The organism is Nocardia sienata NBRC 100364 (genome assembly GCF_001613205.1).
Taxonomy (GTDB): Bacteria; Actinomycetota; Actinomycetes; order Mycobacteriales; family Mycobacteriaceae; genus Nocardia; species Nocardia sienata.
Genome location: NZ_BDBX01000004.1, coordinates 170,801 through 227,551 on the forward strand (window position 1 = coordinate 170,801; position 56,751 = coordinate 227,551).

General features: G+C 68.6%; 57 protein-coding genes (2 of these 57 only partly in view). 28 read left to right on the forward strand and 29 right to left on the reverse strand.

Annotated elements, in window-relative coordinates:
• Positions 1–1,064: the 5' portion of a methylmalonyl-CoA mutase family protein gene (locus tag NS4_RS03785; protein ID WP_084486654.1), read on the reverse strand. 811 nt of this gene lie to the left of the window's left edge; only the first 1,064 of its 1,875 coding nucleotides appear in the window; the start codon lies at positions 1,062–1,064; its stop codon lies beyond the left edge, outside the window.
• Between the two features lie 420 nt (positions 1,065–1,484).
• Between NS4_RS03785 and NS4_RS03790 the strand changes: the two genes are divergently transcribed.
• Positions 1,485–2,144 (forward strand): TVP38/TMEM64 family protein, encoded by a 660-nt coding sequence (locus NS4_RS03790; protein WP_369690199.1) that lies wholly within the window; start codon positions 1,485–1,487, stop codon positions 2,142–2,144.
• Between the two features lie 57 nt (positions 2,145–2,201).
• Here NS4_RS03790 and NS4_RS03795 read toward each other — a convergent pair whose 3' ends face one another.
• From NS4_RS03795 to NS4_RS03815, 5 genes are all read right to left on the reverse strand, one after another.
• Entirely contained in the window at positions 2,202–3,929 is a 1,728-nt protein-coding gene (locus NS4_RS03795) for a tetratricopeptide repeat protein (protein WP_063058062.1), read from the reverse strand.
• The gene (locus NS4_RS03800) at positions 3,926–5,728 is read right to left on the reverse strand and encodes an ABC transporter permease family protein (protein ID WP_063058063.1); all 1,803 of its coding nucleotides are present in this window, start codon (positions 5,726–5,728) and stop codon (positions 3,926–3,928) included. The genes NS4_RS03795 and NS4_RS03800 overlap by 4 nt, the downstream gene beginning before the upstream one ends.
• Positions 5,725–7,008 carry an extracellular solute-binding protein gene (locus NS4_RS03805; RefSeq protein WP_245665048.1) on the reverse strand — a complete coding sequence of 428 codons (1,284 nt, stop codon included), beginning with the start codon at positions 7,006–7,008 and terminating at the stop codon, positions 5,725–5,727. The genes NS4_RS03800 and NS4_RS03805 overlap by 4 nt, the downstream gene beginning before the upstream one ends.
• 120 nt (positions 7,009–7,128) lie before the next feature.
• On the reverse strand, positions 7,129–8,358 hold the full coding sequence (locus NS4_RS03810) for an SPFH domain-containing protein (protein ID WP_063058065.1): 1,230 nt from the start codon (positions 8,356–8,358) through the stop codon (positions 7,129–7,131).
• Positions 8,358–8,789 (reverse strand): NfeD family protein, encoded by a 432-nt coding sequence (locus tag NS4_RS03815; RefSeq protein WP_063058385.1) that lies wholly within the window; start codon positions 8,787–8,789, stop codon positions 8,358–8,360. The genes NS4_RS03810 and NS4_RS03815 overlap by 1 nt, the downstream gene beginning before the upstream one ends.
• Before the next feature lie 102 nt (positions 8,790–8,891).
• Between NS4_RS03815 and NS4_RS03820 the strand changes: the two genes are divergently transcribed.
• Complete coding sequence (locus tag NS4_RS03820) at positions 8,892–9,719, forward strand: DUF3097 domain-containing protein (RefSeq protein ID WP_063058066.1); 828 nt, start codon at positions 8,892–8,894, stop codon at positions 9,717–9,719.
• Between the two features lie 64 nt (positions 9,720–9,783).
• Positions 9,784–10,599, forward strand: a complete 816-nt coding sequence (locus NS4_RS03825) for an Rv1486c family protein (RefSeq protein WP_063058067.1) — start codon at positions 9,784–9,786, stop codon at positions 10,597–10,599.
• 370 nt (positions 10,600–10,969) lie between these two features.
• On the opposite strand, the gene NS4_RS03830 is transcribed toward NS4_RS03825, so the two are convergent.
• Together NS4_RS03830 and NS4_RS03835 are read right to left on the reverse strand one after the other, a co-directional pair.
• Positions 10,970–12,172, reverse strand: coding sequence for a lipid-transfer protein (locus NS4_RS03830; protein ID WP_063058068.1), 1,203 nt, complete (start codon positions 12,170–12,172; stop codon positions 10,970–10,972).
• Positions 12,156–12,611: a Zn-ribbon domain-containing OB-fold protein gene (locus NS4_RS03835; protein WP_063058069.1), complete on the reverse strand. Its 456-nt coding sequence runs from the start codon at positions 12,609–12,611 to the stop codon at positions 12,156–12,158. Before NS4_RS03835 ends, NS4_RS03830 begins: the two co-directional genes overlap by 17 nt.
• Positions 12,612–12,716: 105 nt before the next feature.
• On the opposite strand from NS4_RS03835, the gene NS4_RS03840 reads away from it, so the two are divergent.
• Entirely contained in the window at positions 12,717–13,502 is a 786-nt protein-coding gene (locus NS4_RS03840; protein WP_063058070.1) for a GTP-binding protein, read from the forward strand.
• A 230-nt stretch (positions 13,503–13,732) separates the two neighbouring features.
• Here the strand turns inward: NS4_RS03840 and NS4_RS03845 are convergent, their stop codons facing one another.
• The 7 genes from NS4_RS03845 to NS4_RS03875 all read right to left on the reverse strand — a co-directional run bounded on the left by NS4_RS03845 (position 13,733) and on the right by NS4_RS03875 (position 20,780).
• Positions 13,733–14,791 carry a ferrochelatase gene (locus tag NS4_RS03845; protein ID WP_063058071.1) on the reverse strand — a complete coding sequence of 353 codons (1,059 nt, stop codon included), beginning with the start codon at positions 14,789–14,791 and terminating at the stop codon, positions 13,733–13,735.
• A 19-nt stretch (positions 14,792–14,810) separates the two neighbouring features.
• Entirely contained in the window at positions 14,811–15,644 is an 834-nt protein-coding gene (inhA, locus tag NS4_RS03850) for an NADH-dependent enoyl-ACP reductase InhA (protein ID WP_030520501.1), read from the reverse strand.
• Between the two features lie 113 nt (positions 15,645–15,757).
• Positions 15,758–16,474, reverse strand: coding sequence for a 3-oxoacyl-ACP reductase FabG1 (gene fabG1 / locus NS4_RS03855; RefSeq protein ID WP_063058072.1), 717 nt, complete (start codon positions 16,472–16,474; stop codon positions 15,758–15,760).
• Positions 16,475–16,689: 215 nt separating this feature from the next.
• The gene (locus NS4_RS03860) at positions 16,690–17,691 is read right to left on the reverse strand and encodes a VWA domain-containing protein (protein ID WP_063058073.1); all 1,002 of its coding nucleotides are present in this window, start codon (positions 17,689–17,691) and stop codon (positions 16,690–16,692) included.
• Entirely contained in the window at positions 17,688–18,641 is a 954-nt protein-coding gene (locus NS4_RS03865; RefSeq protein WP_063058386.1) for a DUF58 domain-containing protein, read from the reverse strand. The genes NS4_RS03860 and NS4_RS03865 overlap by 4 nt, the downstream gene beginning before the upstream one ends.
• Before the next feature lie 32 nt (positions 18,642–18,673).
• The gene (gene moxR1, locus NS4_RS03870; protein ID WP_063058074.1) at positions 18,674–19,834 is read right to left on the reverse strand and encodes a chaperone MoxR1; all 1,161 of its coding nucleotides are present in this window, start codon (positions 19,832–19,834) and stop codon (positions 18,674–18,676) included.
• 349 nt (positions 19,835–20,183) lie between these two features.
• Positions 20,184–20,780: an Rv1476 family membrane protein gene (locus NS4_RS03875; RefSeq protein WP_174552063.1), complete on the reverse strand. Its 597-nt coding sequence runs from the start codon at positions 20,778–20,780 to the stop codon at positions 20,184–20,186.
• A gap of 347 nt (positions 20,781–21,127) precedes the next feature.
• On the opposite strand from NS4_RS03875, the gene acnA reads away from it, so the two are divergent.
• On the forward strand, positions 21,128–23,932 hold the full coding sequence (gene acnA / locus NS4_RS03880; protein ID WP_063058075.1) for an aconitate hydratase AcnA: 2,805 nt from the start codon (positions 21,128–21,130) through the stop codon (positions 23,930–23,932).
• 264 nt (positions 23,933–24,196) lie between these two features.
• The gene (locus NS4_RS03885) at positions 24,197–24,763 is read left to right on the forward strand and encodes a TetR/AcrR family transcriptional regulator (RefSeq protein ID WP_030520508.1); all 567 of its coding nucleotides are present in this window, start codon (positions 24,197–24,199) and stop codon (positions 24,761–24,763) included.
• Between the two features lie 28 nt (positions 24,764–24,791).
• Here NS4_RS03885 and NS4_RS03890 read toward each other — a convergent pair whose 3' ends face one another.
• On the reverse strand, positions 24,792–25,298 hold the full coding sequence (locus NS4_RS03890; RefSeq protein WP_063058076.1) for a MarR family winged helix-turn-helix transcriptional regulator: 507 nt from the start codon (positions 25,296–25,298) through the stop codon (positions 24,792–24,794).
• 147 nt (positions 25,299–25,445) lie between these two features.
• On the opposite strand from NS4_RS03890, the gene NS4_RS03895 reads away from it, so the two are divergent.
• From NS4_RS03895 to NS4_RS03910, 4 genes are all read left to right on the forward strand, one after another.
• Positions 25,446–25,868, forward strand: a complete 423-nt coding sequence (locus NS4_RS03895) for a cupin domain-containing protein (RefSeq protein WP_063058387.1) — start codon at positions 25,446–25,448, stop codon at positions 25,866–25,868.
• A 39-nt stretch (positions 25,869–25,907) separates the two neighbouring features.
• Complete coding sequence (locus tag NS4_RS03900) at positions 25,908–26,324, forward strand: acyl-CoA thioesterase (RefSeq protein WP_063058077.1); 417 nt, start codon at positions 25,908–25,910, stop codon at positions 26,322–26,324.
• A gap of 209 nt (positions 26,325–26,533) precedes the next feature.
• Entirely contained in the window at positions 26,534–26,965 is a 432-nt protein-coding gene (locus NS4_RS03905; RefSeq protein ID WP_063058078.1) for a hypothetical protein, read from the forward strand.
• 12 nt (positions 26,966–26,977) lie between these two features.
• Positions 26,978–27,940, forward strand: coding sequence for an MvdC/MvdD family ATP grasp protein (locus NS4_RS03910; protein ID WP_063058079.1), 963 nt, complete (start codon positions 26,978–26,980; stop codon positions 27,938–27,940).
• A gap of 84 nt (positions 27,941–28,024) precedes the next feature.
• Here NS4_RS03910 and NS4_RS03915 read toward each other — a convergent pair whose 3' ends face one another.
• Complete coding sequence (locus NS4_RS03915; protein WP_030520514.1) at positions 28,025–28,258, reverse strand: helix-turn-helix domain-containing protein; 234 nt, start codon at positions 28,256–28,258, stop codon at positions 28,025–28,027.
• Between the two features lie 82 nt (positions 28,259–28,340).
• Entirely contained in the window at positions 28,341–29,972 is a 1,632-nt protein-coding gene (locus NS4_RS03920) for an ABC-F family ATP-binding cassette domain-containing protein (RefSeq protein ID WP_063058080.1), read from the reverse strand.
• Between the two features lie 193 nt (positions 29,973–30,165).
• On the opposite strand from NS4_RS03920, the gene NS4_RS03925 reads away from it, so the two are divergent.
• Positions 30,166–30,930 carry an SDR family oxidoreductase gene (locus tag NS4_RS03925; protein WP_063058081.1) on the forward strand — a complete coding sequence of 255 codons (765 nt, stop codon included), beginning with the start codon at positions 30,166–30,168 and terminating at the stop codon, positions 30,928–30,930.
• Positions 30,931–31,008: 78 nt separating this feature from the next.
• Here the strand turns inward: NS4_RS03925 and NS4_RS03930 are convergent, their stop codons facing one another.
• Both NS4_RS03930 and NS4_RS03935 read right to left on the reverse strand, forming a co-directional pair.
• Entirely contained in the window at positions 31,009–31,422 is a 414-nt protein-coding gene (locus tag NS4_RS03930) for a PaaI family thioesterase (RefSeq protein ID WP_063058388.1), read from the reverse strand.
• A gap of 219 nt (positions 31,423–31,641) precedes the next feature.
• A complete protein-coding gene (locus tag NS4_RS03935; RefSeq protein ID WP_063058082.1) occupies positions 31,642–32,349 on the reverse strand; it encodes a hypothetical protein in 708 nt (235 codons plus the stop codon).
• A 257-nt stretch (positions 32,350–32,606) separates the two neighbouring features.
• Between NS4_RS03935 and NS4_RS03940 the strand changes: the two genes are divergently transcribed.
• The 7 genes from NS4_RS03940 to NS4_RS03970 all read left to right on the forward strand — a co-directional run bounded on the left by NS4_RS03940 (position 32,607) and on the right by NS4_RS03970 (position 40,420).
• A complete protein-coding gene (locus NS4_RS03940; RefSeq protein ID WP_030520519.1) occupies positions 32,607–32,984 on the forward strand; it encodes a BlaI/MecI/CopY family transcriptional regulator in 378 nt (125 codons plus the stop codon).
• Between the two features lie 52 nt (positions 32,985–33,036).
• The gene (locus NS4_RS03945; RefSeq protein WP_063058083.1) at positions 33,037–33,975 is read left to right on the forward strand and encodes a M56 family metallopeptidase; all 939 of its coding nucleotides are present in this window, start codon (positions 33,037–33,039) and stop codon (positions 33,973–33,975) included.
• On the forward strand, positions 33,968–35,326 hold the full coding sequence (locus tag NS4_RS03950; protein WP_245665050.1) for a DEAD/DEAH box helicase: 1,359 nt from the start codon (positions 33,968–33,970) through the stop codon (positions 35,324–35,326). The genes NS4_RS03945 and NS4_RS03950 overlap by 8 nt, the downstream gene beginning before the upstream one ends.
• A gap of 49 nt (positions 35,327–35,375) precedes the next feature.
• On the forward strand, positions 35,376–36,812 hold the full coding sequence (locus tag NS4_RS03955) for a GuaB1 family IMP dehydrogenase-related protein (protein WP_030520522.1): 1,437 nt from the start codon (positions 35,376–35,378) through the stop codon (positions 36,810–36,812).
• Positions 36,813–37,072: 260 nt separating this feature from the next.
• Positions 37,073–38,467: a hemolysin family protein gene (locus NS4_RS03960; protein WP_063058084.1), complete on the forward strand. Its 1,395-nt coding sequence runs from the start codon at positions 37,073–37,075 to the stop codon at positions 38,465–38,467.
• Positions 38,460–39,524 carry a hemolysin family protein gene (locus NS4_RS03965; RefSeq protein WP_063058085.1) on the forward strand — a complete coding sequence of 355 codons (1,065 nt, stop codon included), beginning with the start codon at positions 38,460–38,462 and terminating at the stop codon, positions 39,522–39,524. Before NS4_RS03960 ends, NS4_RS03965 begins: the two co-directional genes overlap by 8 nt.
• Positions 39,521–40,420: a hypothetical protein gene (locus tag NS4_RS03970; RefSeq protein WP_063058086.1), complete on the forward strand. Its 900-nt coding sequence runs from the start codon at positions 39,521–39,523 to the stop codon at positions 40,418–40,420. Before NS4_RS03965 ends, NS4_RS03970 begins: the two co-directional genes overlap by 4 nt.
• Positions 40,421–40,565: 145 nt before the next feature.
• On the opposite strand, the gene NS4_RS03975 is transcribed toward NS4_RS03970, so the two are convergent.
• On the reverse strand, positions 40,566–41,210 hold the full coding sequence (locus NS4_RS03975) for a class I SAM-dependent methyltransferase (RefSeq protein WP_063058087.1): 645 nt from the start codon (positions 41,208–41,210) through the stop codon (positions 40,566–40,568).
• A gap of 329 nt (positions 41,211–41,539) precedes the next feature.
• On the opposite strand from NS4_RS03975, the gene NS4_RS03980 reads away from it, so the two are divergent.
• Entirely contained in the window at positions 41,540–42,010 is a 471-nt protein-coding gene (locus NS4_RS03980; RefSeq protein ID WP_157105877.1) for a DUF3592 domain-containing protein, read from the forward strand.
• A gap of 50 nt (positions 42,011–42,060) precedes the next feature.
• On the opposite strand, the gene NS4_RS03985 is transcribed toward NS4_RS03980, so the two are convergent.
• Positions 42,061–42,549 (reverse strand): DoxX family protein, encoded by a 489-nt coding sequence (locus tag NS4_RS03985; protein ID WP_063058089.1) that lies wholly within the window; start codon positions 42,547–42,549, stop codon positions 42,061–42,063.
• Between the two features lie 500 nt (positions 42,550–43,049).
• On the opposite strand from NS4_RS03985, the gene NS4_RS03990 reads away from it, so the two are divergent.
• The 6 genes from NS4_RS03990 (at position 43,050) to NS4_RS04015 (ending at position 46,146) form a co-directional block, all read left to right on the forward strand.
• The gene (locus NS4_RS03990) at positions 43,050–43,394 is read left to right on the forward strand and encodes a hypothetical protein (RefSeq protein ID WP_063058090.1); all 345 of its coding nucleotides are present in this window, start codon (positions 43,050–43,052) and stop codon (positions 43,392–43,394) included.
• On the forward strand, positions 43,391–43,831 hold the full coding sequence (locus NS4_RS03995) for a MerR family transcriptional regulator (RefSeq protein ID WP_063058091.1): 441 nt from the start codon (positions 43,391–43,393) through the stop codon (positions 43,829–43,831). The genes NS4_RS03990 and NS4_RS03995 overlap by 4 nt, the downstream gene beginning before the upstream one ends.
• Positions 43,832–43,890: 59 nt before the next feature.
• A complete protein-coding gene (locus NS4_RS04000) occupies positions 43,891–44,154 on the forward strand; it encodes a hypothetical protein (protein ID WP_063058092.1) in 264 nt (87 codons plus the stop codon).
• A gap of 4 nt (positions 44,155–44,158) precedes the next feature.
• Positions 44,159–44,719, forward strand: coding sequence for a dihydrofolate reductase family protein (locus tag NS4_RS04005; RefSeq protein ID WP_063058093.1), 561 nt, complete (start codon positions 44,159–44,161; stop codon positions 44,717–44,719).
• 256 nt (positions 44,720–44,975) lie between these two features.
• The gene (locus NS4_RS04010) at positions 44,976–45,521 is read left to right on the forward strand and encodes an SMI1/KNR4 family protein (protein ID WP_063058094.1); all 546 of its coding nucleotides are present in this window, start codon (positions 44,976–44,978) and stop codon (positions 45,519–45,521) included.
• Positions 45,463–46,146, forward strand: a complete 684-nt coding sequence (locus tag NS4_RS04015; protein WP_157105878.1) for a hypothetical protein — start codon at positions 45,463–45,465, stop codon at positions 46,144–46,146. Before NS4_RS04010 ends, NS4_RS04015 begins: the two co-directional genes overlap by 59 nt.
• Positions 46,147–46,715: 569 nt before the next feature.
• Here NS4_RS04015 and NS4_RS04020 read toward each other — a convergent pair.
• A complete protein-coding gene (locus tag NS4_RS04020) occupies positions 46,716–47,201 on the reverse strand; it encodes a hypothetical protein (protein WP_063058096.1) in 486 nt (161 codons plus the stop codon).
• A gap of 328 nt (positions 47,202–47,529) precedes the next feature.
• Between NS4_RS04020 and NS4_RS04025 the strand changes: the two genes are divergently transcribed.
• On the forward strand, positions 47,530–47,895 hold the full coding sequence (locus NS4_RS04025; protein ID WP_157105879.1) for a hypothetical protein: 366 nt from the start codon (positions 47,530–47,532) through the stop codon (positions 47,893–47,895).
• A 252-nt stretch (positions 47,896–48,147) separates the two neighbouring features.
• Here NS4_RS04025 and NS4_RS04030 read toward each other — a convergent pair whose 3' ends face one another.
• The 3 genes from NS4_RS04030 to NS4_RS04040 all read right to left on the reverse strand — a co-directional run bounded on the left by NS4_RS04030 (position 48,148) and on the right by NS4_RS04040 (position 50,367).
• Positions 48,148–49,110: a glycoside hydrolase family 113 protein gene (locus NS4_RS04030; RefSeq protein ID WP_063058098.1), complete on the reverse strand. Its 963-nt coding sequence runs from the start codon at positions 49,108–49,110 to the stop codon at positions 48,148–48,150.
• A gap of 1 nt (position 49,111) precedes the next feature.
• Positions 49,112–49,720: a TetR family transcriptional regulator gene (locus NS4_RS04035; protein WP_063058099.1), complete on the reverse strand. Its 609-nt coding sequence runs from the start codon at positions 49,718–49,720 to the stop codon at positions 49,112–49,114.
• A 173-nt stretch (positions 49,721–49,893) separates the two neighbouring features.
• Entirely contained in the window at positions 49,894–50,367 is a 474-nt protein-coding gene (locus NS4_RS04040) for a DinB family protein (protein ID WP_063058100.1), read from the reverse strand.
• 684 nt (positions 50,368–51,051) lie between these two features.
• On the opposite strand from NS4_RS04040, the gene NS4_RS04050 reads away from it, so the two are divergent.
• Positions 51,052–51,384, forward strand: a complete 333-nt coding sequence (locus tag NS4_RS04050; protein WP_063058390.1) for an ArsR/SmtB family transcription factor — start codon at positions 51,052–51,054, stop codon at positions 51,382–51,384.
• A gap of 108 nt (positions 51,385–51,492) precedes the next feature.
• On the opposite strand, the gene NS4_RS04055 is transcribed toward NS4_RS04050, so the two are convergent.
• Positions 51,493–52,116 (reverse strand): GNAT family N-acetyltransferase, encoded by a 624-nt coding sequence (locus tag NS4_RS04055; protein ID WP_063058102.1) that lies wholly within the window; start codon positions 52,114–52,116, stop codon positions 51,493–51,495.
• 767 nt (positions 52,117–52,883) lie between these two features.
• Between NS4_RS04055 and NS4_RS04060 the strand changes: the two genes are divergently transcribed.
• Entirely contained in the window at positions 52,884–54,461 is a 1,578-nt protein-coding gene (locus NS4_RS04060; protein WP_063058103.1) for an LVIVD repeat-containing protein, read from the forward strand.
• A gap of 417 nt (positions 54,462–54,878) precedes the next feature.
• Here the strand turns inward: NS4_RS04060 and NS4_RS04065 are convergent, their stop codons facing one another.
• A complete protein-coding gene (locus tag NS4_RS04065; RefSeq protein WP_063058104.1) occupies positions 54,879–55,712 on the reverse strand; it encodes an MHYT domain-containing protein in 834 nt (277 codons plus the stop codon).
• 153 nt (positions 55,713–55,865) lie between these two features.
• Positions 55,866–56,751: the 3' portion of a hydrogenase maturation protein gene (locus NS4_RS04070; RefSeq protein WP_063058105.1), read on the reverse strand. It continues 809 nt past the right edge of the window; 886 of the gene's 1,695 nt are visible here — the last part of the coding sequence; the start codon falls outside the window, past its right edge; it ends in the stop codon at positions 55,866–55,868.

A 56,751-nucleotide genomic window follows, 5' to 3' on the forward strand; every position in this document is an offset into this window, starting at 1 on the left:
AGTGCGGAATCGAACGGCAGGACGGTGACGGTATCGGCGCCGCCCACCCCGGCGCCGAAGGCAGCGAGGGTGGTACGCAGCAGGTTCACCCAGGGATCACGCCGGCTCATCATGGCCGCCGAGGTCACCGCGTGCTGCGGGGCCGCGCCCTCCGACGGCGCGCCCAGCGCATGGGCGACCCGCGCCCACAGGCGCCGCGCGGCCCGGAACTTGGCGATGGTGGCGAACTGGTCGTCGGTGGCGGCGAACCGGAACTCCAGCTGCCGTAGCGCTTCGGCGACAGGCATCTCCCCGGCCAGCACGCGCAGGTATTCGAGTCCGGCGGCGACTGCCGCACCCAGTTCCTGGGCGTCGGAGGCGCCGGCGTCGTGGAAGACGGTGCCGTCCACGGTGATCGCCCGGACGGTTTCGGGCCGCTGCCCGGCGGCGACGGCCAGGGCCGTGGTCTCGGCGAGGCCGATATCCTCGGTTCCGGCGAACGCGCTGGTGAGGGGTGCCGCACCGAGAGAGACCCGGATGGCGGCGCGATCGGGCGCCGAATACCGGCCGAGCACCTCGTAGACGGCCGCGGCCGCGGCCGCGGTCTCGGTCCCGGCGCGCAGGGCCAGCGGCGCCAGCTCGAACAGCAGACCGTCGAGCGCGGCGGCGATACCGGTCACGGGGACACCGTGCGCACCGACTCCGAGTTCCACGGCGCTCAGGCCGTTCTCCAGTCCGCCGGTGATCTCCCGGTTGGCGGACGCGGCATCGGCGGCACCGATCCGGGCACTGACGAACCAGCCGCGGTGGACATCGCGGGTGGCATCGCCGCCGCGGACGAACGGGTAGGCGCCGGGCAGCGGCTGCTCGGGCAGTTCGTCCCGGCGCGTGTACAACGGCGCGATACTCAGCCCGTCGTAGGTGGACTGGTTCAGTAGCTTTTCGGGTTCCGCACCGAGTTCGGCCGCGTCGACCTTGCGGGTCTTGGCCAGCACTCCCGCCACACCCTTGCGCCAGGCGGGATATTCGGGCACCGCGGACGAGGACGGATCAGCTCCGGCCGCGGGCTCTGCAGCAATCGGCATACCCTGTTCCCTCATTGTCGTTCCAGTACAAGCGCACCACTGGTGTGCGCGGGTACCTTGGCATCCGCCCAGCTCAGCGAATACTTTGGTTAACGAGCATTCAGCCCGCTCCTCCGATGCTAGCGGGATGGCCGTACGGCATCGTCCGTGGCCACCACTACCAGCGAGTAACCTCGCCGCCGCGCACCTGGTAGCCCCTGTGCATCGGAGTCCCGGCCGCCGGGGTGTGCCGTCCGGCGCGCCAGCGACCGTCCGAACCCGAACGATGCGCGGGCAGCGCGGCGGACCTTGCAGATGACCTGGTGCGGTCCGGTTCGCCTTCCATGATCCGCCGTGGACGATCCGTCGCACGGATCAGGCGATCTCGGACCGATCGGCGAGTACCCGGCGACCGACCGGTAACCTCGGCCGGTGTCCCGAATGCTCCGCGACCGGCGGCTGGTTCTGCTGTTGTGCTGCGCTGCCCTCATCTGCGCGGCGGCACTGCTGACCCCCCTACCGAGCCCCGGGCGGATCCAGCAGTGGGCCGGGGAAGCCGGCCCCTACTTCCCGGTGCTGTTCTTCGTGGCGCACACACTGATCACCATCGCTCCCGTCCCACGAACCGTGTTCACGGTGGCCTCGGGCCTACTGTTCGGACCCGCGATCGGGCTCGCGGTGGCCGTGGGCGCCACCGTGCTCAGTGCCGCCGCCGCCTTCCTCCTGGCCCGCGCCTACGGACGCGACCGGGTGGGTGTGTACCTGGACCATCCCACCGTGCGGATCGTGGACGACCGCCTGCACCGGCGGGGCTGGCTCGCCGTGGGCGCGCTCCGGTTGATCGCCTTCGCGCCGTTCTCGGTGGTCAACTATTCCTGCGCCCTGTCCTCGATCCGGTTCTGGCCGTATCTGGGCGCGACGGTCATCGGCATCCTGCCCGGCACCGCTGCCACCGTCATCCTGGCCGACGCCCTCACCGGAGGAACCCATCCGGTGATGGTGGTGGTCTCGATCGCCTGCATCGCTGCCGGACTGCTGGGTCTGGTGATCGATCAGCGGTGGAAACCGGCGGTGGCGGGTCCGGTCAGCGTCCTCGACTGACCGCTCACACCCGGCAGCACCACGCCCCATCGGATCATCGTGGCGCTGTCCTTCGCGCTACGAGATCGGCGGGGAAATCGTTTCCTCGTGCGCCTGCAGCGGCCAGCGCTCGAAGTCCGGCGGTTCGGCCGTGCCGCGGATCGTCGCGGCACGGCCGGTGTAATAGGCCACATGGGCCGCGCGGGGATTGCGCCGGCCGGCCTCGGCCAACCAGCTGTGCGCGTAGCGCCGCACCTCGGCGACATCGTGCGCCGGGTCGCCGTCCAGGACCAGATCGCCGTGCTCCGGCGCGACCAGCATCGCGGCGCCGAGATGCTGCAGACAGCGTCCGATACCGTTGTTGTCGGCCAGTTCCCGATAGCCGGTCAGAGCGCGCTGCCAGCAACGCAGGGCGCCGCGCGGTTCACCGCGCGCCCAGGCGACCGTACCCGCGATCTCGTGCACCCGGGCCAGGCCGTCGGCGTTCTCGTCGTCGCGGGCGCGCAACGCCGCCAGCTCCAGCCGGTCCTGCGCGGCATCGAGGCGGCCCTGATGGATATGCGCCACGGCGAGGTCGGTCAGCACCCGTACCTGGTTCGCGAGATCTTCGCGCGGCAGCCGCCACCAGGCTTCCCGCAACCGGTCCACGGCGGCGGCCCGGGCCGCGGGGGTTTCCGCCGATTCGAGCAATACCAGACCGGCGGTATGTTCGGCGCGGGCTCCGATTCCGGTGGCCCGGCGCCACCACGGGCGCCACCGCCACGGCGGTGGTCCGGCGGGCTCCGCGCGCAGCGCGATCGCCCGGTGGTGGCCACCCAGTAGCGCCGGCCCCAGTCGCACGAGAGCCGCCGACAACGATCGTGTTCTGCTGTCGGGGGCCGGACGGACGGCATACCAGGTATCGAGAGCATCACAGATACGAACCAACTGGGCGGCCGTGGCCGGGGGTATCGCCGCGGCGCGATCACCGCGGCAGCATCGGCGCACCAGCTTGCGCAGGCGCGGCGCTTCCGCGGCGAACCAGCGGCGCGACCGCGGTCCGAACGGCACCGTGGTGACCCCGATGGCCCAGCTGGTGGCCCGGTCGGCGCTGTGGCACAGCAGCGCGAAAAGGGCCGCCTGCCAGATCGCCCCGGCGAGCACCGTCGCCCGGTCCGGTAGCTCCGGATAACGGGCGAGCCGGTAGCGCTGGGTTTCGTGGCAGACCAGCACCCCCTCCGAGATCAGCTGCGTCAGCAGACCGGTCGCGGTCCATCGCTCGCCCAGTGCGCTGGGCTGCTCCCCGGCCGAGGAGCTCCCGGTCTCGGGGCGCAGCGCCAATTCCATTCCGACCGCTGTCAGAATCGCGTGCACGGTGGCGGCGTCGTACTCGGCGACCGGCAGTGCGCGCAGCGCGGCCGCGACCGGGTGGTCGCCGAGGGTCGGGTCGGGCCCGTCGCCGTATTCGCCCTCGGACTCGTCGTCGAGTTCGTCGTCGTCCTCGTCGGACGACAACAGGTCATCCGCGGCCGACAGGCCGGTGAGCGGCGGCCCGTCGAGGTCCGCGAGCAGATCGCGGCGGCGCCGCAACCGGCGCCGGCCCCGCCGTTGCGCGGTCAGCCGGAATCCGGTGTAGAGCAGGGCCAGAACGACGAGGAGCACCGCCAGCCAGCGCAGCCCGGAAGCCACCAGTTGCACTTCGGCGCTCTCGCCGAACGAATTCATGACCAGATTGCGGCCCAGTTCCAGCAGTAGCGCAGAGGCCAGCACCGACAGGCCGCTCAGTACCCCCGAGACGACCGGGGTCCGCGGGAACGGTTCGCTCATCGCAACACCCCGCCGGTCAGACCGGGTACGATCCAGCGCCGCCAGGTCGCCAGCACCAGCGCCACCGGCAGCAGGGCCGCGATCAGCGAACCGGCCGCCAGCTGGGCGGCGTTCTCACCGAACTGCCGCGCCTCCCCCCACAGCAGTAGCGACCAGGGTGAGGCCCCGGCACCGCTGATCAGCAGCCCGACGATGAAATCGTTCCAGACCTGGACGAATTCGAGTACGGCCACTGCGCCCAGCGCCGGGCCCGCCGAATCGAACAGCCGGCGGCTTATCGTGCCCGGGGCCGCCAGCCCGCGTAACGCGTCCGCGGCCGGGCTACCGGGCGGTGCCGCGACCGCGCCGCGCAGGATCAGCACCGCGATCGGCAGCCCGGCCGCGGCGTGCACGAACACGAGCGGCACCCGGGTCCCGGACAGGCCGTGGTCGTCGATGAAGATGTCCAGCGGACCCAGATACGCCTGGACCGGCAGCACCGCCAGTACCACGAGCCCGCTGACGATCGTGCGGGTCACCCACCCGGCGGGGGCCACCGCGAGCCGGTAGGCCAGCGGCGCGGCGGCCGCCACCACGATGATCGTCGCGAGCAGCGCCACCCAGAAGGTCGCCTCGACCGAATGCAGCAGCCACCGGTCGCGCCAGACATCGGTGAACGCGGCCGCCGACCAGCCGTCCGGCGCGCGGAACGCCACCACCGCGAGCACCACCAGCGGGATCATCGCGGCCACCGATACCGCGCCGATCATCACGCCCCGGACCGAGCCGGCGACAGTGGTGTCGGTGGGCGCGGCGGGTATCTCGTCGGAGGGATGAACGGCGGGCGGAAATCCGGCACGCCGGTCACGGAGGTCGGTCTGCAGCGCCCAGGCCGCCGCGCCGAGCAGTGCGGCCAGCGGGAGAGCGTAGGCGGCCGCCTCGCCCGCGGTGGCGGGGTCGGTGGCCAGCCGCCACCACGACACGGTGGCACTGTCCACCTGGTATTGGACCGAGCCCGGTACGCCGATGAGGACTACGTCGAACACCCGCGCCGCGGCGACCCCCACCACGAGTCCGGCCACCAGAACGATCGGCCGCTGCAGGGCGAACAACCGCCACGCCAGTGTGAGCCCTGCCTTCTCCTGCAGTCTGGTCCAGCGCACCGGATCGCGCTCCAGGGCCCGGATCCCCGCCCGGAACACCCCGACCAGGAACCCGAGCCAGGTCCACAGAAAGGCCGAGCCCAACATCACCACGAACCAGGCGCGATATCCCGGGAAACCGTCGAAACCCAGCCGCGCGCCGGTGTACTGGAAGATCAGGCGGAACGCGACCCCCGACACGATCGCCGAGATACCGAACGGCACGATGAGCGGCAGCCACAGCCCCCGGCTGCGCCGGGTCCACCAGGCCAGCAGCATCGCCGTGACCAGCAGCGCGGCCGCGAACGCCATCCAGTACAGACTGCGCGCGTACGATTCGTCCGACCAGTACAGCACGGCGATGGACACCGCTCCCACCAGCGCCGGAACCGCCCACAGCCGCCGATTCGCGCCGCGGCGGGCCGCCTTGACCGCGGCCACGAACGCGACGGCCGCCACCGCGCAACCCACCACCGGCCATACCCGGGTGCGCATGGCCGATACGGCGGTTCCGGCGGCCGGCACCAGCAGCAGCGCCAGGAGCAGCACGGCGGGCAGGCACGCGACCAGGGTGATACCGCGTTGCGGCGGCCGCCCTGGTTCCAGCGGCCCGTGCATGGGCCCCAGTGGCAGTTCCACCCGCAGGCCGTGGGCCTCGAATCGCGGTGCCGTGGTCATCGCCAACCTCTCTCGAAACGCCCCAGGGTCGCGACCGCGGTCTCGGCGGCGGCACCGACATCACCGCCGGTATCGCCGACGGTGATCAGGAACTCGGTGAGCACCCGCCACAGCCCGTCACGACCGCCGACTGCGCCGATACGGTCGGACAGATCGAAATCCGGCCACTCGCCCAGCGTCGCGGCGGCGGGCGCCGACCAGCGCGAATATCGAGCCCGGGTGTCCAGGTTGGGCCCGAGGAACCCACCGACCCCTTCGATCCACGGCACCGGCGCCCGGCCGGCCGCCAGCGCGGCCACCACCGCATCCGCGCGGGGATCGGCCGACCGTGTCAGCACCATCACATCGCCGCCCATGATCCGCGGGTTCTCGTCACCCGGCCGCACGCTCGGGAAGGGCACCACCGTGGCCGCTTCCGCGGTCCGGCCGGACCGCCGCAGCGCGTCGCGCACCACCGGCTCGGCGAAATCCGGCGCCGCCACCGCCAGTGCCCGGCGATATTCGAAGACATCGCGTACCGCGTCGGCGAACTGTTGGGTCAGCGCGGTACCCACCCCGCCCGGTAACCCGTCCCGGATACCCCACAACCCACCCAGCCGGGTGAAGGTCTTGTGTACCGCCGCCGCGTCCCAGTTCCGTACCGCGGTGCCCAGTTCGCGGTACACCGCCGGCGATTCGGACAGCAGGAGGTTCTCGAACAGATCGGTGAGCACCCAGCCGTCGGCGGCGCCCAGGGCGAGTAGCCGCCGTGATGTACCGGCGGTTTCGCGCACCCCGGCGAGCCAGTCGTCGACCGTCCAGCCGGCCGGATCGCCCAGCCCGGACGCCGCGAAGCCGTCCCGGTCGTACCAGATCAGTGATTTACCACTCGCCTTGAACGGCACCCCGTAGAACCGGTCCTGATGGTGGCACAGCTGTCGCCACTGGTCGGCATAGCGTGGCCCGTCCGGGCCGGACCACAGATCGGCCGGCACCTCCCGCAACCGCCCGGCGGTGACCAGATCCCGGACCTGCCCGGCCTGCGGCAGCATGACGATATCCGGGGCCGACCGGCCGCGCGCGGTGAGCGCGGTGCCGATCTCGTCGCCCAGCGGCACCACCTCGACCGGTTCCGGCAGGGCCGCAGCGTCGAGCACCGACCGGAAGGCCGTCAACTCCAGACCGCTCCAGGAGACCGCGATCCGTACCACCGCACGGTCGCCGAGCAGCACATCCGGTGAACAGGCCACCAGCAGCGGCGCCAGCGCAGCCGTGCGGAGCACGGCACGACGTGTTGTCACGATCCCCCGATGCGCTTGTCCAGCAGTGGGTTCCGATTATTACCCAGGTGCCGGTCCGGCGCGTGCTGTTCGGCGAACCTCCGGGAGGAGTCACCGCAGTGATCGGTCCCGACCGCGCGACTACCGGTCCGGCTGCTGCTGCGGCGGTACGCCGGGTTGCTGCAGTGCGCTCCCGGGATGCTGCGCGGGCTGCTGCGGCAGAGCGGCCGGTGCGGCGGGCTGACCCGGTTTGGTAGTCGTCACCGGCGCGGCGGTATCGACCGGAGTACGCGCGACCGACTCCGCGGCCCGGACCGCCCGCTCCACCGCCGGATCGGTGCTGGTATCGAACCAGTCGGCCACCTCGTCGGAATCGTCTTCCGGTTTCCCGGGGACCTCCGCGTCGGCGGGCGGCTCGTACCGGAATACTCCGTCCTCGCCTCGGGTCGCGAAGTTCTTCGCGAAACCTTCCAGCGCCTTGCCGAAGTCACTGGGAACGAGCCAGACCTTGTTCGCGTCGCCGCGCGCCACCATGGGCAGGGTCTGCATGTACTGGTACGCCAGCAGTTCGGGTGTCGGTTTACCGGACTTGATCGCCGCGAAGACCTTCTCGATGGCCTTGGCCTGCCCCTGCGCCTGCAGGTAGGAGGCGGCCCGTTCACCCTGCGCGCGCAGGATGCGGCTCTGCCGCTCACCCTCGGCCGACAGGATCGCCGACTGCTTCGCGCCCTCGGCCGACAGGATCTGCGCCTGTTTGGCGCCCTCGGCGGTTTTGATCTGCGATTCCCGGGTGCCCTCGGCAGTGAGGATCATGGCCCGCTTCTCCCGGTCCGCCTTCATCTGCTTCTCCATCGACTCCTGGATCGACGGTGGCGGATCGATGGATTTGAGCTCGACCCGCGCCACTCGCAGGCCCCAGCGTCCGGTGGCTTCGTCGAGCACTCCGCGCAGCTGGTTGTTGATCTGGTCGCGGGAGGTCAGCGTCTCCTCCAGCGTCATCCCGCCGACCACATTGCGCAGGGTGGTGACGGTCAGCTGTTCCACGGCGGCGATGTAGTTGGAGATCTCGTAGACCGCGGCCTGCGGCTGCATGACCTGGAAATACACGACCGAGTCGATCTGCAGGGTCAGATTGTCCTGTGTGATCACCGGCTGTGGCGGGAAGGACACCACCCGCTCGCGCAGATCCACCTTGGCACGGATCCGGTCGACGAAGGGGACCAGGAAGGCCAGCTGTCCCGAGACCGTCCGGGAATACCGGCCGAGCCGTTCGATCACCGCCGCCTCTGCCTGGGGCACCAGCGCGATCGATTTGAACACGACCACCGCCGCCAGCAATACCAGCGCCAGGACGATTATCAGTGCAGCCATCACGGCCCTTTCCAGACGACGGCGGTCGCGCCGTCGATCTTCATCACGTACACGGTGGCGCCCTCCGGATACTGTTCCCCGGGGTCCAGAGAACGTGCGGTCCACACCTCGCCGCCCAATTTGACCAGACCGGCGTGCTCACCCACCGGTTCCAGCACCAGGGCCGTCTTGCCGGGGAGCGCGTCCGCGTTGGTCAGCGTGGGCGGCGGAGTACCGAAGCGCCGCAAAAGAACCGGCCGCACCCCCAGCAGCAGCACTACTGCCGATACGGCGAACACCACCGCGTCGACCACCGGCGCGGTGTCGGCGAGGAAACTCACCCCCGCGGTGAGCAGTGCGGCGGAACCGAGCATCAGCAGAGTCAGTTCACCGACGAACATCTCGGCGGCCGCCAGCAATATGCCGGCGACCAACCAGACAAGTGCGGCCACACCGCCCACCTTAGTGCGATACCCGCGCCCCCGGGGCCGGACCGGCGACACCCCCGGACCGGAGACCGCCGCGGCGGCGGCGAGTGCGCTACGTTCGGGCCGGTGAGCGATCGATACGGTGACATCTTCTCCGGCCATCCGCGCACCGCCCGGCGCACCGTCGCACGGGTGGACGCCGACCCCGATCTGGTGGTCGAGGACGCGGCCAGCGGGTTCTGCGGCGCGGTGGTCGGATTCGACCGCAGCTACGACGGTGATTTCGTGAAGCTCGAGGACGCCCGCGGCACGGTACGCCTGTTCGCGCTCCGGGAAGCCGCGTTCCTGATCGACGGGCAGCCGGTCACGCTGATCCGGCCGAAGGCTCCCGCGCCCACCCGGCCGACCCGCTCCGCGTCGGGTTCCACCCGGGTCGAGGGGCTGCGGGCGAAAGTCGCCGCGGCCAGCCGGATCTGGGTCGAGGGCGTCCACGACGCGGCGCTGGTGGAACGGGTCTGGGGGCACGATCTGCGGGTCGAGGGCGTGGTGGTCCAACATCTGGACGGGCTGGACAATCTCGGCGACCGGCTCACCGATTTCGGACCCGGTCCCGGTAGACGAGTCGGCGTACTCGTCGACCACCTGGTCACCGGGTCCAAGGAGACCCAGCTCACCGCGGGGCTCGGCGAACACGTGCTGGTGACCGGACATCCCTACGTGGATGTCTGGCAAGCGGTGAAGCCAGCAGTACTGGGCATCTCGCAGTGGCCGGCAGTGCCGCGCGGCGAGGACTGGAAAACCGGCGTGTGCCGGCGGCTGGGCTGGGGCACGCCGCAGGAGGGTTGGCGGCGGGTGTATTCGGCGGTGAACTCGTTCCGCGATCTGGAGGCTCCGCTTCTGGGCGCGGTGGAACGGCTGATCGACTTCGTGACCGAGCCGGGCGAACCATTCTAACTTCCGGAAACGGCCTGCGCAGAGGCTGCCCGCCGGTAGCCGACACCCTTTATGCTCGATGATTATGTGCTCTCCCAGTGCCACCCTCACACTGTGGGCCGGATCGTGGCTCGCGGGCCGCTGCGCGCCCGACGACGTGCTCGAGGCGCTGCACGCCTGGGCGCCGCGGCACACGCTCGCGGCCGGGGACCCGGTCACCGGCGGGCGCACCGACCTGCCGTGGTCCGCGCACGGGAACCCGAACGGCACCGGAGTCATGCCGCTGCTCAAACTGATTCGCGAGGAGCTGGCCGTCCCCCGTGCGGAACTGCGACTGGTCCTGCCGGTGCCCGGCGATGTCCGCGGCCTGCCGACCGGGACCGCCTTCGCCGCCGACGCGGTGGAAGCCGGGGAGGGCCTCCTGCTGGGCGTCCCGGGCGCCGAGGGCACCGGGCTCATCCCCTCCCCGGTGGACGAGAACACCCTGCAGTGGACCGTCTACAGCGTGCCGATGCCGCGGGCCGCCGGAGCCGATATGTCGCTCGGCGAAGCCGAATACGCGATGCGCGAAGCCGTCCGGGATGCGGCGGACGCGCTGATGCGCCTGCACACCACCGGCCTCGGCGCCGGTGACGCCGATCCGCGCGAACTCATCGAGGCCGAACTCGCCGACTATTCGCGACACACCTATCCCGAATGCGTCCCGTTGCGAGCCAAACGAATCCTCGATTCGGCCGACCATGTGGCGGCGATCCTGACGGTGGCCCAACGCGAACCGGCCTCCGCACCGACCTCGGCCAGCGCCGCCATCGCGCACGAGACCCTGTTGCGGCCGCTGTGGGATGCCATCCGCGCGGCCCGCCTCGTCGCGGTGCACACCGCCGCGCCGCAATCGCGCTGATCCCGGGCCGGGAGCGCCGCCGCACACGGCGAGTCCCTGCACGCGATGACGGCCGAAACCGGGGTTTGGAGCTGCCGCCTCGCACGGCCCATCGGCCGGAATACCGAACGCCCGCAGCAGCGGGCTCCTGCCGGTGGCCGGAAACGGCCGGGGGTGGCTCTTCGGCCATCACTGCGCGGGCCCACGCGCGGCGGCCGGAGGCAGATCACGACGTAGGTTCCGGCCCGGCCGCGACCTGCTCTCCGAACCCATCCGATCACGCGGCACTCACCGTGCTCGGCGCCGCCGGGCTGCTCGAGCAGCCCGGCCACTTCGGCACGTACCGCGGGTTCGGCCAGGACGCGCACGCCCCGGCCGCCGGAGCCGAGGTTCAGCGAGAAGCGATGATCGCCGACCCGTGGCCGAACAGTCCCTGATTCACCGCGATACCCGCCCGGGCGTTCTCGACCTGACGGTCGTCGGCCTGCCCGCGCAGCTGCCAGGTGAGCTCGCAGACCTGAGCGATCGCCTGCGCGGGGATCGCCTCACCGAAGCAGGCCAGCCCGCCGCTCGGGTTCACCGGCACGCGTCCACCCAGTGTCGTGGCGCCGCTGCGCAGCAGTTCCTCGGCACCGCCCGGCTCGCAGAGTCCGATCTCCTCGTACCAGTCCAGCTCCAGCGCGGTCGAGAGGTCGTAGACTTCCGCGAAGGACAGGTCGGCGGGTCCGAGGCCGGCTTCCTCGTACGCGGCCTGCGCGAGGGCGGAGCGGAACGTATGCGGCGGGGGTTCGACGGCCACGGCCGAGTCCGTCGCGAAATCCGGCAGGTCGAGGACGGTTTTCGGGAACGTGGGCGTGACCGTCGACAAGGCCCGGATACGCACCGGCTCGCTGATTCCGTGACGAAGGGCGTAGTCCATCGAAGTCAGGACCAGTGCCGCGCCGCCGTCGCTGGTCGCACAGATGTCGAGCAGGCGCAGCGGGTCGGAGACGATGGCCGAGGCCGCGACCTCCTCGGCCGAGACCTCTTTGCGATAGCGGGCGTACGGATTGTTCAATCCGTGCTTGGCGTTCTTCACCTTGACCGCGGCGAAGTCGTCGAGCGTGGCGCCGTGCAGCGCCATCCGGCGGCGAGCGTAGAGCGCGAAATAGATCGGGTTGGTGGCGCCGAGCAGGTGGAAACGCAACCAGTCCGGATCGTCGCGGCGTTCGCCACCGACCGGCTGGAAAAAGCCCTTGGGGGCGGCGTCCGCACCGACCACCAGCGCTACATCGGTCAGCCCGGCCAGGATCTGGGCGCGGGCGTTGGCGATGGCCTGCGCACCGGAGGCACAGGCGGCGTAGCTGCTCGAGATCCGCGCGCCCGACCAGCCCAGCGCCTGGGCGAACGTCGCCCCGGACACGAAACCGGGGTATCCGTTGCGAATGGTGTCCGCGCCGGCGATGTAGCCGACGTCGCGGTGGTCGACACCCGCGTCCGCCAGTGCCGCGCGGGCCGCGACCAGCCCGTATTCGACGAAATTGCGGCCCCATTTGCCCCACTGGTGCATACCGGCGCCGAGGACGGCGATATCGCGATCATTCCTGTGGGTCATCGACCGGCCTCCACATCCATACCGTGTGATCGGCTTCCTCGTCCGTGTACAGCACACCGATGGTGAGTTCTACCGGCATTCCGACGGCCAGGTCGTCCACCGTGAGGCCACGCACGACCTGCCCGAGAACCACCATCTGCTCGACCTCGAGCTCCACCGCCGCGACGACGTAGGGCTCGAACGGATCGGATGAGACGTACGGCGGGGGCGGTTTGTACCGGGCATCCGCGTAGGACCAGATCCGGCCCCGGGTGGAGAACAGGTATTCGGACAGTTCCGAGCCGTCCTTGGGACTCGCGCACTGCGGGTTGCGGCAGGCCAGTGTGTTCCGCGGGAAATACGGCGTGCCGCATATATCGCAGCGACTTCCCACCAGGCGTGGCGTGCCGTCGTCCGCGGTGAACCAGTCCGGTACCGCCGGGCGTTGTTCCTTCTGCACAATCCGACACTATAGGAACACGTTCTACTTCGGGACAGGAACACGTTCCATTTCTGCGCGGAAATCGCCTCCGCCGCGGTATCGGCAGCGGTACCGTGAACCACGATGGGTAGCAGAGCCGTCGACCCGCAGTCGATCCGCAACGTCACGATCGTCGGGGAACCCGCCGAGACGACGCGGGTGGTCCGGCGCCTGCTCCGCCATCACGCGCAGGCCCCCGCGGCCACCGTGGTCCATCGGATGCCCGGCCGCGGCGAACACACGATTCGCGTCGCCGAGCTGTCGAGCCACGCGCCCATCGCGGAGCTGGAAAGGTCCGTGCGGGTGGCCGACGGAGCGGTTGTGGTCCTGAACGCCGCGGCGGCGAGCGCCTCGCGACTCGAGACGATCCTGCGGGTGGCCGACGACCATCAGGTCGCGCGGCTGTGTCTGGTCACCGGACTCGATCACCCCGCCGCCGACTTCGACCGCTGCCTGCGCGCGGTCGCCGATACGCGCGGGGCGCGGCCGCTGCCGCTGCATCTCCCGCTCGGCGCCGGCCCCGAGTTCGACGGTGTCATCGACCTGGTCCCGATGTGGGCGCACGAACCGATGGCCGCCGAATTCTACGGCAGCCGTTGGCAAGTCGCCGAGCACTGGTACCGCGACCTGGTCGCCGCGGTAACCGAACAGGACGGCGAAGATCCGGACGCCGGCCTCGGACCGCGAAAGATCCCGCCCGAGCGATTGCACGACCGCATCCGCTCGGCCACGCGCATCGGTGAGGTCGTCCCGGTGCTGTGCGACGCGGCACGGCACGGCGCCGATATCGCCGCGGTTGCGGACGCCATCGTTCGCTACCTGCCGTCGCCTATGCTCGTCTGCCAACCGGAGCATGCCTTCGACTGCTGAAGGGGCCGCCGAACGGCACGCCCCCCGCGCCGTCGATGGGCGCGTCGGGATGGATCGTCCCGTCCCGCCTGCGTGACGGTTGCCCGAGCCCGTGACCGGTGGCGCTGCCGTGTCCGTGCGCGCCGACGACAGCGGGCTCCCGTCGGTCCACGGGCCCGGTGCTGTGGCGACCCGCTCCGGTCCGGTAGGACCACACCCATCGAACCCACCCCGGACGGGCGCCGACCCGCTCAGCGACCGGAAGGGCGGCGCTGTGGCGCGCAGCAGTCGACCGCGCAGGGCGCGCCGTCCGTGGTGCACCCGTACCCCGGCACCGTGCCCAGCATGCGGGGCGGGACGCCGCGGACGTGTTCACCGATCAGCTCCACCACCATCTCGGCGAACCGTGGATCGGTCCCGGGTGTCGCGGCCCGCGCGAAGGACAGACCGAGTTCGCCGGCTTTCTCGGCGGCCTCGTTGTCCAGGTCCCAGATCACCTCGAGGTGGTCGGAGACGAAACCGACCGGACAGACGATCACGGACTCGAATCCCTTGTCCGCCAGCGCTTCCAGATGATCGACGATATCCGGCTCCAGCCACGGGATATGCGGCGGACCCGAACGTGATTGCCATACCACGTCGTACTCGTCGAAACCCGTTGCGGCGGCGCACAGCCGGGCCGCCTCGGCGACCTGCCGGCTGTAGAGCCGCCCGCCATCGGACGGCGGCCCGGCAGCGGCATCGGCACTCACCGGTACCGAATGTGCGGTGAAAACCAGTCGGGCGACCTCTCGATGCTCGGCGGGCAGAGTGTCCCGCGCCGTACGTATCGCATCGGCGAAGGCGGCCACGAGCAGCGGATGATCGAAGTACTGGCGCAATTTCACCAGTTCCGGGGCCTCGGAGCCCACCGCGGCGCGGGCCCGGACGATGTCCTCGTCGTACTGCCGGCAACCGGAGTAGCCGCCCCAGGCGGAGGTGGGGAACACCAGCGCCGAGCGGATGCCGTCCGCGCTCATTCGCGCCAGCGTGTCCTCCACCATCGGATGCCAGTTGCGGTTACCGAAGTACACCGGTAGCCGCGGTCCGGTGGCGGCCAGTTCGCGTTCCACCGCGGCGATGAGGTCGCGGTTGAGGGCGTTGATCGGCGACACCCCACCGAAGTGCAGATAGTGTTGCGCGACCTCGGCGAGCCGTTCCGGGGGAACACCGCGACCGCGGGTCACGTTTTCCAGAAACGGCAGCACATCGTCGGGTCCTTCGGGGCCTCCGAAGGACAGCAGCAGCAGTGCGTCGGCCGCCCGGGCCACGGTGTCTCCTCTCGGTTCGTCAGTCCTGCGGCATGTTCTCGGGGAACCAGGTGTTGTGGCTGGCACCGCCGTCGACGTAGATGATCGATCCGGTCGTCGCGGGCAGCCAGTCCGACAGCAGCGCGACGATCGATTTGCCGACCACTTCGGCGCCGCCGTCCCAGCCGATCGGCGAGGCGCCGTCCCAGTAGGTGTCGAGTTGCTTCAGCTGCTTCGCGTCATCGGTTGCGGTACCGGCGATCGCCTTGGCGGCCAGCGTCTTGACCGGGCCGGCCGCGATGAGGTTGGACCTGATCTTCTTCGCGTAACCGACCTCGCGCGCCACGTACCGGTTCACCGACTCCAGCGCGGCCTTGGCCACACCCATCCAGTTGTAGAACGGCATGGCGGTGCGGGGGTCGAAATCCATCCCGACGATCGAGCCGCGCTCGTTCATCACCGGCAGAACCGCGCGGGCCAGCGCCGCATAGCTCCAGGCCGAGATCTCGAACGATTTCGCCGCGTCCGCGCTCGGGCCGTCCAGGAACGGCAGGGCGTCGGGGCCCATGAGGGTCTTGGGGGCGAAAGCGATCGAGTGCAGGACCCCGTCGATCCCCTCGGGCGCGAGGCGACGGATCTCGTCGGGCAGTTTGCGCAGGTCTTCGTCGTTGGTGACGTCGAGACCGATGGCCGGCGGCACCTCCTCGGGCAGCCGCTTGGCGATCCGGTCGATCAGCCGCAGCCGCTCGGTGAGGCCGGTGATGATCACCTTGGCCCCTTCCTTCTGCGCGATGGCCGCCGCGTGGAACGCGATGGAGGCATCGGTGATGATGCCGGTGACGAGGATCGTCTTGCCTTCGAGCAATCCGCCCATGAGTTGTCGATTCTCCTGAATGTGGTGTCGTATCCCGCCGCGCCCGGTCGAGGCGCCGGCCCGGTGTCCGGTATCGGCGCGGCTTTCGATCTGTTCTGAAGGAGTGCGGGGCGTCAGTGCCCCATACCCATACCGCCGTCCACCGGGATCACCGCACCCGAAACGTAGGCGGAGTCCTCGGAGGCGAGGAAGCTGACCACCGCCGCGACGTCCTCGGGCGCGCCGAGCCGCTGCAGTGGAATGAACTTCTTCGCCATATCCCGCATATCGTCGGGGAGGTCCTTGGTCATATCGGTTTCGATGAACCCGGGCGCGACGACATTGGCAGTGATGGACCGGGAGCCGAGCTCGCGGGTGATGGACCGGGCCAGGCCCACGACACCGGCCTTCGAGGCCGCGTAGTTGATCTGCCCGGCCTGACCGGAGAACCCGACAACCGAGCCGAGGAAGATCATCCGGCCCCACCGCGCACGCAGCATCGCGCGGTTGGCCCGCTTGGCGCACCGGAAGGCACCGGCCAGGTTGGCGTCCACCACCTTGGTGAACTGTTCTTCGCTCATCCGCATGAGCAGCGTGTCATCGGTGATCCCGGCATTGGCGACCAGCACCTCGACCGGCCCCTGCGCGGCCTCCACCTCGGCGAACGCCCGGTCCACCGAATCACTGTCGGTCACATCGCATTTCACCCCGAGCAAGCCCTCAGGGGCGCCCGAACCGCGATGGGTGACGGCCACCTTGTGACCGTCGGCGTGCAGACGCTGCGCCACCGCGAGCCCGATTCCGCGGTTACCGCCGGTCACCAGGACCGAGCGTGCTGTGAAGTTCGACATGGGGACAAACCTACCTGGCTGCCTCGGTGATGCTCTCATGGGACGTCCACCGAGATTTCTGCCTCGAACTTGTGCAGGTCGTACAACGCGGACACAGCACTGCGGGCCGGGTTCTCACCCGACCCGCAGTGTGATATCGACTTATCCCCGTCCGCATCGCCGGCCGGGCATATCTCGGCGGGAACCGCACGGGGCCCGCACTTCTCACGGATCTGTCAGGGCAACCGCTGGCGCAGGACCAGCGCCGCCACCACCCCGGCCACCGTGGTCAGCAGACCGAGCAGCCACCACGGACGGCTGGCGTCGCCCCGGGTGACCTCATAGCCGATCTGCTCCTCGAGGGTGTCGTAGACACTGGACAGTTCCTGCAGGCTGGAGGCGGTATAGAACTCACCGCCGGACAATCGCGCGATCTCCTGCATCGCCTCGTCGTCCACCGGCACATCGACCTGATCCGTGCCGCCCTCCTCACGCGGGATCTCGACCACGCCCCATTTGGTGCCGAACGAGATCGTCGAGACCGGGATCTTCTTGGTCTTCGCGAGCCGCGCGGCGACGAATTCGTGCCGCGGATTGTCCACGTCCTCGAAATCGGGCACGGTCTGTTTACCGTCGGACATCAGCACGATGCGGGCCGGCGGCGGGGTCTCGGAGCCTCCCAGGACCGAGGCGAGGGTCTCGATGGACTGCAGTGCGGTGAAGATCCCCTCACCGGTGGCGGTCCGCTCGGCGAGTTTGATGTTGTCGATGGCGGCCTTCACCGACCCGCGGTCCGTGGTCGGTGAGACGAGCACCGACGCGGTGCCGGCGTAGGTCACCAGCCCCAGGTTGATCCCCGGGGTGAGACCGTCGGCGAAGTTCTTGGCCGCCTCCTGCGCGACCTGCAGCCGGTTCGGCGAGACGTCGGTGGCCTCCATGGACAGCGAAACGTCCATGACCAGCACCACGGTCGCCCGGTTGCGGGGAACCTTCTTTTCGGCGGTCGGTCCGGCCGCGCCGATTGTGGCGAACACCATGCCGACGATCAGGAGCACGATGGGCAGGTGGCGCCAGAAACTGGGCCGGTTGGGAGCGACCTTCTCGAGCTGCTCCATATTGCTGAACCGCAGCATCCGGCGATGCTTGCTGCGCTGCACCAGCAGATAGCCGAGCGCGAGCAGGAGAACGACAGCAAGGAATCCGAGCCAGATCGGTGCGGCGAAATTCGAAATACTCACTGGCGTGGCACCCGCGGGGTCGAGGCGCCGAGGCTGTGGCGCCGGGTGGAGACGAACCGGACCACATCGGCGATCCAGTCCCGGTCGGTCTGCAGGGTGAGCACCGGGGCGCCGCAGCTGCGCAGGGTCTGCTCGACCTCGTCCCGGTGCCGCTGGGCGGCGGCCGCGTAATCGGCGCGCAGCTGCGGGGTGACGGTGAACTCGCGGGTCCGCCCGGTCTCCGGGTCGTGCAACACCACGTCACCCATATCCGGTAGCTCGGTATCGCGCGGATCGAGGACCTCCACGGCCAGCAGATCGTGGCGCGCGGAAATGGCCCGCAGCGACCGCTGCCAGTCGATATCCCCGAGGAAATCACTGATCACGACCGCCAGGCCGCGTTTGCGCTGTGGCCGGCGCAACGATTCGATGGCGCCGCGCAGGTCACCGCGCACGCCGTCACGTGGATGCGGGGTGGTGGCGATACTGCGCAGCAGCGATTGCGCGTGGACCCGGCCGCTGCGGGCGGGGATCCGCTGCATCTGCTCACCGGTCGCGACCACGGCGCCGATCCGGTTTCCGCCGCCCATCGTCAGATGGGTCACCGCGGCCGCGGCGGCCACCGCCAGATCGCGTTTCTGACAGGCGCCGGTGCCGAAATCCAGGCTGGCGGACAGATCCACCACCATCCAGGTCTCCAGCTCCCGGTCCGCGATCATCTGCCGGACGTGCGGGTGGGTGGTCCGCGCGGTCACCGACCAGTCCATCTGCCGGACATCGTCACCGGGCTGATAGGCCCGCGCCTCCCCCGGTTCGGAACCGGGGCCGGGGATGAGGCCGAGGTGATCACCGTGCAGCACGCCGTCCAAGCGACGGCGCACCGTGAGCTCCAGAGTTTTCAGGGCGGCCGTCAAATGCGGATCGGTCAGCTCGCCCGAGCGGAACGACGGCGGGGCGTGAGGGTCGGGCACGGTTTCTCGGGCGCTGGGGTCCGGCGGCCGGGTCACTGGTGCTGGTTCGTGCCGGCGGTCTGCGGCACCTGCGGCGCCGGTGACTGCTGCGGCGGCGCGGGCGGCCGGTTGCCGTTCTCCGCGACGGGCGGGGCGCCGCCCGGCGCCACGGCCTGCGGCGCGACCTGCGGAAGTCCGACGGTCTGCAGGACCCGCGCGATCACGTCCTCCGGGCTGATCTCGTCGGCGAGCGCGTCGTAGGACAGCACCAGCCGGTGCCGCAGCACATCGGGGACGACCTCGATGACGTCCTGCGGGACCACGTAGTCGCGCCCGCGGATGAGCGCCACGGCGCGGGCGGCGGCGATGATGCCGAGGCTTGCACGCGGCGAGGCGCCGTAGGCCACCCAGTTCGCCACATCGTGCATCCCGAATTCGGCCGGAGCGCGGGTCGCGGAGATGACCCGGACCACGTAGTCGACCAGCGCGTGGTGCACGAAGGTGTTCGCGGCCAGTTTCTGGAGGCGGATGAGTTCGGCCGGCTCCAGGATGCGGTTCGGTTCCGGCGGGGTCACACCCATCCGGTAGATGATCTCGCGCTCCTCCTCGACCGAGGGGTAGTCGACGACGACCTTGAACAGGAAGCGGTCGCGCTGCGCTTCCGGCAGCGGGTACACGCCCTCGCTCTCGATCGGGTTCTGGGTGGCCATCACCAGGAACGGATCGGGCATCGGGTAGGTCTTGCCGCCGATCGACACGTGCCGCTCGGCCATCACCTCGAGCAGCGCCGACTGCACCTTGGCCGGGGCGCGGTTGATCTCGTCGGCGAGGACGAAGTTCGCGACCACGGGGCCGAGTTCGGTATCGAACTCCTCGCGGCCCTGCCGGTAGATGCGGGTGCCCACGAGGTCGGTCGGGACCAGGTCGGGGGTGAACTGGACGCGGGAGAACGAACCGCCGACCACTTTGGCGAAGGTCTCGACCGCGAGCGTCTTGGCGATACCGGGGACACCCTCGAGCAGCACGTGCCCCTTGGCGAGCACCCCGACGAGCAACCGCTCGACCAGCCGGTCCTGCCCGACGATGACCCGCTTGACCTCGTAGATCGCCTTCTCGAGAGTCTGGACGTCACGCTCGAGGGTGCTCGAAGCAGGCGTCGGCGGTTGTTTCGCCAAATCTGCCCCGCTGACACCGTCCGTCGAAGTCACCAACATCCCCGCTTTCGCCTTGGTCCTGTGCGTGCTGTCACAACTATTCCAGGTGATGGCCGCGGATGCCGCAACCGGCTCCACTGTCGGGAAATTCGCCGTCGTTCGCGGCCGGTTTCCCGGTGGGGCAGGCAGGGCTTCCGGTGCTACAGCGGGCGCCGTCACCCACTCCCGTCCGACCATACGTACCGATACGGCATGGCGCCCGCCGTAGCGGTTGCCGAAACCTGTCCGGCGCGAGCCGGGGTACGCACCGCGCGTCGTCGGGCGGCACACGGGCACCCCAGCGACCGAGGCCGCCGGGGCACGACAGGGAGAGTGACGGCCCGGGCGATCACCTGCCGAGCGGCCGCGGTTATCGTGCGGCCGGTTCCAGCTCCGGATCTTCGGTGCGCTGGGTACGCGGGCCCGGCACGGCATCCACGGGCGGTGACCCGCCCGCGCGGCGGGCCTTGACCCAGTACAGACCGCCCACTGTCAGCACCAGACCGGCCAGGAGCGCGATCGTGATCTCGGTCCAGCTCACCGTCGGTGTCTGCTCGAGGCGGTGCACCAGGGTCTGGGCGGCTTGTTCGGTCTTTCCGCCGGTGAACTTGGATTTGTCCTCGGCCCACTCCAACCGGACACGGCTGATCGAATCGCTGGTGGTGCCGATCCAGTCGTCGCTGAAGACGGCGACGGTGCCGTGCTGGAATCCGGCCACCTCGGTGGCGAGGTCACGCAGTTCGGAGTCGTGCCCCGGATTGCCGTCGAGCACCACGATGCTCAGATCGATGCCGTGCGCCCGCGCATCGGCCACGATGGCGGCCAGTTCGCTCTGGTCGTCGTCCTCGGGCGTGGCCACGCCGTTGTCGGCGAGATCGATCCGAACCTCATCGAGGGTTTTCGAATCGAACCCATCCGGCAGCTTGGTGGCCTTGAGGGAGAAGGCCGAGGTGTGGGTGACGGTCATCTTCCATCCGGTCTGGTCGAGCCGCATCGTCTGGCGAAGCGACGGGGGTTGCGCTACTGGCACGAACTGCCGGGGTACCCGTGGTACCGCCCGGCTAACTCGGACCAGCTCGAGAGCAGATTACGCGACGCCTGAGCGGTTACTCGACACCCGGCACGCCCGAGCGCGGGCGCGCCGCCCGACCGCCTCGACAGACCGCCCCGCGATTTTCATAGGACAAGCGTACTGTTAGGGTTGGGAACCGCGGGGAACCGGCGCCTTCCCGGGCCGGCACCTCATGCCAGAGACGTACCGCCGCCGGCACAGCCCCGCCGACGGCGTCCGCACACCCGACAAGTGGAGCTGACGTGACGAAAAGTATCGATACTTTCGGCGCCAAGGGCAACCTCGAGGTCGGAAGCAACTCCTACGAGATCTTCCGGCTCTCGGCCGTACCCGGCACCGAGAAACTCCCGTACGCACTGAAAGTTCTCGCCGAGAACCTGCTGCGCACCGAGGACGGCGCGAACATCACCGCCGACCATATCCGCGCACTGGCGGACTGGGACCCCAACGCCCAGCCCAGTATCGAGATCCAGTTCACCCCGGCCCGCGTGGTGATGCAGGACTTCACCGGCGTGCCCTGCGTGGTCGACCTCGCCACCATGCGCGAGGCGGTCGCGGCCCTCGGCGGCGACCCGGAGAAGGTCAATCCACTCTCCCCCGCCGAGATGGTCATCGACCATTCGGTCATCCTCGACGTCTTCGGCCGCGCCGACGCCTTCGAGCGCAATGTCGAGCTCGAATACGAGCGCAACGGCGAGCGCTACCAGTTCCTGCGCTGGGGCCAGGGCGCGTTCGACGACTTCAAGGTCGTCCCCCCGGGCACCGGTATCGTGCACCAGGTCAATATCGAGTACCTGGCCCGCACCGTCATGGTCCGCAACGGCCAGGCCTACCCGGACACCTGCGTCGGTACCGACTCGCACACCACCATGGTCAACGGACTGGGCGTGCTGGGCTGGGGTGTCGGCGGTATCGAGGCCGAGGCCGCCATGCTGGGCCAGCCGGTCTCCATGCTGATCCCGCGCGTGGTCGGCTTCAAGCTCACCGGTGAGATCCAGCCCGGCGTCACCGCCACCGATGTGGTGCTCACCGTCACCGATATGCTGCGCAAGCACGGCGTGGTCGGCAAGTTCGTCGAGTTCTACGGCCAGGGCGTGGCCGAGGTCCCGCTGGCCAATCGCGCCACCCTGGGCAATATGAGCCCCGAGTTCGGTTCCACCGCCGCGATCTTCCCGATCGACGAAGAAACCATCAACTACCTGCGCCTGACCGGCCGCACCGAGGAGCAGCTGGCGCTCGTCGAGGCCTACGCCAAGGAACAGGGCATGTGGCACGACCCGGCCTCGGAACCCGCCTACTCCGAGTACCTGGAGCTCGATCTGGGCACCGTGGTGCCCTCCATCGCCGGCCCGAAGCGCCCGCAGGACCGCATCCTGCTCAGCGAGTCCAAGATCGCTTTCCGCAAGGACATCCACAACTACGTGGAGGACCAGCACCCGACACCGCATTCGAAGCTGGACGAGGCGGTGGAGGAGACCTTCCCGGCCTCCGATCCGGCCACCCTGTCCTTCGCCGACGACGGCGCGGTGAATGTGCAGTCCGCGGCGAACAACGCCGACGGCCGGCCGTCCAAGCCGATCAAGGTCGTCTCCGAGGAGCGCGGCGAGTTCATCCTCGATCACGGCGCCGTCGCGGTCGCGGGTATCACCTCCTGCACCAACACCTCCAATCCCTCGGTCATGATCGGCGCGGCCCTGCTGGCCCGCAACGCGGTCGAGAAGGGCCTGTCCAGCAAGCCGTGGGTCAAGACCAACATGGCCCCCGGTTCGCAGGTCGTCACCGATTACTACGAGAAGGCGGGCCTGTGGCCGTACCTGGAGAAGCTCGGCTTCTACCTGGGCGGTTACGGCTGCACCACCTGCATCGGCAACACCGGTCCGCTGCCGGAGGAGATCTCCAAGGCGGTCAACGACAACGACCTCACCGTCACCGCGGTGCTGTCGGGTAACCGCAACTTCGAGGGCCGCATCTCCCCCGACGTGAAGATGAACTACCTGGCCTCGCCGCCGCTGGTCATCGCCTACGCGCTCGCGGGCACCATGGACTTCGATTTCGAGACCGACCCACTGGGCACGGACACCGAGGGCAACCCGGTGTTCCTGAAGGACATCTGGCCCTCGGCCCAGGAGATCGACGACACCATCAAGTCGGCGATCAACCAGGAGATGTTCACCAAGTCCTACGCCGATGTCTTCAAGGGCGACGAGCGGTGGCGCAGCCTGCCCACCCCGGAGGGCAACACCTTCGAGTGGAAGGACGACTCCACCTACGTCCGCAAGGCTCCATATTTCGACGGGATGGGCCTGGAGCCCGAACCGGTGTCCGATATCAAGGGCGCGCGGGTCCTGGCCCTGCTGGGCGATTCGGTGACCACCGACCACATCTCCCCCGCCGGCGCCATCAAACCGGGCACCCCGGCCGCGGATTACCTCGACTCGCACGGCGTGGCGCGCAAGGACTACAACTCCCTGGGCTCCCGGCGCGGTAACCACGAGGTGATGATCCGCGGCACCTTCGCCAATATCCGGCTGCGCAACCAGCTCCTCGACGACGTCTCGGGCGGTTACACCCGCGACTTCACCCAGGAGGGCGCGCCGCAGGCGTTCATCTACGATGCCTCGCAGAACTACCAGAAGGCCGGTATCCCGCTGGTCGTGCTGGGCGGTAAGGAGTACGGTTCCGGCTCCTCCCGCGACTGGGCCGCCAAGGGCACCCGCCTGCTGGGCGTGCGCGCCGTGATCGTGGAATCGTTCGAGCGCATCCACCGCTCGAACCTGATCGGTATGGGCGTGATCCCGCTGCAGTTCCCGGAGGGCGAATCGGCGAAGTCGCTGGGTCTCACGGGCACCGAGGTCTTCGATATCGCGGGCATCGAGGAGCTCAACGCGGGCACCACCCCGTCCACCGTGCACGTCACCGCGACCAAGGACGACGGCTCGAAGATCGAGTTCGACGCGGTGGTCCGGATCGACACCCCCGGTGAAGCCGATTACTACCGCAATGGCGGCATCCTGCAGTATGTCCTGCGGAACATGATCCGGTCCTGATCGCGCGGTGCTCGATGGCGCCGCCTCCGGCGGCGCGTGTTCGCGCCCCCCGAGCTCTCCTCGCCCGCGACCCCGAGACTCGCGTTTACAGCGCACAGGCTACGGGGTCCGCAGGCGAGGAGACGGGCGCGAACGTCGCTCGTAAGGCTCGCTCCCGGCCGGGGGCGAGGGCGTCGGCACGTCACTTGTTCGTTCGCTCGTAATCTGATGGCCCCGCGCGGTGAATCCGCCGCGCGGGGTTCGTATATCCGTTGAAGGAGCACGATGCCCAAGGTCAGCGACGATCATCTGGCTGCCCGGCGTTCACAGATACTCGACGGCGCCCGGCGCTGCTTCGCCGAGTTCGGGTACGACGGCGCCACCGTCCGGCGTCTGGAAGACGCCATCGGCCTGTCCCGCGGCGCGATCTTCCATCACTTCCGGGACAAGGACGCGCTCTTCTTCGCCCTCGCTCAGGAGGATGCCGAGCGCATGGCCGAGGTGGCGGCCAATCAGGGTCTGGTGCAGGTGATGCGGGATATGCTCGCCGACCCGCAGGAGTACAACTGGCTGGGCACCCGGCTCGAGATCGCCCGGCGGCTGCGCACCGATCCGGAGTTCCGGGCCGGCTGGACCCAGCGGTCGGCCGAACTCACCGCGGCCACCCTGGCCCGCCTCGAGCGCCGTAAAGCGGCCGGGGCACTGCGCGATGATGTGCCCACCGATGTTCTGCTGGGCTATCTCGATCTGGTACTCGACGGTCTCATCGCCCGGATCGCCTCCGGGCACACCAACGAAAACCTCACCGCCGTATTGGATCTGGTGGAGGCTTCGGTGCGCCGCCGCCCCTGAGCGCTTCGCAGAGCGACCAGATGCGCGGTCAGTTCCCGGATTCCAGTGCGGTGAGCAGTTTCTTGGCGATCCGGTCCAGTTCCCGCCGTTCGGCCGCGGTCAGCGCCGCGAGCATACGCGTCTCGTTGGCCGTGTGCTCGGTGACCACGATGTCGACCAGTTCCCGACCCGCATCGGTCAGAGCCACCCGCACGGCCCGCCGGTCCTCCGCGTCCGCGACGCGCCGGACGTAGCCGGCCGCCTCCAAGCGGTCCAGCCTCCCCGTCATTCCCGCGCGCGACAGCATCAGAGTGTCCGCGAGCGCGGAGGGATTGAGCTCGAACGGGTCACCGGCCCGCCGCAATGCGGCCAGCACATCGAACTCTCCCCCGCGTAGGCCGTGACGCAGGAAAACCGCCTCGATCTCACGTTCGGCCACGACCGCCAGCCGGCCGAGCCGGCCGAAAACCACCATCGCCGCCAAGTCCAGATCGGGACGTTCCCGTCGCCACTGCTGTTCGATGGCAGCGATCGCGTCTGATTCGAGTTCGGACATGGACACAAGTCTATTCGTCGGCATATAGTTCGGTGGCGAATTATACGAGAGCGAATTACTGAAGGAGCGACCATGGACACCGCGCCCCATCCCCTCGCCGTCCGGCAGCCCGGTGACGCCGAGACGCTGCACACCGAATCGGTCACCATGCGGCTGCTCATCGACGCCGAAGAAGCCCACGGCGCGGTGAGCACCCTGGAGGTCACCATGGGCCGCGGCGCCGACGGCGCGGCACCGCATTTCCACACCCGCTCCGACGAGTTCTTCTACGTCGCCGACGGCGAACTGCAGCTGATGGCCGGGGACCGTTTCCTCACCATCGGCGCGGGCGGCTCGGCCCTCGTACCGAAGACGACCACGCACGCCTTCGGTGCCACCCCCGACAGCGGGGCTCGCATCCTGATCGCCCTCATGCCCGGCGTCCAGCGTTTCGGTTACTTCCGGCTGCTCGAACGCATCGCGCGCGGAGAGGCCACCCTGGACGAACTCGCCGCATCCCAGGACGAATACGACAACCACTTCGTCGATGCGCCCCGATGGTGGCAGGAGCGCAATGCCCAGCGGAGCTGAACCGGGAACAACGGTGCTGCCCGAGGGGTTCGCACCGCTATGACCTTCTCCGTCCCCGTAACCGTCCGCGGCTACGAACTCGATGTCCAAGGCCATGTCAATCAGGCGGTCTACCTGCAATACGCCGAACACGCCCGCTGGGAGTGCCTGCTCGCGGCGGGCCTGCAGGCAGACAAACTGGTGGCGGCACGAGTGGGGCCGGTGGTTCTGGAGAGCACCATCAAGTACCGGCGCGAGCTGCGCGGCGGCGACGACTTCCGGGTCACCTGCGCCTTCGAGTGGGGTAGCGGGAAGACCTATCGCATCCGGCAGGAGATGATCCGCACCGACGGCACTCTCTCGGCGGAGGTATCGGTGGTCGGCGGCCTGCTGGATCTGGACGCTCGCCGATTGGTCGCCGATCCGCCCGGCCGGTTCCGCGAACTGGCCACGCATCCGGACATGCTCGGCCTCTGACCGACCGGAGAGCGCGACGGGGAACGAATCGAGGCGGCAGCGAACACCCGGCGTCCGGAAAACTTTCGCGGCAGGAGGTTCCGCGAAAGCAAGGTCGGGTTTCCGAACAGGGGTAATCCGGCCATATCGGCTTCCGGAGCCGCCACGCGGCGTTATGATCCGGACGCGCTCGGGTCGTGGCACACCGCCGGCAAGATCGGAGAATCCAGATGACCGATGCCCTCCACACCTCCGAACGCGGTGCGGTCGCCACTCTCACCGGTGTCCTGGTCGGCGAGTCCGACCGCGAGATCCGAGTCCGGGTGGCAGACGGCACGTGGACCTTCTGTCGCGGCGATGTGCTGGCGATCCGGTTCGCCGAGGAGCACGCCACCGGCCGGCGCGTGCACGTCGACATCCGAGCCGGCGTCACGGCCGATTTCACCCGCCGCCTGCGTATCGAGGTCGCGGAGCGGCCGATGACCCTGGCGGCGCCGCCGTCGGAGGCCTTCGGCGACCGGCAGCTGCGCCGTCTCACCGAAGCCTGGGCGCGGCGACTCGACCTCGCCGGTGAACCCGAGTTCCCCGCGACGTTCACCTGCGCCCAGACCAGGTCGCGCAACACCAGCGACGACGGCGTCCACAGCGACAGTTTCGACTGAACGGCGGGCGCGATGAGCACCCTGGAGGCCCGCGGGGTCCTCATCGTCTCCGAAGCCGACGATCTGCACGCCGCGGCCATGGTGGCGACATTGCGCGAACAGCACGCAATGATGCCGCTCCGGTTGGATCTGCGTGATTTCCCGCGCGAGCCGGGTACTTTCCGGCTCGGGGCGGCCGGGGTCGAACGGTCACTGGCGGGTCTGGCCGGTCTGGACGAGGTCGGATCGGTCTGGTGGCGCCGCCCGCACCCGAGTTCGGTACCGGCCGGGGTCCGCGCCGACGACAACGCCTACCGCCAGGCCGAATGCGACGCTTTCGTCCAGGGCCTGCTGTGGTCGCTGGGCGCCCAATGGGTCAATGATCCCGGCAACGACCGGATCGCCCATCGCAAGATCGTGCAACTCGATACCGCGCGACGAGCCGGCTGCGCGGTCCCGGACACACTGGTCACCAACGATCCGGACGAGGCCCGCGAGTTCATCGAAACCTGTGGCAGCCGCGTCGTTTTCAAGCGCACCGGCACCTCCCGTGCCGAATTCTCCGAAACCCGCCTGCTCGGGACCGCCGATCTGGACCGGCTCGGCAGTATCCGCTGGGCGCCCACCACCTTCCAGCGCTATATCGATCCGGAATGCGATCTGCGGGTGGTGTGGGTGGACGGGCAGGAGTGGGCAGTGCGCATCGATTCCCGTACCGGAGCCGGACGTATCGACTCCCGGCTCGATACCTCGGTCGATTTCGTCCCCACCCTGCTACCGGCCGCCGTCAGCAAATCACTGGCGACGCTGATGGGCACGCTGGGCCTGAGTTTCGGTGTCCTGGATCTGCGGGTCGGCCTCGACGGTGAGTTCTACTTCCTCGAGGTCAACCCGCAGGGGCAATTCGCCTATCTCGAGATCAAGACCGGGCTACCCCTCTTCACCAGCCTCGCCAATCTCCTGGTGTACGGGGACGGCGCCGTACCCGGCTGGTGAATACGGCCCCGCCGAACGATCCGCATGCGGCCACTCGCCGCCGGGTACGCCGTCCCGGCGGCGGAGCCTGCGGATACGGTGCGGCTAGCGGGATTTACGGCGGTTGGCGCCGCCGCGGCTGCGGAGTTGCACATGCGACTCCGTCAGCACATTGTGAATGAACCCGTAGGAGCGGCCGGTCGCACGTGCCAGCGACCGGATACTCGCCCCCGCCTCGTATTGCTTCTTCAACTGGGTCTGTAGGCGATCCCGTGACTTACCCGTGACCCGGGTGCCCTTGCCCAATGTGCTCTTGCTCTGTACCGGCCTGTCGCCCATGGCTTCCTCCGAGTCGCCGAGCAGCGTCACTCTCAGGCTAAGCACTCGGCGACCATCCGGCAATGAGTTCTTGTGATGAAACTCACGCGAGCTGAATCAATTCCAGGTACTCGGCCGACCAGTGGTCCTCGGTGCCGTCCGGCAGCAAGATCACCCGCTCCGGGTTCAGGGCCTCGGCGGCGCCCGGATCGTGGGTCACCAGGACGACCGCGCCCGCATAGGTACGCAGCGCGTCGAGAACCTGCTCGCGCGAGACAGGGTCGAGGTTGTTGGTGGGCTCGTCGAGCAACAGCACATTGGCCGCCGAGGAGACCAGGCCGGCCAGCGCGAGCCGGGTCTTCTCACCGCCGGACAGTGTCCCGGCGGGCTGTTCCAGTTGGGGCCCGGTGAACATGAAGGCGCCGAGCAGGCCGCGTAGGTCCTGTTCGCCGGCGTCCGGCGCGGCATGACGTATGTTCTCCCAGACCGTGGCCGAATCGTCGAGGGTGTCGTGTTCCTGCGCGAAGTACCCCACCTTGAGGCCGTGACCGGGCACGAGGCCCCCGGCGGTGGGTTCCTCGGCGCCGGCCAGCAGTCGCAGCAGTGTGGTCTTGCCCGCGCCGTTGAGCCCGAGCACCACCACGCGGCTGCCGCGGTCGATTGCCAGATCCACGCCGGTGAAGATCTCCAGCGAGCCGTAGACCTTGGTGAGGTTCTCCGCCATGAGCGGCGTCTTCCCGCAGGCGGCCGGTTCGGGGAACTTGATCCGGGCGACCTTGTCGGCCACGCGTACCTCGTCCAGTTCGGCCATCAGCCGATCGGCGCGTTTGGCCATGTTCTGCGCGGCAACGGCTTTGGTGGCCTTGGCGCCCAGCTTGGCGGCCTGGGCACGCAGCGCAGACGCCTTCTTCTCGGCATTGGCCCGCTCGCGGCGGCGGCGCTGCTCGTCGGTCGCACGGGCGTCGAGATATTTCTGCCAGCCCATGTTGTAGACATCGGCCTCGCCACGCACCGCGTCCAGGAACCACACCTTGTTGACCACGTCGGCGAGCAGATCGACATCGTGGCTGATCACGATCAGGCCACCGTCGTGGTTCTGCAGGAAACCGCGCAGCCAGGTGATGGAATCGGCGTCGAGGTGGTTGGTGGGCTCGTCGAGCAGCAGGGTGGTGTCGGAACGGCCGCCGCTGCCGTCGGAGGCCGCGAACAGGATGCGCGCCAGTTCGATTCGCCGCCGCTGACCGCCGGAGAGCGTACGCAGCGCCTGATCCAGCACCCGGTCCGGTAAGCCGAGACTGTTGCAGATCCGCGCCGCCTCGCTCTCGGCCACATAACCGCCGAGCGCGGAGAAGCGGTCCTCCAACCGGCCGTATTTGCGGACGGCGCGTTCGCGTTCGTTTTCGTCGGCCAGTTCGGCCATCAGCGCCTGCTGCTTCTCCATATCGCGGATCAGCGCATCCAATCCGCGCGCCGAGAGCACCCGGTCACGGGCCAGGACGTCGAGATTTCCCTCGCGCGGATCCTGCGGGAGGTAACCGATATCGCTGGACCGCACGATCGTCCCGGCATACGGTTCGCCTTCTCCGGCCAGGATGCGCAGCGTGGTGGTCTTACCGGCGCCGTTACGCCCGACCAGGCCGATCCGGTCGCCGGCCTGTACCCGCAGCGCCGGTCCGGGCGCGGACAGCAGGGTGCGGACGCCGGCCCGGACCTCGAGGTCGGTCGCGGTGATCACAGATATCTCCTAGGAAACACGGGTTGGGGGCAGCGGCCCGGGGCGCCCGATAGCGGGCCCATCCACCGATCATCGGATGTCTCCGGACACGGAACCACCGATTTTACCCGGACCACGACACTGCCCCGTCCCCGGCGGCCGGGGTGATCCGCGCTCGCCGGGGTCACCGGTGCGCACGGTAACGTGCCCGGATATGAGCACCGATCTGTTGGGCAAGAGCGCGCTGGTCTCCGGAGCCAGCCGCGGTATCGGCCACGCGGTGGCCGCCGAGCTGCTGAGCCGGGGCGCGAATGTGCTGATCACCGCGCGCAAGGCCGAACCACTGGAGAAGGCGGCCGCCGAACTGCGGGCGCTGGGACACCAGGGCGAGGTCGTCGCCCTGGCCGGTAACTCCGGCGACGACGAGGCACGGGCCGCCGCGGTGCAGCGCGCGGTCGCGGAGTTCGGTTCGCTGGACATCCTGATCAACAACACCGGGATCAACCCGGTCTACGGCGCGCTGATGGAAGCCGATCTGGACGCGGTGCGCAAGATCTTCGACGTGAACGTCGTGGCCGCGCTCGGCTACATCCAGCAGGCGTACAAGGCGTGGATGGGCGAGCACGGCGGCGCCGTGGTGAACGTGGCCAGTGTGGCCGGTATCCGCTCCACCGGCGTCATCGCGGCCTACGGCGCCTCCAAGGCCGCGCTGATCCGGCTCACCGACGAGCTGGCCTGGCAGCTCGGCCCGAAGATCCGGGTCAACGCGGTGGCGCCCGGTGTGGTCAAGACCAGTTTCGCCGACGCGCTGTACTCGGCGGACGAAGAGGCCGCCGCGCAGGTGTACCCGATGAAGCGGCTCGGTTCGCCCGAGGACGTGGCGCGGCTGATCGCGTTCCTGGCCTCCGATCAGGCGGCCTGGATCACGGGCGAGACGGTGCGGGTCGACGGCGGGCTGCTGTCGACCGGCGGTATCTGAATCGATCGACGAGGGCCGGGGCAGTGCGGACACTGCCCCGGCCCTCGGTGTTCCACCGACCCCTCGGCCGGTCCTTGTTCAGGAGCGATGAGGCAGATTCTGCAGCCGGACCTGGCCGCGCGCGACCAGCCGCCCGTCCTCGTCGGTGATCACCACCTGCCACAGCTGCTGCAGACCGCCGCGGTGCAGCGGGGTGGCCTCGGCGGCCAGTTTCCCGTCGCGCACCGCACGCAGGAAATCGGTGTTGTTGTTGACCCCGACCACCACGCCGCGCTCGCCGTACCAGGCGGCGCCGCCGGTGCTGGCCAGGGTTTCCACCACGGTGCACAGGACCCCGCCGTTCTGGATCCCGGCCGGCTGGTGCAACTGCGGTGTGACGGTCCATTCACCGCGGACGCGGTCGGGTCCCAGCTCGGTCACGCGCAGGCCCATCAGATCCGCGAAGGTCCCCCTGCTGATCTCGTTGAGTTGTTCGGCGCTGAGATCGGCCATCGACATCGGGGGGCGGGTCTGCTGTTCGGTCATGGCTCCACAATCGCATGCGGGTCCCGGCCGGGGCGCACGGGCCGGTGGTCACCGGCGAAAAGAAAGCGGCGGACCCCACCTCGGGAGATGGAGCCCGCCGCAGGCATTGGATCGGGGGTCACCGCAGCCCTCGGGACTCTCGCGCGATCCGTACGCCGGATTCAACTATAGGGCAGGCTTACCTAACTAAGCAACACGCTGGGCGCGCCGGACCGCCATACCTCGACCCTCGAGTGCCCGCAGGAGGCCCTGCCCCCGGCGCGCTCCCGCCACCGGGTCGGTGCGGGCCAGGTCCGGAACATAAGTGGTGGCCCCCGAAACGGATTCGGCCACCAGCGCCCAGAACCGGCGCGGGCTCAGCCCCGCAGACCGGGCCAGCGCTCCCTGGATGAGCAGCAGCGAGGGTTCGCAACGGTAGGCCAGCCACACCCACATCGCCCGCTCACACGGCAGGGAGACCACCCCGGGCGAGCCCTCCAACGGATCGCCGGCCACCACCCGGATGGTGGTGTCGGCAAGGCCCGCCCAGTCGATACCGCCGTCGTTGTCGGTGTGGATCCACACATTCTCCAGCCCGGGATCCCAGGCCCGGCCGTCGGCGACCCATAACGCGGCGACCCGGCCGAGCACGGCATGGATGAGTGCGGTGGCCACCACCTCCGAGGCGGCGGTCGCACTGATCATCTCCGCGGCGTGCCGTCGGTACATCAGGTCGATCCGGCCCTCACGCAGACCCGTGGACAGGGCCCACCAGCGCCGCTTGCCCTGTTCGGACATGGCCGCGGCGGCATAGACCCGGGGATGCTCCGGCTGCAGGGACCGTAACCGGGAACACGCCGACTCGAATGCCGCCTCGTACGGGCGGGGGATGCGCACAGTGGCGAGTTCGGACATTCGAACCTCCTCGAGATCGGCGTCGCGGCAACGACTTGATCGAAAGATAGGTTAGCCTTACCAGACCTAGCAAGTATTTCCCTCGGGCAGGAAGTAACGGATCCGTGACACCCCGGCGCGCGCCGGGCACGCACGAGGACCCCGTCCCATCCACCACACCGCCGGCGTTTCCGGTGTTCGGCGGCTTATGACAATTCCCACGCGGTTACGACACCCTGTAGTACGCCACAGTGTCGTTGGCGTCGTAAAATCAAGAGATGGCTGGACTTGGTGAACTCGAGAAAGCGGTTATGGACCAACTGTGGTCGGCCGATGAACCACAAACGGTCCGGCAGGTGCACGAGGCCCTGTCGGCGCGCCGCGAACTCGCGTACACCACGGTGATGACCGTGCTACAGCGGCTCGCGAAGAAGAATCTGGTGGTACAGCGGCGCGACGACCGCGCCCACCGGTACGCTCCGGTACACACCCGCGACGAGCTGGTGGCCGGTCTCATGATGGATGCGCTGCAGCAGGCCGACGAGGCCGGTAGCCGGGCAGCGGCCCTGGTGCACTTCGTGGAGCAGGTCGGCAAGGACGAGGCCGCGGCTCTGCGGGACGCACTCGCTAAGCTCGAAGCAACCGAGGACAGATAGCCGCGCCGCCACGACCTCGGACCCTGGCCCCACAACGCAGTGAGCAGAGTCGATGAACGCAGCAGCACCGGCCTTCGCCGTACTTGCCTTGCTTCTCGCCGGTCCCGTCCCGGAATCACTCAGCCGGGCGACCTGGACATATCGCGTCCCGCGCGCCGCCCTCGTGCTCTGGCAGGCGATCGCGCTGGCCGCTGTGCTCAGCGCGTTCAGTTCCGGGCTCGCCATCGCCGCGGAACTGCTGGTCCCGGGTCCGGACGGCCGGCCCACCACCAAACCCACCGATGAGATCGATGCGCTGGGTCTGCCCCTGTGGCTGGCCTATGTGTCGGTGTTCATGCTCACGCTGCTGATCGGCGCCCGGCTCGTCTACGCCTCCATCCGGGTGGGGGTGCACACCCGGCGCCGCCGCGCCCACCACCGCATGCTGGTCGATCTGCTCGACCAGAGCGGCCCGTTCCGGCGCGCCGCCGATATCCGGGTCCTGTCGTCCACCGAACCGATCGCCTACTGCCTGCCGGGGCTGCGCCGGCGCGTGGTGGTCAGCGCCGGCACACTCGACAAACTCGCCGAGCAGGAGCTCACCGCAATCCTCAGCCATGAGCGGTCGCATCTGCGGGCCCGCCACGATCTGGTGCTGGAGGCGTTCACCGCCGCCCACGAGGCCTTCCCCCGGTTCGTCCGGAGCAAATCCGCGCTGGATTCGGTGAAACTGCTCATCGAACTGCTCGCCGACGATTCCGCGGTCAAGGTCACCGGTCCCAAACCGCTGGCCCGCGCCCTGGTGGCCTGCTCGAAATCGACCGCGCCGCAGGGTGCGCTCGCGGTGGGCGGGCCGAGCACGCTGATCCGCATCCAGCGCCTGGCCGGCCCGCTGGGCGATTTCCGGATCGCCGGTGCCGCCTATCTCGCCTCGATCGCCATCCTGGTGGTACCGACCCTGGCCGTCGCGATTCCCTGGCTGGTCGAGCTGAGCCGGTTGTTCCGTGCCTGATCGCTGTCCGCCGGAGACCGGAAACTCGGCCGATCCGCGCCCGGGCGCCGCCCGCACTCCCCCGCCCTTCGCCGATCTGGGCCTGCCCGTACTCACTGTGCAGGCATTGCGCCGGGAGGGCCTGATCGATCCCCTGCCCATCCAGGCGGCGGCCGTGCCCGACGCGCTGGCCGGTCGCGATGTGCTCGGCCGGGCGCCCACCGGGTCCGGCAAGACGCTGGCCTTCGGGCTGCCCATGCTCGCCCGCCTCGCCGGAGCGCCGGCCATCGCACGTGCCCCACGCGGTCTGATCCTGGCTCCTACCCGCGAACTGGCCCTGCAGATCGAACAGGCGCTGGAACCGTTCGCACTGGGTCTGCGGCTCGGCACCGCGGTGGGCGGGATACCCGTGTCCCGGCAGGCGGAAAGACTGCAGCGTGGGGTGGATCTGCTGATCGCGACCCCGGGCCGTCTGGCCGATCTGGTCGATCAGGGCGCGGCAGTACTCGACGCGGTCCGGGTCACCGCGGTCGACGAAGCCGACCATATGGCCGATTTCGGGTTCCTGCCGCAGGTGCGGCGATTGCTCGACCTGGTGCCCGGCGACGGACAGCGGTTGCTGTTCTCCGCCACCCTGGACGACGAATCCGTACGAGATCTGATCCGCCGGTATCTGCGCGACCCCGTCACCCACACAGTGGCGCCCGAACCGGAGACCATCCCCGCGACCCATCACATCCTTTACGTCGAACCCGCGGACAAACCGGCCGTCCTCGCCGAGATCGCCGCCCGCGACGGCCGCACGCTGCTGTTCGCCCGTACCCAGTACGGGGCGGAGAAGCTCACCCGCCGGCTACGTGACCAGGGCATCCGCGTCGCGGCCCTGCACGGAGGCAAGGCCCAGAACCGCCGCATCCGGACGCTGGCGGCCTTCGCCGACGGCGGTATCTCCGCCCTGGTCGCCACCGATATCGCCGCTCGCGGGATCCATGTGGACGCGGTCTCACTGGTGGTCCACGCCGACCCGCCCGCCGATGCAAAGGACTACATACACCGGGCCGGCCGGACGGCCCGGGCGGGTGCGAGCGGCACGGTGATCACCGTGGTCACCCCGGACCAGCGCGCCGAGGTGGCCGCGCTGACTCGGGCGGTGGAGGTTCCCGTGGTGGAACACACCGTAGGACCGGGCGACCGGGAAGTCCGCCGGCTCACCGGCGCGCGCACCCCGCCGGGCCCCGAGCCGGCGAGGGCTCCCGAGGTAGCGCCGGCGGCCGCGCGCGGGCACTTCCGTGGGCAGGGCGCCAGGGGCCGGGGCGGCACCGGGAAACCGGCACCGGGCCGCCGACCGCATCGCCCCCGCCGGTCCAAGTGAATCCGGCGGGTCCGCACGCCGCAGAGCCGTCCCGATTACCATGGGCGCAGTGCAGTTTCTCCCCGGACAACACCCGCCGTACGACCTGACCTACAACGACGTCTTCCTGGTTCCGAACCGCACCGATATCGCGTCACGGTTCGACGTCGACCTCGCGACGGCCGACGGCTCGGGCACCACCATCCCGCTGGTCGTCGCCAATATGACCGCGGTCGCGGGCCGCCGCATGGCCGAGACCGTGGCCCGGCGCGGCGGAATCGTGGTGCTACCGCAGGATCTGCCCAACAGCGCCGTCGCCGAGACCATCGCCTTCGTCAAAAGCCGTTCGCTGATCGCCGACACCCCCGTCACCCTCACCGCCGACCACTCCGTCTCCGATGCGCTGGCGCTGATCCACAAGCGTGCCCACGGTGCGGTCGTGGTCGTCGACAACGGACGGCCGGTCGGGCTGGTCACCGAGGAAGCCTGTGCCGATGTCGATCGGTTCGCCCGCCTGCACGAGGTCGCCACCACCGATTTCGTCACCGTCCCGGCGACCGCCGAGGCGTCCTATATCTTCGACCGCCTCGAGGCCGCGCACTCCGGGCCCGCCGTACTCCTCGCTCCGGACGGCACACTGGCCGGCGTGCTCACCCGCACCGGCGCGGTCCGGCACGGCATCTACACTCCCGCCGTCGACGACGAGGGCCGGTTGCGGATCGCGGCCGCCGTCGGGATCAACGGGGATGTGCCCGCGAAGGCCAAGGCACTGGTCGACGCCGGCGCCGATGTCCTGGTGGTGGACACCGCGCACGGGCACCAGGTGAAGATGCTGGAGACCCTGAGCGCGATCCGGGACCTCGGCCTCGGTGTCCCGCTGGTCGCCGGGAACACGGTCTCGGCCGAGGGCACCCGGGATCTCGTCGCCGCCGGCGCGGATATCGTCAAGGTCGGTGTCGGACCCGGCGCCATGTGCACCACCCGGATGATGACCGGAGTGGGCCGGCCGCAGTTCTCCGCAGTCGCCGAATGCGCGGCGGCAGCCGCCGACCTGGGCGCCCATGTATGGGCCGACGGTGGTGTCCGCCATCCCCGCGATGTCGCCCTGGCCCTCGCCGCGGGCGCGTCGAACGTCATGATCGGCTCCTGGTTCGCCGGCACCTACGAATCGCCCGGCGACCTGCGCGTCGATCGGGACGGCAGGGCATACAAGGAAAGCTTCGGGATGGCCTCCAAACGCGCGGTCGCCGCGCGGACCGCCGCAGATCGCGGCTACGACCGGGCCCGTAAGGCACTGTTCGAGGAGGGCATTTCCAGCTCCCGGATGCTGCTGGATCCCGAGCGTCCCGGCGTCGAGGATCTCATCGATCACATCTGCTCCGGGGTGCGCAGCGCCTGCACCTACGCCGGCGCGCGTGATCTCGCGGAATTCCGTGAGCGCGCGGTGGTCGGAGTGCAGTCGTCCGCGGGATTCGCCGAAGGCCGGCCGCTGCCGGGCGGGTGGTGACCCCGGCCACACCGCCGCGCGTCGCCGCCCACGCGACCGTGCGCCCGCGCGCACGGTCGCGGTAGCATGAGAACCGCCGGCGACCGTCGGCCGCAATCATCAGGACGAAAGGATCCAGTTGTCACCCGCGTCCGAGGGCGCCACTCAGGAGGGCTCATCTATCGAGCCGGGTGACAGACCCGGCGTCCTCCGCTGCACGACCCTCCTCTCTCCGGCCCATTGCCCATCGCTGATACCGATGCCCGCCGGGGGGTGGTGAAATGGCCGTCGCACTCACCGTCCTCAGTCTTATCGGGTTCGTGGCGCTCACCGCCGGCACCGCCTTGTTCGTGGCCGCCGAATTCTCCCTGACCGCCCTCGAGCGCAGCACCGTCGAAGCGCATGCGCGCGACGGCGATGTGCGGGCGCGGGCAGTCCGGCAGGCGCACCGCACCCTCTCCTTCCAGCTGTCCGGTGCCCAGCTCGGTATCACCATCACCACTCTGATCACCGGTTATATCGCCGAACCCGTGCTGGCGCGGTTGCTCGAACCGCTGTTCACCGTGTTCGGCGTGCCGGATTCCGCCGCCACCGGTATCGCTCTGGTCCTGGCACTGATCCTGGCGACCTCGCTGTCGATGATCTACGGCGAACTGGTCCCCAAGAACATCGCCATCGCCGCACCCATGGCCACCGCACGGGCCACCGCCGGACCGATGGTGGCGTTCTCGGCGGTGTTCAAACCGATGATCCAATTCCTCAACGGCACCGCCAACTGGGCGGTCCGCCGCTTCGGGGTGGAACCGGCGGAGGAACTGCGCTCGGCGCGGTCACCGCAGGAACTCGGTTCGCTGGTGCGCACCTCGGCCCAGCACGGCGCTCTCGATCAGCGCACCGCGCAACTGCTGGATCGCTCCCTGCAGTTCGGCGAACGCAGCGCCGAGGAGCTGATGACCCCGCGCGTGAAGATCGAAGCCCTGGACCGCACCGACACCATCGGCGATCTACTCGCCGCGGCCGCCCGCACCGGCTACTCGCGATTCCCGGTGATCGACGGCGACCTGGACAACACCCTGGGTGTCGTACACGTCAAACAGGCGTTCACTCATCCCGCGCGCACTCGTGCCGGGGTAGGTCTCGCACAGATCGCGCAACCGGTTCAGGTACTCCCCGCCAGCCTCGACGGCGACGAGGTGCTGGAACGGGTGCGCGCCGACGGTATGCAGGTCGCGCTGGTCGTCGACGAGTACGGCGGCACCGCGGGCCTGGTGACCATGGAGGACATCATCGAGGAGATCCTGGGTGATGTGCGCGACGAGCACGACGAGGAGGAACGCGAGGTGCGCCGGGTCTCCGACGGCTGGGACTGTTCGGGCCTGCTGCGCATCGACGAGGTGACCCGGGCGACCGGATACATCGCGCCCGAGGGCGAGTACGAAACCCTGGGTGGTCTGGTACTGACCCGACTGGGCCGGATTCCGGTGGCCGGCGACACCGTCGTATTGCCGCAGCGTGGTCACGAGCACCGCCACGGTGACGGTCAGGGCGGCTGGCTGGCCCGGGTGGAGCGGATGGACGGGCGCCGCATCGATCGGATCCGCCTGGTTCCCGCCGACGCCGAGGCGATCGCCCAGCGCGAACAGCAGCCCACCGGCCGGGAGGTCCGTCATGGGTGACCTCTTCGGAGTGGCGCTGACCGTGGTCCTGCTGGCGGGTAACGCCTTCTTCGTCGGCGCGGAGTTCGCGCTCATCTCGGCCCGCCGCGACCGACTCGAGGCGCTGGCCGCGCAGGGTAAACGCAACGCCGACACCGTGATCCGGGCCGGACAGAATCTGTCGATGATGCTGGCCGCCGCGCAGCTGGGCATCACGATCTGCTCGATCCTGCTGGGCCGGGTCGGCGAGCCGGCGGTGGCCCATCTGCTGGAACGTCCGTTCGAGCTGGCCGGGCTGCCCGAGGCCCTACTGCATCCGGTGTCGTTCGTGCTGGCACTCGCCATCGTGGTGATCCTGCACATTCTGCTGGGCGAGATGATCCCGAAGAACATCGCGCTCGCCGGGCCCGAACGCAGTGCGCTGCTGCTGGTGCCGCTGCATCTGGCGTGGTTACGGATCGCCCGGCCGCTCATCGCGGTCTACAACTTCGCCGCCAACCTGTCGCTGCGGATGCTGCGCATCGAACCCAAGGACGAACTCGAGGCCACGGTCTCGAGCGACGAACTGGCCGAGATGATCGGCGAATCCCGCTCCGAGGGCCTGCTGGACGAGGAGGAGCACCGCCGCCTCACCCAGGCGCTGGGCACCGGGGAGCGGTTCGTCGCCGAGGTCATGGTGCCGCTGACGCAGGTGCGCACGATCCCGCTGCGCGCCCAGGGCACCACCCTCGGCGATATCGAGAACGCGGTCGCCGAAACCGGCTTCTCCCGGTACCCGGTGCGCGCCACCGACGGTTCGTTGGTCGGGTACCTGCACGTCAAGGACGTGCTGGACAAGGTATCCGATGAGACCGCGGGTCCCGGCACCGAGATCCCGCGCACCGATATCAGGCCGCTGCCCACCGTGCTGATGGGCACCACCCTCTACGAGGCACTGGCCCGCCTGCGCCGCACCAGCAGCCATCTGGGCCGAGTGGTGGATGCGCGGGGCAATACGGTCGGCATCGTCGCGCTCGAGGACCTCGTCGAGGAGTTCGTCGGTACTGTCCGCGACACCACGCACCGGATCGCCGAATGACGGCTGCGGCCTTCAAATCGGTGCTCGACGCGGCCGAGTGGCGTGCGCGTGCCGCGGCGCACCGCGATCGTCTCGACGCCCTGGCCGGTCCGTACCTGCGGGCACGGGCCGCCGGGGCGAAGCATCCGGTGCTCGATTTCCTGTTCACCTACTACGGCCACAAACCGGCCCAGCTGCGCCGCTGGCATCCCGGATTCGGGGTGGCGCTGGCCGGTGCGGCCGAGTACCTCGGCCTGCGCGGCTATCGGCGAATCGGCGAGCCCGAGACCGGAACCGGGCCGGTGGTGACCGCCGCCCCGGACTTCCTGCGGTCCCGCGCCGATACTCTCACCTATATCGCGGACCTGCTGCGCGCGACCGCGGCCCGGCCTGCTCAGCTGTCCTGTTTCGGCCTGCACGAATGGGCGATGGTGTACCGCACCGGGGAGGTCCGCCACGATTCGGTACCACTGCGGCTCGGCGCGGCCGGTACCGACGCGGTGGTCGATTCGATGCCGGTGCGCTGCACCCATTTCGACGCGTTCCGGTTCTTCACTCCGGCCGCTGTCCCCCGCAACAACCGGCAGCTGAGCCGCGACGACCAGATCCACGCCGAGCAGCCGGGTTGCCTGCACGCCAACATGGATCTGTACAAGTGGGGATTCAAAGCGACTCCGCTGCTCGCCTCGGATCTGCTCCTCGACTGTTTCGCGCTGGCGCTGGACGCTCGGACTCTCGATATGCAGGCGAGCCCGTACGACCTGCGCGAACACGGATACGAGCCGGTGCGGATCGAAACCCCGGCCGGTCGGGCCGAATATGTGCGCCGCCAAGCCGAGATCGCGAACCGGTCGGGTCTGCTGCGGAAGCGGTTGCTCGCGGACTTGGATTCCCTACTCGAGCGGGTGTGCGAGTAGGAGGCCTGTCCGACACCGGGTCGGTCGACAGCGGTCCGCTCCGTGCGCGGCCGGATACTGCTCGTTCCGATCTACGTCCTGCTCCTCGGCCGAGCCCATCCCGCGCAGGGCGCCTCCTCGAAAACCTGCCGGATCCGTGACGCGTTCAGCGATCCTGCTCCGGTTTCCGGGCCAGCACCCGGAACACCACCCCACCGCGACCGGTGCGGGCGAAGTGCTCGAGGGTGAACCCGGCCTCGGTGAGGTAACCGACCGGCTCCCGGGTGAGATGGTCCGCCGCGAACCGCACGGCCAGCGGTTCGACCAGGCGCATCAGTGCCGCCACCGGTCGCGCGCGGGCCGGGCCGTGCTCGACCGCGACGAACACCCCGCCCGGGCGCAGCACTCGCCACGCCGCCGCCGCGGCCGCCCCCGGGTCGGGAATCGTGCAGAAGGTATAGGTGGAAACCACCGTATCCGCCGATCCGGCGGGCAGATCCAGCTGCTGGACGTCTCCGTGCCGCAACTCCACCGGCACCGGCGCCGAACGGGCGCGCGCGAGGTCGAGCATCCGCTCGGACAGGTCCACCCCGACGACCCGCTCGACCCCGGCACCATAGAGCGGCAGATTCAACCCGCTGCCCACCCCGATCTCCACCACCGTCCCGCGGGCCCGTTCGATCGCCCATCGGCGCGCATCACCGAGCAGTACCCGCTCGGACCATCCGAACTGGCGGTCGTACCCGTCGGCGATACGGTCGAAGATCTGTTCCACGCGATCCAGTTCACCGCGGGTCGTTTTGCCGGACATACAACTCAGGAAACCAGCCCGGCCACGCCGGCGCATCAGGGAAACCCCCGAATCGGCGCTTGCACCGGATACCGGAACGACTGCGATTGCGCCCGGCCGGCTCCACACCGGCACCACGGGTACGGGGGTACCGGCAGCCGTGCCACCGATCGTCGGTCGCGGCGATAGTTCTTTCGCCGCGGCCGGGGCCGGGTAGGCAAGGCCTTCTCACCGTGCCGCTGTGGCGGGGCCGGGGCACCTCTCGGCACAGCAACGAGCTCAGGGATCGGACGGTCTCGATCGTTCTCCCCCGTAGCATTGGCGGCGCAGGGCTCCCAGGAAGGACTGTCGTGCAACGTTGTCTCGCCGCAGGCGTCGACTCCAACCGGCTCGCCATCGCACTGATGGGGGTGGTGGTGATCCTGTTCGCCGCGGTTCCGATCGGTTACCACGCGTTGTTCCTGGCGAATTCCCACCGTGTCCAGGGCACTGCGGTCGAGTTCGGCCGGGAACTCACCGACAACACCAAGGGCAGCCGGCCGGCGGGCACCTCCACTGTCATCGAGTTCACCACCGCAGCCGGGCGAACAATCCGATTCGACGGCGGCGCGGCGGCCTCCTCGCTCTATACCGAGCTGGGTGACCGTGTTCCGGTCCGCTACGACCCTGATTACCCCGACCACGCCGTGGTAGACGAAGCCTTCCTCTTCGTCCGTCTCACCTACCTGCCCTTGCTCTTCGCCGCCCTCGGCGCGGGCGCTCTCCTGACAGTCGCATGGGTCATGCTGAAATCCCGAATCCACCGGTCGGTCGTTCGATAGGCCCGGCGCGGAATCGGTCACCGCCCGGCGATGTGAGTGCTGCGGACCGGTCAGCGTGATGGTGTCGCGGCGGCAGCCGGGCGCAGACGGGCGTCGAGCGACCAGATCCCGGCACCGACGATGAGCAGGAAGACACTGCCGCACAGCATGGCCAGGTCGACACGGGATTCGTGGATGAAGTCCCACCACCCGGCTTCGGTGGTGAACAGCGGCGCGTCACCGGACAGGATGGGCAGTTTGGTGATCAGCAGAGCGCCGGCCATGTTCACGATCATCGGGACGGCCGCCACCCGGGTGAACAGTCCGGCGAGAATCAGTGCACCGCAGCCGATTTCGAAGATGCTGTCCAACGAGGCGAAGAAGCCGGGGGCCGGAATGCCCGCCTTGTCGAAACGGCCGGCGCCCAGCTGGTCGGGATTGAGGAACTTCTGAATGCCCTCGCACAGAAAAATCACGCCGAGGTAGAAGCGGATCAACACCACCGCCGCGGGTGCGGAGGTCGAGGACAGCCGGGTGATCCGAGATCCGGTAATGGACATGAGCGGGTGCTCTTCCTTTCCGTTCAACAGTCGTCGGCGCCCGAACCCGCCGGCTCGCTGTGAGTGCGGATTCCTGCTCAGCTCGGATGGCCGCGGGCGAACAAAGGGTCCCGCCACCTCGCTCGTCGCGAACCCGTGGCAACCCGGTCCGGGCCGATCCACTGCTGAGGCCAGAGAGTAGGCCACTCGCGACCCCCGAGCCCGCACTCGGCAGCTGTTCGGCGAGCCCCCTACGGGGCTACCCGACATCTGGCACGCGACCCCGGCGGGTGGTGGCCGACAGTCGGCGGGGCATTTGTATCAGTACTCGGATCGGTATCGAAGGAGCGGTCCCGGACGGTGCGACCATGCGAGACCGAACCCGGCGACGAGCGCCCTGCCGCAGGCAGCCAAGGGCCCCCCGACGTCGGCACCGGGCTGCAGCATTGCGGTAACCGTGGATTCCGGGCCCGACCACAAAAGTTGCATCCTGTACCGGGGTACAGGCTTACCGTCGAGGTATGACGTTCTCACCAGATCCCGGCGATTGGGTTCCGGATGCCTGCACCCTGCCCACCGTCGAACAACCGATCCGCACTGCCGAGTTCGACCGGTTCTTCACCGAGGCGGTCCGCAGCGTCCGCCGACCGGGCCCGGCGCGATTGGAACTCGTGCTCACCGGCGGCACCGAACCGGCGGCCCAGGAGTTGGCGGCGCGAGAGTCGAGCTGCTGCTCGTTCTTCGCCTTCGACTTCATCACCACCGCCGAAGGCGCGGTGATGGGCGTGGGCTTCCCCGCCGCCTACATCGAGGCCCTCGACGCCTTTGCCGCCCGGGCGCAGGCCGCGGTCGGCGGTGCGCGGTGAGCGCACTGCGCACCAGCGAGCTCGCGGCCGCGGCCGGGGTGAACCCCCAGACCCTGCGCTACTACGAACGCCGCGGCCTGCTGACCGGACCGGACCGCACACTCGGCGGACACCGCCGATACCCCGAACAGGCGGTCACGGTACTCCGGGTGATCAAGGCCGCCCAGCGTCTCGGCTTCACCCTCGACGAAGTGGCCGATCTCCTCGCGGCCGCCCAGCTCGGCGGCCACCGCGCCGACGCCGGTCTGCGGGCCCGCGCCACGGCGAAACTGACCGAGATCGATGCCGAGATCGCGGAATCGACCAGGGTGCGCGACGCCCTGCGCGCCGCACTGGCCGCCGGATGCGACAACCTGATGGCCTGTAGCGAATCATCCTCCTGCCCGGTGCCGTTCGGCCCCCGGCGCACCGGCGAGGCAGGCAACCGCGGTTGCTGAACCAACGACCGGGGCGCCGTCGGCGGCACCGACGGAGCCGGCACATTCCAGCGCCCGGCATGCTGTCCGGCGGCGCGATCACCGACAACCGGCACGGCCTCGTGCACGTCGCCGGCCAACTCCCGGACGGCGTCGAGCCGTTCGAGACGAAAGTCCGAATCAAGTTCTACGACGAGGCCGACGGGCGGACGCGGCTCGAGATCCGCCGGTGGCTCCCCAAGCATCCGACGGGCAATGCCGAGCAGGGTTGGCTCGAAGCATTGGCCAAGCTGGAAGTCACGCCGATCGGTAGCCAGACCCGGCCGTCGAGCGTCGAGGTGTAGTGACATGGCCAAGCTGATCTACGTGACTAACGTATCTCTCGATGGGTACATCGAGGACAAACAGGGCTCCTTCAACCTGTATCCGCACAACGACGACGTGTTCGCGGCCTACACCGACCTCATACGTTCTGTGGGCACGTTCCTCTACGGGCGGCGCCTGTACGAAACGATGGCCCCGTGGGAAACCAACGCCGCCCTCGCCGCGCAGTCCAACCTGACAGCCGACTTCGCGACCGCCTGGCAGGCGGCGAACAAGGTCGTCTACTCCACAACCCTGGCTGCGGTGTCAACCGTCAATACCCGGCTCGAAAAACGCTTCGATGCAGCTTCGATACGCGACATGAAGGCCTCGGCACCCAGCGATCTCACCGTGGGTGGCGCACACCTGGCGGCGCAGGCGTTCACGGCCGGGCTGGTTGATGAGTGCCGGCTGTTCGTCTGGCCCTGGATCATCGGTGGAGGCAAGCCAGCGCTGCCGAGTGACACTCGCGCCGCACTGGAACTCCTCGATGAGCGCCGATTCGAAAACGGCGTTGTGTATCTCCGCTATCGCATCGCGACCTGAGTCTCCGCCCCCGATTGCCGATATATCGCGCGGTTCGAAACGGCCACAGCTTGATGCCGAGCGGGCGCCGTGACCCCATCGGGATATCAGAACAGTGTGTCGCGCATTCGTAGGGGCGGCGTTCGGGCAAAGCTGTCGAACACGCGGTATGCGGCTATTTGCGGATATGTCGAAGAGGGGCCAGTACCTCTCCTCACCACGATCTCGGCCTGCACCCATGCCGAACTTGTCGGCGGCTGGTCGTAGCGTTCATGCAGTGAACTGGAGACCGTGGTTGGAGCTGTGGAGCGAGGAATGGATCGCCAGCAGAGATCCTGATGAGTTGGATCCCGAGGTGGTGCGGCAGCGCTGGCTCGGGTACGCCCCGGCCACCGAGGCCGACATCGCCGCGGTCGAGCAGCGCCTCGGCCTGCGGTTGCCACCCTCCTATCGCAGCTTCCTGCTGACCACCGATGGATGGCGCCATGCCGGGGAATTCGTGCGGAAGATGCGGGACACCACCAATCTGGGATGGCTGCGTGACCTCGAACCAACCTGGGAGTCCTGGGCCGACCTGATCACCGAGCCACCAGTCGACGCGCCGGGTAACCCGTTCAGCCGCGGACTACTGATCTCGCTGCACGCCGACGTCGGAGTCCTGTTCCTCGACCCGGCCGACCGCGACGAGAACGGCGAATGGGCCGCCTACAGCGTGTTTTCCTGGGGGGGAGTTCCCGCAGCGGTATCCCTCGTTCACTGCCCTCATGGAATCGGCGTACCAAAGCTTCCATCACATACGTCAGCCGGCGGGCAAAACCCGTGACAACTGGGATCTTGTGGCCGAACAGGCACGAGGCGAAGCCCTTTCCGGGGACATCGACACAGCCACGGCGGCCCTGGAGAAAGCCCAGCATTTCGGCCAGTCACGCGCCACGGTCCTACAAACCCAGCTCCAGATGTTCCTCAGCACCTCTTCCCCCTACGACGCCTCCCGGATCCTTTCGCGTCTGCTACCTCCAGCGCCCGTTCCGGAGGGATTTTTCACCGGTCCACTGTTCACCGACGAGTTCGTGCCGTGCATGTTCCTGCAACACGCACACAAAGAACCCTGGTATGCCTCCGCGCTCGACATCGCCCAGATTGTCGACGACCCCGGGGCCGAGATCAAACGTGCCATCGACGGGCACCGGGCCCGGGTAGAGCGGCCCGGTTACCAGCTCTCCTACGGCAACCACGCATTCGACGCCGCGGTACGAAAGGCGCTCGCGCAACACCACTCCGACCCGGCGGCGCTGTGGCATGCGCTCGAGGCCGCGATGGCGCATTGGCAGCCCCGTACGTCAGATCACATCGCCCCGGTCGCGTTGCTCGCAGACCCGGTGCTGGCGTACAGCCTCACCTCGGAACGCGGTCGCGCGCTGTTGAGTCAACCGCGCAGCGGCCGCTGACCCGGCGAGGCCGACCGAATCGGTTCCTTCATGGGTGGCGTGCGACCGGGCGGCTACTCGGTCCTCACCGCACACCCGCCCCGGCCCCCGGAGCATCCGCGACCATGCCGGATAGGGGTGCCGGTAGCAACGGCGCGAAAAACGCCGAGAACCTGCGCCGCTACTTCAAACCCTCCCCCAGGCCATGCGCGAACTCACGAGCCCCATCGGCCCCGGCACATCCCGCACCCACTGACCAGCCGCTACCCATATCCGCCCGGAATTCGGCCGATACTACGGTGACCCCGGATTCCGGCCGTTTGGACCCCACATGCCGGTTCACGGTCGAACCGCTCGCCATATGGTCCGAAGCGGATAACTCGACGTGAGCCGCCGGGTCGACAAGATCCTGGTGGACAGCGGGCGACCGCGCGACGCACTCCGGCGCGAAGAAGCACATTGGTTCTGGTAGCTCAACGCCCGAGGCCCCCGAACACAACGAGAACCGGCCAGCGGATATCTGGCCGGTTCTCGCGTTCCAGGATCGCACGCTGCGCAGCAGTCCCATACGGACCGGGGCGGGCCGAGGACTATTCCCGAGTCAGAGTCAGGGTCCGGTTCTCGGTGGTGTCCTCATGGATCTCGACCTGGCTCATGTCCTCGGCATCCGGCGGCAGGTAGGCGAACGCGGCGGTGATCTCGACCGCACGGTCATCGTAGTAATACGTCATGAGTTCATTGCCGTCGCCGTCGTGAGCATCTGCGAGATTCGGGCCCTCGCCGTAGTCGTAGCCCAATGGCACCCTGACCTTCGTCTGCCGAGATTCGCCGTCACAGGTCACCCGATCCAGCCCCTCGTCTTTCATACGGACGGGTTGGCCTTCCGGGCTTTCGAACCGTTCGGACTCGACCTTGACCCACAGGGCGTTGGCCTGGCCGGGTTCGCAAACGTAGGTGATCTCGGCGACGACCCACCAGCTGTAGTCGCCGTGTGCGTCTGGGAACGCTCTCCCGATCCATATGCTGGTCGTTGCGCTGGCCGGCCCGGCCACATTGACCAGTGCAGCGGCGGTCAACGCGAGTATCGAGGCGAAAAGTCTTCCACGAACCACTATTGTGCCTTTCGATGTCGGTAGGTGGTCGGACAGATCCGTCGAGCGGACAGCAGCCTAGACCACGCCACACAGCAGTTATGCACGAATCACATAATTGACACCGGAGGGGTTTACGCGAGTCCCGGGGTAAGCGAACCCCAGGTCGGCGACATGGTGGGGATCGGCCCGGGATCCGCGGCGCGGTGCCGCGGTTGGTCGCGGTCAGTTCTTCGTTTTCGGCCGACCTGGGCTGTGACCCGCGGTGGGAAGTGGCGGTGTTCTCGCGCGGTCGGCTGGCGCCGATGACGAGATGGCCGCCGCCCTCGGCGATGATCGGCATATGACAACTACTCGACCACCTCGGTGGAGGCTCGGCTGGAAACGGGCCCTGAAAGCGATTGCCACCGTCGCGATTACCACCCTGTGGGGCTTTGCCGGCCTGATCCTCGTCACGATCAACGCGCTTTCCGCCGGCTGCGACGTCAGGGCGACATGGACCAGCCCCAAAACGGCCGACCATGCCACCGGGGTCATCGTCATCGGACTTGTCTGGGTTGCCCCCTTCATCGTCGCCGCCGTGCTACGCCGCACTCGGCTGACGCTGGTCCTGGTCGGCCTCGCAGTCGTAGTGACGATCCTTGCCGTATCAAAGAGCGGCTGCGTGGGTTTCGCCTGAACCAGTCCACCCCTTCCCGAACCTTCCACGCCGACATGATCATCCACGCGGTGATGCGTTCACCGGTTGAGCCCAAGATCGATTGATGAACATTGGCCCGTATGCGCTCCAGGAGTGGTTCGCCGACGAGGACCGTGTCAGCCGTGTGTGGCCACCCCAGGTCACGGCGCCGCATCTCCTTGGTGCGGGCGCGTTCGGCGCCCGCCTCTTCTCAGGTGTCGGCAGATGTGGAGGTGCCGCTCGGCTCCCCGGTTATTGCGCGTCCCGATATTGTCGGTCCCGCCCGTATTGGGCCGTCATTGCGTGGAACGCCTTCTTCGGCTCCCAGTGGCTTTCGTCGAGGATCCGGACCACCCCATAGGAGCCGAGGTCGTGTTCTCCTGGTCGGTTGTAGCCGGCGAAGGTGAACCAGAGCGCTGTGTCCACGCCTTCCTCCTCGAAGACGGCCAGCAGATCCTCGAGGTAGCGCACCTGCTCGTCCTCGTCGCGTACCGCACCAGGCGGCACCTCCCAGGCCGAGCCGCCGCGCTCGGCCGCGCCCTGGTAGGCGCAGGTCCCGAACTCGGTCACCGCGACGGGCTTGCCGTGCGCAAGGTGTCCGCGGATCTCCGTCCGGAAGGTGTTGGTGTTGTATGCGGCCCGGTAGGCGTCGATGCCCACGATATCGAACGGCTTCCAGTCGACGGACTCCCACGGCGCACTGGCGTAGGTGAGCCGTCCGCCGAAGTGGGCTCGGACGGTTACGACAACCTGTGCCAGGAAATGATTCAGACGTTCCTGCACAGGACCCAGGGACGTCCACCACTCCAAGTCCGCGGTAGCCATGGTCCGCAGGCGATCGCCATAGGCCTCCCCCGGGATGAAGCCGCCACAGAAGGCGCTGATCTCGCAGCCGGCTACGAATACCACCTCGGCGCCCGCTTGCCGCAGTTCCTCGGCGCGCCGGGCGCAGTCGGCGAAGAACGAGAGCGCCTGGTCGGCGGGGAAGTCTACCGGGAAGGGGCTGAACCAGATCTCGAGACCGGCATCGGCGGCATGTCGTGCAGCGATGCTCAGACGCCTCGGGTCGCGTCCTGAAATGCGGACCGCATCGCAGTGCAACTCACCGGCGATCACTGCCATGTCACGCCGGACCGCATCGGAGGTGAACGACCGGCGAGAGAGTTCTTCTCCAGGTAGGAATCCGGTGTCGTAGTTGATCCCGCGTGCGCGCACGTCAGCGTCCTTCCAGATGGTGGATGCCGTGTTCCAGCAGGTCGAAAGCCAGTTCGGTGTCCTCGGCAAGGATGAGGGCCGCCTCCTGCGGTGGCATGCCCCCGACAAGGTGGTGGAAGAACGATTCCTGGAGTGCCAGCAGTATCGCGGCGGTCTGAGCTGCTACCAGCGCGGCAAACCGCTGCCCGTAATCCTGGGTGAGTACCCGGGCCAGTTCACTTCGCTGGTGGTAGAGAAGCGCATTGGCGGCTCCACTGAGCGCGGGGCTGTCGAAGATCACCCGCATCCGGGCGATCACTTCGTCCCGATCCACCACGGTCGCCTGCTCGGCCGCCAACGTGCGGTAGTGGGCCCGCAGCGCGTGGAGAGGTGACTCATCCGATCGGCGCCCAGCCACGACGCCGGCCAGATCGTCCTCACCCACACCCTCCAGTACGAGCGACTCCTTACTGGGGAAGTACGAGAACAGAGTGGCTTTGGCGACCTCCGCGGCCTCTGCGATCTCGTTGACGGTTACCGCGTCGAAGCCACGCTCGGTGAACAACTTCAACGCCACTGCGGCGATCCGCCGCCTCGTCTGTTCCTTCTTGCGTTCACGAAGCTCTGCCACGAGAGCATGGTAATCAGACTCGGTATGAAATAAAACCTGGTACAGAATTTTTCGGTCGCAAGTTCGCGGGCTGCAGCCGAATGGCCTGCGTTCCCGCGGCGTCGAGGCGCTGCGTTCGCGGTGGACTCACCGGCGCGCAACGAAGACCAGCAAGCGTTCACAAACTCATCGAATTATGGAAATCGGCCGTGGTCGGCGGCGAGGATCTGTTCGACGAGGATGTCGGCATGGCCAGCGTGGCGGGCGAGTTCTTCGATCATGTGCGCGCAGATCCAGGAAAAACTGACCGCGCCGCGCCGGTAGTGAACGAACACATCGCCCTCGACCGCGGTGCGCGCGATCGCTCGTGAGCGTGCGGCAGCGGTTTCGTACTCCGCGATCACTTCCTCCAGAGTCTGCTCTGGCGGGACCACCCAACTCTGGTCATCGCCCCGGGCATACCCGTCACACCGGGATTCCTCGACCCCACCGATCGTGCGCTGAAACCAAACACGCTCCGCGGCCGCGCAATGCTTGATCAACGCGATCGGCGTGGTCAGCGACGGAACTAGACGCCGTCGGCTCTGCTCATCGGTAAGCGGCCGCACCGCTCGGACCAAAGCCGCGCGGTTGTGGTCGAGGACAGCTTCCCAATCGCTGCGTATCACCCCGCCAGCATAGGAACGCCGACCTCATCGAGTAACCGGCAGCCGAGGACTCCTGACCACCGATAGCCACCGCCCGCCGCTTCCGCCCTGGGCCGAAGGTTCCCGACAACGATCGCTCGAGACCCTTGGCGGCGGGTCTTCTGCCCTCTCGACGACTGGGCGAGGTCGTGCAACACCGGCGAGACGGCGATCGCAGTCGGCGGATCGACCGCGGCCGGCGCGAGTAACGGGGTGGGAAAGACCACGAACGGGTTCGGGTGTGGCAGCCGAGCGAGCACCTCGCACGGCACCGCGGCACTGGTCTCGGTCGCGGTCAGTGCGTCCGCTGACCCGGGGTGTACCCGGTAGACCACTTGGTGCTGCCGCCACAGCCTGGCCGCTTCGGCGGTGTAGACGATCACGTTCAGCGGGCCGGGTAATCGGTTGGTGCTGGCGCGGGAGGCGCCACGGGCATTACGTGCGCTGTCTCAGGGTCCGCTGGTGCAGGCTGGACGGTTTTCTGGTCGCTGACAGCGGCGTCCTTGTTGTCCTGCTGCTGTATCGACCAGATTCCGCCTCCCATCACGACGACCATGACTGCAGCAGCGAAGGCCTGTCACCGTGAAGAACGGACCGGTACGCGGACCGCGGGCGCAGGTGCGGGAGTTCTCGCCGCGGCGGGCGCCGAGTGGACGATGTGGTGGGATTCCGGCCGAGGTGTATCCGGGGCGACCGGGGCCCCGCCCGGTCGACGACGACGCGGCCCTGCACGTCGCGCTCCGGTTGAAGGCGCTCGCCGACCCGGTACGCGTGCGACTCATCTCGCTACTGCTCGCCGAACCGGACACCGGACGCACCGGCGGCGACCTCGCCGCCGCGGTCGGGTTGTCCGAATCGACCGTCGGCCACCACCTCACGCAGCTCCGAAAAGCCGGGTTCATCGACTCCGAGCGCCACGGTATGAGCGTCGTCCATCAGGCCCGCCGTGAGGCCCTGACCGCACTGTGCACGGTCCTCGACCCCAACTGCTGCCGCTGAATGTCCGGGGCCGAGCGCCGGCGCTCACCTCCTCTCGACTACGAGGACAGCCGGAGCCGAGAAGGCCGATACGCGCAGCCGGAGCCGGGGCACCGGGCGGAGCGCAGGTCAACCGCGCGGCCGCGGGGCGCGCCACATGGGCCACAGGTCCGGTCCGCCGCCAGGGATCGTGATGGTCGCGGTCACTTCGAAACCGAAGCGTTCGTAGTAGGCGATATTCGCCTTCTTGCTGGATTCGAGATAGGCCGGGATGCCCTCGCGATCGCACCGCTCCAGCCGGGACCACAGCAGTGCCTGCCCGAAACCGTAGCCGCGCCACGCCGGGTCCGTGCCGATGGTCGCGAGATACCAGTGCGGTTCGTCGGGATGCGCCTCGGCCATGAGGTCCACCAATTCCTTCCCCAGGCGCAGCCGCTCGCCGAACGCCCGGGCGAGTTGGGGGAACATTCGTAGTCCGCGCCACCGGGACGGCTTCCACGCCCCGGGCGCATCCCACAGGGCGGCCCCACCGATCGCACCGGAAGGGGCCGGCGCGAGGTCGACCGCGCCGGTGATGATGTGTTGATGCCGGGTCTGGGCGGCGAACAAGCGGGGCAGCCCGAGCGCCCGACGGCGTACGTCGGGCCACAACCATTCCATCACCGGATCGTCCTGGAAGGCGGCGGCCAGAGTGCGTGCCAGCGCGCCGATCTCGTCACGGCGCGCCGGGCGCACCTCGGGCGGGGTCGGCATGGCTGTGGTCCTCACTCTCGTCGTGTCTACGGGTAGTGCCACGTGCCCTTCCGGGTCGCGAGAAACACCCGGCCGGGCTCCGGCGATCCGGGCGGCAGGCCCGCCGGGCCCGGCCTACCACAGTCCGCCGTGGTAGGCAGCCACCGGAACCGAACAATAGTGCGCGATACCGACAGTCCGTACGGCTGCCTTCACCGGCTCGGTCGAATCGGAGTGTCCACGACGACCGCCCGGCCCGATCGGTACGGGCACCGAGGAACTACGCCCGCCGAAGTGTCCGGCCGGCTCGGGCCTGCACCGCCGACGGCCGTGCGGCGGGGACCGAGCCCTCCGGTGCACACTTCGGGTGGGCCAGAACCGTTCAGGAGATCCGGGGAGTTCGGCCCTCTGGCGTGGAGCGGCAGCGCTCCTGTGTGGACGCAGTGACGCAAGGCCGGCCCGCGCTCGTCTTCACCCCTATCGAGTGGGTACCGTTCCAAAGTTCGTGAAGACGGGCACGTTCGGCCGGTGTACCCATGGCCCACGAACGCCTCCTACCGCAGCTCTCGCTGTTCAGGAGGGCGTTGCCGGCCACACGGCGGTGCATCGGGAGCAACCGGTCCCGAATGCACCGTCGGCAACAGCTTTCCGCCTGCTCGCGCATTCCGTGAAAACCCACATCCCCTCACCCCCCGATGGCTACCATCACTGAACAAAATCCGGGTTGTGTACCGAACCCTCCCGGATGACCGGGTCGGGCACTGTTGCTCGGGAAGCGTGAGGATGCAATGGGGCATCCCTTCGGAAAACTCCGCCGGACCAGAGCGCTGGTCCTGGGGGCGGTGGGTGTGGTCGCCGCGGTCATGCTGCCGGGTAGCGCGTCGGCGGATCTGCAAGCCGATATCCAGAATCAGGTGCGAGAATTCCTCGATGTCGGCCGGACCTCGGTGCCTCGGGCCGAGTGCGGGCCGGGGTCGATGCCCGAACCGGGTTTCCAGGGCGATGTACCGGCAGCCGACCGCAACAGTGGCCGCAGCACGCAGGGCTACCGGTGCAATATGTCGATGGTCGGCCAGTTCGCCGGGCGCGGCGCCGGGATCACCTCGACCAGCTTCGAGCACTGCGCCTATATGGGGACCTTCTTCCCCGGAAACCTCCTGCACCAGGACGGCGGAGTGCAGGTGCTCGATGTCTCCGATCCGGCGCATCCGCGGCCGGCGACGACTCTGCACGAACCCGCCATGGTGGCCGGCACCTGGGAAAGCCTCAAGGTCAACAGGGAGCGGAAGCTCCTGGTGGGCACCGGTGTTCCGCTGCTGGTCGGCGCCGGATATCTGTCGGTCTACGATATCTCCGATTGCGCGCATCCGCGCTTGCTCAATCCCGGTCCCGGCACGAATCTGGGTATGCCGCTGCCGATCACCACACACGAGGGCGGCTTCTCCCCGGACGGCCGCACCTACTGGGCCTCCGGGATAACACCCGGATTCCTCAGCGCCGTCGATCTCACCGATCCGGCGAATCCGCGCGTCGTATGGCAGGGGCTCACCGGACTCACCGCGCACGGTTTCGGGGTGAGCCCGGACGGTAATCGCATGTACCTCTCGGCGCTCAGCGGTATCACCGTGCTCGATATCAGTGCGGTCCAGCGGCGCGATCCGAATCCGCAGGTACATCACCTCGGGCGGATGTTCTGGTCGGACGGGTGGGCCACCCAGCACAGCATTCCGGTCACCTATGGCGGCACACCGCATGTCTACACCGTGGATGAGGGGGGTTCCGGCGGTGTGAAACTCATCGATATCTCCGACGACGCCGATCCGCGGGTGGTGGCGAAGATCAAACTCGAGATCAATCTGCCACAGAATCTGGACAGCAATATCGCCTCGTCCATGGGCGGTTCGATCTTCGCCTACGAATCGCATTACTGCGCGGCCGACCGACCGGTGGATCCGACCGCCCTCGCCTGCGGCTGGATCTCCTCCGGCATAAGGGTTTTCGATATCCGGGACCCGCAGGCCATCCGGGAGATCGCCTATTTCAATCCGCCCGCCCGCACCGGTCGCAATCTCGAACTCGTCAATTCGCCTCACGCGCTGGCATCGCTGCTGGGCATCCCGGCGATGACCGCGCCCAGCGCGGCCCGCGCAGTCCTCGAGGGCCAGTTCGATCCCGCACAGGCGCTGAGTTCACGGACCGGGAAACTCGCCTTCGGCGACGTCTCCACCGACTGGTGCCTGTCGCCGCCGGAGTGGCGCGGCAACGACCTGTACGTCACCTGCTCGGACAACGGTTTCATGGTGCTGCGCGTGGATGAATCGGTGTATTCGCCACCCGCGGACCAGCAGTCGGTAGTGGGGTCGTGACAGCCCGGCCGGAGCGACACACGCAGTGTCGGTAACTGTCGGTAGGTCCGTCTCATGAGTCCTTCTCTGAGCGTCTACCTGGTAGCTGTTGCTGCTACGCGCGCTTTGGTCGGCTCCCGCGATGACCATCCGCTTCTGAGAGCCGACGCGAACGGAGCCCGGACGCGCACAGCGTCCGGGCTCCGTATCGGCGATCGCTACCGGGTCACAGCGGCGGGAAGCCCGCCGAGCCGGTGGACGCCCAGGTCCAGAAGTCCCCGATTCGCGTGATGATCAACGCGAAGATATCGATGACGGTACTACCCATTCGAACAATCCTCACTTCAGTTTGCAGATACGGCGGCCCAGGGTAGGCCGCCCGGTCGCGGACGACAACCGGGGCCCCACCCCGATGTCACCACTGCGACAGGCGGCAGACTAGCGGTCCACCGGCATCCGCGGCCACTCCCGCCCGCTGATCACGAGGGTCGCGGGATCGGTGGTGAGGGTCGCGACCTCGTCGGATTCGTACTCCGATTTCGCCGCGGCCGTGGACCGCACCTCGAGCTCGGCCACGCCGACCAGCACGACGAGGCCCACCACCACCAGCGCGACGGTGGTGAGCAGTGGAGTGAGCAATTCCACCGGCGCGACACCCTCCGGCACCGCGGTGTGGTCACCGTGCTGGGCACTCATGGCGGCCATACCGGTGTAGTGCATACCACACACCGCGACACCCATGATCAGGGCCGCGCCGATGGTGTTGCCCCAGCCCTTCACGTGCAGCATGAACCACAGCGCGGCGGTCGCGGCGACCACCGCGATCAGTATGGACAGCAAGACCAGTCCGGTGCTGTATTCCATATCCGCACCGGAGTTCATCGCGGCCATGCCCAGGTAGTGCATTCCCACGACCCCGATCCCGGTGATCGCTCCACCCAGTGGCAGTGCGATCACCTCGCGATGACCGCGCACCACGATCGCCAGCCCGATCAGGACGACCACGATCGCGATACCGGCGCTGAGCAGCGTCATCGGCATGTCGTAACGGATGCTCATACCGTTGATGGAGAAACCGAGCATGGCGGTGAAGTGCATGACCCAGATACCGGCGCCGCCGAGTGCGATGGCCGCCGCGATCAGCCAGCCGCCGGCCTGCTCCGACGACCGCGCGCGGACCGCGCACCGAAGACCGAGCACCGACCCGATGAACGACATGAAATAGGCGAGGACAGGCGTCACCCACCCATTGCTGAAGTGCTCGAGCTGCACGTGTAACTCCGATGTACTAGTCGATTTCCGAACCGCGGCCACCTGGACAGCAGTTCGACACACCCCGAGGGGGCCTGCAGAGTAAAAATTTCACCCTACAGGTGTGTGTATTCGCCACTTGATGTCACAACTGAGCTAAAGCGGGAGGGCGGATCAGCTCCGCAGGTACGCCGGAGTGGCAGGCGGCACGACGTTGTACACGAAGTTCCGCCGCAGTTCGTGGTACGGCTCGCACTCCTCGAAGAAGTTCCGGCGCATCTGCGCCAGTTCCTCGGCGCGGTACTCCGCCAGCGGCTTGGCGGCCTCGTCGGCCTCCCGCAGCTGTTTCTTGGCGGTCAGGCGGTTCTCCAGCTCGGGTGAATCGGCCAGCGCTTCCGCCTCCCGGCGCACCCAGGCGGCGAACTCGGCGGTGCCCCCGGAACTCACCCGGTCCACCAGACCGAGGTCCGCGGCCGCCTTCGCGCCCACCGGCAAGGTCTCCCGGGTGAGCCGGGCGGCCTCGGCCGCACCGACGCGCCGCGGCAGCGAATAGGTCCAGTACTCCGAGCCGTACAGGCCCATCAGGCGGTAGTGCGGATTGAGCACCGCGGCCTCGCGGGCCCATACTTCGTCGGCGGCCAGCGCCAGCATCACCCCGCCCGCTGCCGCATTACCGGGCAGCGTCGAGATGACGAGTTTGTCCGTGGTGGTGAGGATCGCCTCCACGAGATCGTTCATCGCATTGATGTTGTGCCAGGACTCCTGGGCCGGATCCTCGGCCGATTCGATGACGTGCAGGTGGATGCCATTGGAGAAGAAGTCCCGGGCCGGACCGAAGACCAGGGCCCGGGTCGGCCGCGCGCAGGCCTCCCGGTAGGCGGCGAGCAACCGGCGGCACTGCGCGGTACTCATCGCCCCACCGGCATAGGCGAATTCGAGGTAGCCCACCGACCCTTCCTCTCGGTAGCGCACCTCCGACCAGGTGTCGCGAACGGCCGCCTCGGCCGCCGTCACCGGCACCTCCGGTGTGGCAGCGGGCAGGTCGGCGCCCAGCGCCGCG

Excerpts from the sequence above, each read along its gene's own strand:
- NS4_RS03790 (WP_369690199.1), top strand. The coding sequence starts at position 1,485 with ATGCTCCGCGACCGGCGGCTGGTTCTGCTGTTGTGCTGCGCTGCCCTC.
- NS4_RS03795 (WP_063058062.1), bottom strand. The coding sequence starts at position 3,929 with ATGAGCGAACCGTTCCCGCGGACCCCGGTCGTCTCGGGGGTACTGAGC.
- NS4_RS03800 (WP_063058063.1), bottom strand. The coding sequence starts at position 5,728 with ATGACCACGGCACCGCGATTCGAGGCCCACGGCCTGCGGGTGGAACTG.
- NS4_RS03810 (WP_063058065.1), bottom strand. The coding sequence starts at position 8,358 with ATGGCTGCACTGATAATCGTCCTGGCGCTGGTATTGCTGGCGGCGGTG.
- NS4_RS03825 (WP_063058067.1), top strand. The coding sequence starts at position 9,784 with ATGTGCTCTCCCAGTGCCACCCTCACACTGTGGGCCGGATCGTGGCTC.
- NS4_RS03830 (WP_063058068.1), bottom strand. The coding sequence starts at position 12,172 with ATGACCCACAGGAATGATCGCGATATCGCCGTCCTCGGCGCCGGTATG.
- NS4_RS03840 (WP_063058070.1), top strand. The coding sequence starts at position 12,717 with ATGGGTAGCAGAGCCGTCGACCCGCAGTCGATCCGCAACGTCACGATC.
- inhA (WP_030520501.1), bottom strand. The coding sequence starts at position 15,644 with ATGGGCGGATTGCTCGAAGGCAAGACGATCCTCGTCACCGGCATCATC.
- fabG1 (WP_063058072.1), bottom strand. The coding sequence starts at position 16,474 with ATGTCGAACTTCACAGCACGCTCGGTCCTGGTGACCGGCGGTAACCGC.
- moxR1 (WP_063058074.1), bottom strand. The coding sequence starts at position 19,834 with ATGTTGGTGACTTCGACGGACGGTGTCAGCGGGGCAGATTTGGCGAAA.
- NS4_RS03875 (WP_174552063.1), bottom strand. The coding sequence starts at position 20,780 with ATGACCGTCACCCACACCTCGGCCTTCTCCCTCAAGGCCACCAAGCTG.
- NS4_RS03885 (WP_030520508.1), top strand. The coding sequence starts at position 24,197 with ATGCCCAAGGTCAGCGACGATCATCTGGCTGCCCGGCGTTCACAGATA.
- NS4_RS03890 (WP_063058076.1), bottom strand. The coding sequence starts at position 25,298 with ATGTCCGAACTCGAATCAGACGCGATCGCTGCCATCGAACAGCAGTGG.
- NS4_RS03895 (WP_063058387.1), top strand. The coding sequence starts at position 25,446 with ATGCGGCTGCTCATCGACGCCGAAGAAGCCCACGGCGCGGTGAGCACC.
- NS4_RS03900 (WP_063058077.1), top strand. The coding sequence starts at position 25,908 with ATGACCTTCTCCGTCCCCGTAACCGTCCGCGGCTACGAACTCGATGTC.
- NS4_RS03905 (WP_063058078.1), top strand. The coding sequence starts at position 26,534 with ATGACCGATGCCCTCCACACCTCCGAACGCGGTGCGGTCGCCACTCTC.
- NS4_RS03910 (WP_063058079.1), top strand. The coding sequence starts at position 26,978 with ATGAGCACCCTGGAGGCCCGCGGGGTCCTCATCGTCTCCGAAGCCGAC.
- NS4_RS03915 (WP_030520514.1), bottom strand. The coding sequence starts at position 28,258 with ATGGGCGACAGGCCGGTACAGAGCAAGAGCACATTGGGCAAGGGCACC.
- NS4_RS03925 (WP_063058081.1), top strand. The coding sequence starts at position 30,166 with ATGAGCACCGATCTGTTGGGCAAGAGCGCGCTGGTCTCCGGAGCCAGC.
- NS4_RS03930 (WP_063058388.1), bottom strand. The coding sequence starts at position 31,422 with ATGGCCGATCTCAGCGCCGAACAACTCAACGAGATCAGCAGGGGGACC.
- NS4_RS03935 (WP_063058082.1), bottom strand. The coding sequence starts at position 32,349 with ATGTCCGAACTCGCCACTGTGCGCATCCCCCGCCCGTACGAGGCGGCA.
- NS4_RS03940 (WP_030520519.1), top strand. The coding sequence starts at position 32,607 with ATGGCTGGACTTGGTGAACTCGAGAAAGCGGTTATGGACCAACTGTGG.
- NS4_RS03945 (WP_063058083.1), top strand. The coding sequence starts at position 33,037 with ATGAACGCAGCAGCACCGGCCTTCGCCGTACTTGCCTTGCTTCTCGCC.
- NS4_RS03960 (WP_063058084.1), top strand. The coding sequence starts at position 37,073 with ATGGCCGTCGCACTCACCGTCCTCAGTCTTATCGGGTTCGTGGCGCTC.
- NS4_RS03965 (WP_063058085.1), top strand. The coding sequence starts at position 38,460 with ATGGGTGACCTCTTCGGAGTGGCGCTGACCGTGGTCCTGCTGGCGGGT.
- NS4_RS03970 (WP_063058086.1), top strand. The coding sequence starts at position 39,521 with ATGACGGCTGCGGCCTTCAAATCGGTGCTCGACGCGGCCGAGTGGCGT.
- NS4_RS03975 (WP_063058087.1), bottom strand. The coding sequence starts at position 41,210 with ATGTCCGGCAAAACGACCCGCGGTGAACTGGATCGCGTGGAACAGATC.
- NS4_RS03985 (WP_063058089.1), bottom strand. The coding sequence starts at position 42,549 with ATGTCCATTACCGGATCTCGGATCACCCGGCTGTCCTCGACCTCCGCA.
- NS4_RS03990 (WP_063058090.1), top strand. The coding sequence starts at position 43,050 with ATGACGTTCTCACCAGATCCCGGCGATTGGGTTCCGGATGCCTGCACC.
- NS4_RS04000 (WP_063058092.1), top strand. The coding sequence starts at position 43,891 with ATGCTGTCCGGCGGCGCGATCACCGACAACCGGCACGGCCTCGTGCAC.
- NS4_RS04005 (WP_063058093.1), top strand. The coding sequence starts at position 44,159 with ATGGCCAAGCTGATCTACGTGACTAACGTATCTCTCGATGGGTACATC.
- NS4_RS04015 (WP_157105878.1), top strand. The coding sequence starts at position 45,463 with ATGGAATCGGCGTACCAAAGCTTCCATCACATACGTCAGCCGGCGGGC.
- NS4_RS04025 (WP_157105879.1), top strand. The coding sequence starts at position 47,530 with ATGGCCGCCGCCCTCGGCGATGATCGGCATATGACAACTACTCGACCA.
- NS4_RS04055 (WP_063058102.1), bottom strand. The coding sequence starts at position 52,116 with ATGCCGACCCCGCCCGAGGTGCGCCCGGCGCGCCGTGACGAGATCGGC.
- NS4_RS04060 (WP_063058103.1), top strand. The coding sequence starts at position 52,884 with ATGGGGCATCCCTTCGGAAAACTCCGCCGGACCAGAGCGCTGGTCCTG.